The 56,747-nt window shown below is 61.4% G+C and carries 48 protein-coding genes and 1 pseudogene (1 of these 49 only partly in view); 24 read left to right on the top strand and 25 right to left on the bottom strand.

Features of this window, described 5'->3' with window-relative positions; genetic code table 11:
• Positions 1-90: 90 nt before the first annotated feature.
• From CFE428DRAFT_RS00725 to CFE428DRAFT_RS00710, 4 genes are all read right to left on the bottom strand, one after another.
• The gene (locus CFE428DRAFT_RS00725; protein ID WP_042724168.1) at positions 91-1,308 is read right to left on the bottom strand and encodes a hypothetical protein; all 1,218 of its coding nucleotides are present in this window, start codon (positions 1,306-1,308) and stop codon (positions 91-93) included.
• Positions 1,309-1,553: 245 nt separating this feature from the next.
• Positions 1,554-4,793 carry a M56 family metallopeptidase gene (locus CFE428DRAFT_RS00720; protein ID WP_006977480.1) on the bottom strand — a complete coding sequence of 1,080 codons (3,240 nt, stop codon included), beginning with the start codon at positions 4,791-4,793 and terminating at the stop codon, positions 1,554-1,556.
• An 8-nt stretch (positions 4,794-4,801) separates the two neighbouring features.
• Positions 4,802-5,191 (bottom strand): BlaI/MecI/CopY family transcriptional regulator, encoded by a 390-nt coding sequence (locus CFE428DRAFT_RS00715; protein ID WP_042724167.1) that lies wholly within the window; start codon positions 5,189-5,191, stop codon positions 4,802-4,804.
• 232 nt (positions 5,192-5,423) lie between these two features.
• Positions 5,424-5,837: a hypothetical protein gene (locus CFE428DRAFT_RS00710; protein ID WP_006977478.1), complete on the bottom strand. Its 414-nt coding sequence runs from the start codon at positions 5,835-5,837 to the stop codon at positions 5,424-5,426.
• A gap of 161 nt (positions 5,838-5,998) precedes the next feature.
• Between CFE428DRAFT_RS00710 and dtd the strand changes: the two genes are divergently transcribed.
• From dtd to CFE428DRAFT_RS38590, 3 genes are all read left to right on the top strand, one after another.
• A complete protein-coding gene (dtd, locus tag CFE428DRAFT_RS00705; protein ID WP_006977477.1) occupies positions 5,999-6,451 on the top strand; it encodes a D-aminoacyl-tRNA deacylase in 453 nt (150 codons plus the stop codon).
• Between the two features lie 68 nt (positions 6,452-6,519).
• The gene (locus CFE428DRAFT_RS00700; RefSeq protein ID WP_006977476.1) at positions 6,520-7,890 is read left to right on the top strand and encodes an FAD-dependent oxidoreductase; all 1,371 of its coding nucleotides are present in this window, start codon (positions 6,520-6,522) and stop codon (positions 7,888-7,890) included.
• A 467-nt stretch (positions 7,891-8,357) separates the two neighbouring features.
• Positions 8,358-9,104, top strand: a complete 747-nt coding sequence (locus CFE428DRAFT_RS38590) for an EF-hand domain-containing protein (RefSeq protein ID WP_006977474.1) — start codon at positions 8,358-8,360, stop codon at positions 9,102-9,104.
• 504 nt (positions 9,105-9,608) lie between these two features.
• Here the strand turns inward: CFE428DRAFT_RS38590 and CFE428DRAFT_RS00685 are convergent.
• Entirely contained in the window at positions 9,609-10,955 is a 1,347-nt protein-coding gene (locus CFE428DRAFT_RS00685) for a hypothetical protein (protein ID WP_042724248.1), read from the bottom strand.
• A 126-nt stretch (positions 10,956-11,081) separates the two neighbouring features.
• Between CFE428DRAFT_RS00685 and CFE428DRAFT_RS00680 the strand changes: the two genes are divergently transcribed.
• The 4 genes from CFE428DRAFT_RS00680 (at position 11,082) to CFE428DRAFT_RS00665 (ending at position 15,143) form a co-directional block, all read left to right on the top strand.
• Positions 11,082-12,341, top strand: coding sequence for a serpin family protein (locus CFE428DRAFT_RS00680; RefSeq protein WP_006977472.1), 1,260 nt, complete (start codon positions 11,082-11,084; stop codon positions 12,339-12,341).
• Between the two features lie 212 nt (positions 12,342-12,553).
• Positions 12,554-13,096, top strand: a complete 543-nt coding sequence (locus CFE428DRAFT_RS00675) for a hypothetical protein (protein ID WP_006977471.1) — start codon at positions 12,554-12,556, stop codon at positions 13,094-13,096.
• 140 nt (positions 13,097-13,236) lie between these two features.
• Positions 13,237-14,229, top strand: coding sequence for an SPFH domain-containing protein (locus tag CFE428DRAFT_RS00670; RefSeq protein ID WP_006977470.1), 993 nt, complete (start codon positions 13,237-13,239; stop codon positions 14,227-14,229).
• Positions 14,226-15,143, top strand: coding sequence for an SPFH domain-containing protein (locus CFE428DRAFT_RS00665; protein ID WP_006977469.1), 918 nt, complete (start codon positions 14,226-14,228; stop codon positions 15,141-15,143). The genes CFE428DRAFT_RS00670 and CFE428DRAFT_RS00665 overlap by 4 nt, the downstream gene beginning before the upstream one ends.
• 367 nt (positions 15,144-15,510) lie before the next feature.
• Here CFE428DRAFT_RS00665 and CFE428DRAFT_RS32710 read toward each other — a convergent pair whose 3' ends face one another.
• From CFE428DRAFT_RS32710 to CFE428DRAFT_RS32695, 9 genes and pseudogenes are all read right to left on the bottom strand, one after another.
• On the bottom strand, positions 15,511-18,480 hold the full coding sequence (locus tag CFE428DRAFT_RS32710) for an outer membrane protein assembly factor BamB family protein (RefSeq protein WP_006977468.1): 2,970 nt from the start codon (positions 18,478-18,480) through the stop codon (positions 15,511-15,513).
• A 9-nt stretch (positions 18,481-18,489) separates the two neighbouring features.
• The gene (locus CFE428DRAFT_RS38585; RefSeq protein WP_006977467.1) at positions 18,490-18,783 is read right to left on the bottom strand and encodes an SDR family oxidoreductase; all 294 of its coding nucleotides are present in this window, start codon (positions 18,781-18,783) and stop codon (positions 18,490-18,492) included.
• Between the two features lie 34 nt (positions 18,784-18,817).
• Positions 18,818-19,189 (bottom strand): annotated as a pseudogene (locus CFE428DRAFT_RS40825) (SDR family oxidoreductase); the annotation flags it as partial.
• Positions 19,190-19,199: 10 nt separating this feature from the next.
• Entirely contained in the window at positions 19,200-20,282 is a 1,083-nt protein-coding gene (locus CFE428DRAFT_RS00650; RefSeq protein WP_006977466.1) for a Gfo/Idh/MocA family protein, read from the bottom strand.
• Between the two features lie 93 nt (positions 20,283-20,375).
• A complete protein-coding gene (locus CFE428DRAFT_RS00645; protein WP_006977465.1) occupies positions 20,376-21,218 on the bottom strand; it encodes a hypothetical protein in 843 nt (280 codons plus the stop codon).
• Positions 21,219-21,244: 26 nt separating this feature from the next.
• Positions 21,245-22,639, bottom strand: coding sequence for a sulfatase (locus CFE428DRAFT_RS00640; protein ID WP_006977464.1), 1,395 nt, complete (start codon positions 22,637-22,639; stop codon positions 21,245-21,247).
• A 200-nt stretch (positions 22,640-22,839) separates the two neighbouring features.
• Positions 22,840-24,000 carry an alkaline phosphatase family protein gene (locus CFE428DRAFT_RS00635; protein ID WP_006977463.1) on the bottom strand — a complete coding sequence of 387 codons (1,161 nt, stop codon included), beginning with the start codon at positions 23,998-24,000 and terminating at the stop codon, positions 22,840-22,842.
• Positions 23,988-24,962 carry a rhamnogalacturonan acetylesterase gene (locus CFE428DRAFT_RS00630; protein WP_006977462.1) on the bottom strand — a complete coding sequence of 325 codons (975 nt, stop codon included), beginning with the start codon at positions 24,960-24,962 and terminating at the stop codon, positions 23,988-23,990. Before CFE428DRAFT_RS00630 ends, CFE428DRAFT_RS00635 begins: the two co-directional genes overlap by 13 nt.
• A gap of 66 nt (positions 24,963-25,028) precedes the next feature.
• Positions 25,029-27,194, bottom strand: coding sequence for an adenylate/guanylate cyclase domain-containing protein (locus tag CFE428DRAFT_RS32695; protein WP_006977461.1), 2,166 nt, complete (start codon positions 27,192-27,194; stop codon positions 25,029-25,031).
• A gap of 249 nt (positions 27,195-27,443) precedes the next feature.
• Between CFE428DRAFT_RS32695 and CFE428DRAFT_RS36550 the strand changes: the two genes are divergently transcribed.
• The 3 genes from CFE428DRAFT_RS36550 (at position 27,444) to CFE428DRAFT_RS34895 (ending at position 28,386) form a co-directional block, all read left to right on the top strand.
• On the top strand, positions 27,444-27,674 hold the full coding sequence (locus tag CFE428DRAFT_RS36550; RefSeq protein ID WP_006977460.1) for a hypothetical protein: 231 nt from the start codon (positions 27,444-27,446) through the stop codon (positions 27,672-27,674).
• Positions 27,675-27,725: 51 nt separating this feature from the next.
• On the top strand, positions 27,726-27,977 hold the full coding sequence (locus tag CFE428DRAFT_RS00620) for a hypothetical protein (RefSeq protein ID WP_006977459.1): 252 nt from the start codon (positions 27,726-27,728) through the stop codon (positions 27,975-27,977).
• 73 nt (positions 27,978-28,050) lie between these two features.
• A complete protein-coding gene (locus tag CFE428DRAFT_RS34895; protein WP_131989704.1) occupies positions 28,051-28,386 on the top strand; it encodes a type II toxin-antitoxin system VapC family toxin in 336 nt (111 codons plus the stop codon).
• Positions 28,387-28,397: 11 nt separating this feature from the next.
• Here CFE428DRAFT_RS34895 and CFE428DRAFT_RS00610 read toward each other — a convergent pair whose 3' ends face one another.
• From CFE428DRAFT_RS00610 to pdhA, 3 genes are all read right to left on the bottom strand, one after another.
• Entirely contained in the window at positions 28,398-29,669 is a 1,272-nt protein-coding gene (locus CFE428DRAFT_RS00610) for a pyruvate dehydrogenase complex dihydrolipoamide acetyltransferase (RefSeq protein ID WP_006977457.1), read from the bottom strand.
• A gap of 174 nt (positions 29,670-29,843) precedes the next feature.
• Positions 29,844-30,818 carry an alpha-ketoacid dehydrogenase subunit beta gene (locus CFE428DRAFT_RS00605; RefSeq protein ID WP_006977456.1) on the bottom strand — a complete coding sequence of 325 codons (975 nt, stop codon included), beginning with the start codon at positions 30,816-30,818 and terminating at the stop codon, positions 29,844-29,846.
• Positions 30,819-30,821: 3 nt separating this feature from the next.
• Positions 30,822-31,898, bottom strand: coding sequence for a pyruvate dehydrogenase (acetyl-transferring) E1 component subunit alpha (gene pdhA, locus CFE428DRAFT_RS00600; protein ID WP_006977455.1), 1,077 nt, complete (start codon positions 31,896-31,898; stop codon positions 30,822-30,824).
• Positions 31,899-32,421: 523 nt separating this feature from the next.
• On the opposite strand from pdhA, the gene lpdA reads away from it, so the two are divergent.
• The 5 genes from lpdA (at position 32,422) to CFE428DRAFT_RS00575 (ending at position 36,243) form a co-directional block, all read left to right on the top strand.
• Complete coding sequence (gene lpdA, locus CFE428DRAFT_RS00595; RefSeq protein ID WP_006977454.1) at positions 32,422-33,810, top strand: dihydrolipoyl dehydrogenase; 1,389 nt, start codon at positions 32,422-32,424, stop codon at positions 33,808-33,810.
• 66 nt (positions 33,811-33,876) lie between these two features.
• Positions 33,877-34,209, top strand: coding sequence for a DUF4404 family protein (locus CFE428DRAFT_RS00590; RefSeq protein ID WP_157447393.1), 333 nt, complete (start codon positions 33,877-33,879; stop codon positions 34,207-34,209).
• A gap of 66 nt (positions 34,210-34,275) precedes the next feature.
• Positions 34,276-34,935: a hypothetical protein gene (locus CFE428DRAFT_RS00585; RefSeq protein WP_006977452.1), complete on the top strand. Its 660-nt coding sequence runs from the start codon at positions 34,276-34,278 to the stop codon at positions 34,933-34,935.
• 14 nt (positions 34,936-34,949) lie between these two features.
• Positions 34,950-35,396, top strand: a complete 447-nt coding sequence (locus tag CFE428DRAFT_RS00580; protein ID WP_006977451.1) for a GNAT family N-acetyltransferase — start codon at positions 34,950-34,952, stop codon at positions 35,394-35,396.
• A gap of 67 nt (positions 35,397-35,463) precedes the next feature.
• Complete coding sequence (locus tag CFE428DRAFT_RS00575; protein ID WP_006977450.1) at positions 35,464-36,243, top strand: class I SAM-dependent methyltransferase; 780 nt, start codon at positions 35,464-35,466, stop codon at positions 36,241-36,243.
• Positions 36,244-36,444: 201 nt separating this feature from the next.
• Here CFE428DRAFT_RS00575 and CFE428DRAFT_RS00570 read toward each other — a convergent pair whose 3' ends face one another.
• The 5 genes from CFE428DRAFT_RS00570 to CFE428DRAFT_RS00550 form a co-directional block, all read right to left on the bottom strand.
• Complete coding sequence (locus CFE428DRAFT_RS00570) at positions 36,445-37,125, bottom strand: response regulator transcription factor (protein WP_006977449.1); 681 nt, start codon at positions 37,123-37,125, stop codon at positions 36,445-36,447.
• Positions 37,122-38,696, bottom strand: a complete 1,575-nt coding sequence (locus tag CFE428DRAFT_RS32685; RefSeq protein WP_049975501.1) for a sensor histidine kinase — start codon at positions 38,694-38,696, stop codon at positions 37,122-37,124. Before CFE428DRAFT_RS32685 ends, CFE428DRAFT_RS00570 begins: the two co-directional genes overlap by 4 nt.
• Before the next feature lie 43 nt (positions 38,697-38,739).
• Positions 38,740-40,176, bottom strand: coding sequence for a hypothetical protein (locus CFE428DRAFT_RS00560; protein ID WP_006977447.1), 1,437 nt, complete (start codon positions 40,174-40,176; stop codon positions 38,740-38,742).
• Between the two features lie 96 nt (positions 40,177-40,272).
• A complete protein-coding gene (locus CFE428DRAFT_RS00555; RefSeq protein ID WP_006977446.1) occupies positions 40,273-41,070 on the bottom strand; it encodes a YdcF family protein in 798 nt (265 codons plus the stop codon).
• Positions 41,070-42,329 carry a NupC/NupG family nucleoside CNT transporter gene (locus tag CFE428DRAFT_RS00550; RefSeq protein ID WP_006977445.1) on the bottom strand — a complete coding sequence of 420 codons (1,260 nt, stop codon included), beginning with the start codon at positions 42,327-42,329 and terminating at the stop codon, positions 41,070-41,072. Before CFE428DRAFT_RS00550 ends, CFE428DRAFT_RS00555 begins: the two co-directional genes overlap by 1 nt.
• An 88-nt stretch (positions 42,330-42,417) precedes the next feature.
• Between CFE428DRAFT_RS00550 and CFE428DRAFT_RS00545 the strand changes: the two genes are divergently transcribed.
• Positions 42,418-43,527 carry a site-2 protease family protein gene (locus tag CFE428DRAFT_RS00545; protein ID WP_006977444.1) on the top strand — a complete coding sequence of 370 codons (1,110 nt, stop codon included), beginning with the start codon at positions 42,418-42,420 and terminating at the stop codon, positions 43,525-43,527.
• Between the two features lie 210 nt (positions 43,528-43,737).
• Positions 43,738-44,730: a transaldolase gene (tal, locus tag CFE428DRAFT_RS00540; RefSeq protein WP_006977443.1), complete on the top strand. Its 993-nt coding sequence runs from the start codon at positions 43,738-43,740 to the stop codon at positions 44,728-44,730.
• Between the two features lie 168 nt (positions 44,731-44,898).
• On the opposite strand, the gene nth is transcribed toward tal, so the two are convergent.
• The 3 genes from nth to CFE428DRAFT_RS00525 are packed head-to-tail and all read right to left on the bottom strand — an operon-like array spanning position 44,899 to position 48,938.
• Positions 44,899-45,540, bottom strand: a complete 642-nt coding sequence (nth, locus tag CFE428DRAFT_RS00535; protein WP_006977442.1) for an endonuclease III — start codon at positions 45,538-45,540, stop codon at positions 44,899-44,901.
• Entirely contained in the window at positions 45,537-45,812 is a 276-nt protein-coding gene (locus tag CFE428DRAFT_RS00530; RefSeq protein WP_006977441.1) for a hypothetical protein, read from the bottom strand. Before CFE428DRAFT_RS00530 ends, nth begins: the two co-directional genes overlap by 4 nt.
• 9 nt (positions 45,813-45,821) lie before the next feature.
• Positions 45,822-48,938 carry a tetratricopeptide repeat protein gene (locus CFE428DRAFT_RS00525; protein WP_006977440.1) on the bottom strand — a complete coding sequence of 1,039 codons (3,117 nt, stop codon included), beginning with the start codon at positions 48,936-48,938 and terminating at the stop codon, positions 45,822-45,824.
• Positions 48,939-49,064: 126 nt separating this feature from the next.
• Between CFE428DRAFT_RS00525 and CFE428DRAFT_RS32680 the strand changes: the two genes are divergently transcribed.
• The 7 genes from CFE428DRAFT_RS32680 to CFE428DRAFT_RS00490 all read left to right on the top strand — a co-directional run.
• On the top strand, positions 49,065-49,775 hold the full coding sequence (locus CFE428DRAFT_RS32680) for a phosphorylase family protein (protein ID WP_006977439.1): 711 nt from the start codon (positions 49,065-49,067) through the stop codon (positions 49,773-49,775).
• Positions 49,776-49,946: 171 nt separating this feature from the next.
• Positions 49,947-51,428, top strand: a complete 1,482-nt coding sequence (locus CFE428DRAFT_RS00515) for a hypothetical protein (protein WP_131989703.1) — start codon at positions 49,947-49,949, stop codon at positions 51,426-51,428.
• Between the two features lie 119 nt (positions 51,429-51,547).
• Positions 51,548-52,054, top strand: coding sequence for an RNA polymerase sigma factor (locus tag CFE428DRAFT_RS00510; protein ID WP_006977437.1), 507 nt, complete (start codon positions 51,548-51,550; stop codon positions 52,052-52,054).
• Entirely contained in the window at positions 52,051-52,443 is a 393-nt protein-coding gene (locus tag CFE428DRAFT_RS00505; RefSeq protein WP_006977436.1) for a hypothetical protein, read from the top strand. The genes CFE428DRAFT_RS00510 and CFE428DRAFT_RS00505 overlap by 4 nt, the downstream gene beginning before the upstream one ends.
• Positions 52,421-53,947, top strand: a complete 1,527-nt coding sequence (locus CFE428DRAFT_RS00500; RefSeq protein ID WP_006977435.1) for a hypothetical protein — start codon at positions 52,421-52,423, stop codon at positions 53,945-53,947. The genes CFE428DRAFT_RS00505 and CFE428DRAFT_RS00500 overlap by 23 nt, the downstream gene beginning before the upstream one ends.
• 194 nt (positions 53,948-54,141) lie before the next feature.
• Positions 54,142-55,623: a hypothetical protein gene (locus CFE428DRAFT_RS00495; RefSeq protein ID WP_006977434.1), complete on the top strand. Its 1,482-nt coding sequence runs from the start codon at positions 54,142-54,144 to the stop codon at positions 55,621-55,623.
• A gap of 49 nt (positions 55,624-55,672) precedes the next feature.
• Positions 55,673-56,747 carry the 5' portion of a hypothetical protein gene (locus CFE428DRAFT_RS00490; protein ID WP_006977433.1) on the top strand. It continues 299 nt past the right edge of the window, so only the first 1,075 of its 1,374 coding nucleotides appear in the window; the start codon lies at positions 55,673-55,675; its stop codon lies beyond the right edge, outside the window.

Raw genomic sequence — 56,747 nt, 5'->3', positions numbered from 1 at the left:
GAGTATCTTTCACCCGCGCCAATCCGGCAACCGGCAAGTTTATTAGCGGGACGAACGCGGCAGTGAGATACTGTTCCTTTAGCGGAAAGATCAAAGGCCCTTCTGTTTATCCATAATGATCGCGCGAAACTCTTTGAGAATCCGTTGATCAGAGGCGTCGGACATTTTGACGCCGTCGAGCTTTTCCAGCGCTCGCTCGAATTGCCACGCCGCACCTTGGACATCACCTTCGCCTCTCAGGGTGAGACCTCGCAAGAAGGTCGTCATGATATCGGTCCGTTCGGGTTCCGAGGCGCCTTCCAAATTTGAAAAGGGCCACACCACGGTCGAGCGCAAAGCGCCCTCGACGACAAACTGGCCCCGAGGCCCCAGTCCCAACTGAAGATCGTCGCCCTGCGTCAACTCCGCCCCGTGCCAGATTTCGACATGCCCGGACGCCTGGGCTCGCGCGGTCGCGGTGTCGTAGCGGATTTCGTCGGCAACAATGGTTAACCCTTCGCCATTCAATACCGCGTGGTCCTCGGCCAGAATGACGCTCCCTTCCCGGCGAACCGAAGCTGCCACCATCTTCGGCGGTTTTACCGCCCTCTCCTTTCGAGGCTGAAGAACGATCCTATCCGGCTGAGCCATCAATTCCATCTCTGCCGCCCCGGCCACATAACGCAGCGCCTCGGCCAGCGAGATCCCTCTCAAGGACATGGACATCCTGGCAAAGTTTTCGGGACCGGGCTGGAGGAGGAGGTTCACGCCCCTCTTGCCGGGATCGAGTTCAGCGGATTTCTTCTGAAGAAATTCCACTGCTTCTAACGTAGTCGCCTGGCGCAATTCCAACTGCGGAATGCTCAATGCCTCCGCTTTCTTCCATGCCGCACTCGGTTTGGCCATTTTGACCTTGGGTGGAGCGACTCCAAAGACGAATGCATTTTGTTCCAAGGTCAGCTCCAGATTCACCAAAGCGGCAATCGATCGCGCTGCGTCAAGGAGAGAGACGTCTTTCAATTCCAGAGTGAGCCGCGGTGGTCTGGCATCGGGAGGCAAATTTAGAACCAAATTGAAGAGACTTCTGTTGGGAGAGAGTTCCTCAGCCTTCTTCCGAAGGAAATCGAGGGCCTCTCCAAGCGTCGCCTCCCGGAAGTCGAGCCGGGGAATAATGATCCGGGACGCCGCGTCCGCCGTTGGCCCGGTAAATGAGACGGCTCGGGCAGCAGCAGGAATTCTATCAGCACCGACACTCAACGCTTGGGGACAGGGCGATGCTACGAGGAGGGACCATGCCATCGCCGGCAACAAAGGAAAAATACCTTTCATCTGGGGAGAAGGCTAGATTAAGGCGCTGCGAGGTCCACAGCGAAGCGTCAAATGCCGCTGTTCCGTCTACCGCTTACCACCCCGCTTTGCAAAGCCGAGAGCGCCGCACACATAGCAGGCACCTGAGGTTAATAGCGCATTGCGACGGTTACATTCCCGAGCCCAACCCGAAGAAAAGCTATTCCACCCATGGATTCGTGAGAGCTTCCGTTCCGGCGGCCTTTTCCGGCCTTCCCCGAGGCAGGCTAATGCGAAGGGATGTTCGTGCGGTGGGGACCCCGGACCTTGATACTTCCCGTCTCGAAAGTGACGTTGATCTCTTCGCCCTGAACCAGGTTGACTCCGTCTTTCACCGCGACATGACCGATGAAATCCGCCGAGCGCGTATCGGGGTGGTAAAGAATGGTATCCGCTGCCACATGATATTTGCCGAAGGCCAACCGGGCGTTTCCCTCGGCGATTGCGACTCCGTTTTCCATGTGGGTTTTGTCAGATTCGATTTCCACCGGCCCTTCCTCTTTGGAGGCCGTTTTGACTTTCGGCATCGCCGCGCTCGCAGGGGCCGGCGGCCCGAGAACCACCGCATTCTTCTCGGCCTTCATCTGCAGGCCCGCCAAACCCGCGACATAATGCAGTGCTTCGATCAACGGTATATTCGTCAGGGATAGCGTGATGTGCACGTCGGCCCCTGCGCCGGGCTTCACCACGATATTGATGCCGGTTTTATCCGGATCGAGTTCCCTGGCTTTCATGCGAAGAAAATCAACCGCCTCGCGGAGCGTGGCATCGCGGAACTCGATCTCCGGAAGGATGATCTTCGTGGCCTTATTCAACGTGGGACTTTCGGCCAGTGCCTCGGGCTTCGCCGATTCTGACACCGCGGGTGGTGTTGGAGCCGCATCGAGTCCGGGAATGGGTGGCGGAGGCCCGCCGGCCCCCCGGGCGTCGCCATTCGTCGGCTGAATCACCAACGCATCCGGCAGCACCGTGAGTCCCACTGCGGCGAGGTCCGTAACATACTTCAGGGCCTCAATGAGCGGGACATTCGAGAGGGACAACGTGATCCTCATATCATTCGACTCGACGCCGGGGTTTGACGCTGATTTCACACCCGGTCTGTCCGGATCGAATTCCATGGCCTTTTTCCGCAGGAATTCGAGCGCCTCGTTGAGCGTGGCTTCGCGGAATTCGATCTTCGGGATGATGATCTTCGTCGCCTTGGCCAGCATGGGACTCTGCGTGCCGGCGGGCCCGGCGCTGGGGCCGGCATTCGTCGATGCGCCCGGGTGAGTTTCGCTCTGCGCCGCGTTCGTTGCGTTGGCAGCGGTCAGCTTTTCGACCATCGCCTGGCGTTTGGCGGCAGAAGGCTGGGGATCATCGAGGAAGGTGCGCAGTTCCTCCGGCAGCGGCTGCCGGCCCATGATGACGAGATAAACATGGCGTAAGAACTCAGCGTCCCCGTCGCGCGCCGTCAGCTTTTCGATCGCTGCCTGACGCTTTTGAGCAGAGGGCTGCGAAGCATCCTGAAACGCGCGCAATTCCTCGGGTGTGGGCTGCTGGTCGGTGATCTCGAGATGGATGCGGCGCAGGAACGCCTCGTCCGATTCCGGAACGACCTTGAAGGCTCCACTGACGGCCACCATCTGCTTGGGGCCGTTGAGGTCCAACGTGCCATGGAGGACCAATTCCCCCTGCGCCCCCGGCGACCCCGTAGCATCCGAGCCAGTTCCGGCAGCCGCCGATGCCGGTGCGATGAGTCGCGGAGAAATGAAAACCATGATCCGTTTTCGCGATGCGTGCTTTTCGAGGGCTTTGGTATCCGCGGTTTCCGGCAGATCCGCGATTTGGAAGGTCTCGCCGGATTTCAGGTTAACGGTGCTTTCTTTCCGGCGCTCCGAGTAGATTCCCTTCGATCGATGGCCGGGCACCACTGGCGGCACCTCCACGTTGCCATCCGCCGCTGTCCTGGACGCGAGAATCGTTTTGCCGGTATCCAGATCCAGGAACCCGAGAAACTCGACCACGCTGGAAATGGCGTGCACTTCGAGCGTGCCGTCTCTGCCAAGGCGCGGTTCCACTTCCAGCGAAATGCCGAGATTCTTCGTTTCGAATTTCGTTGGCTTCCAGGTCCCGCTTTCCTTTCGCCATTCCCATTCCGTTGGGGTGCGGAATTCGCGGACCGCTTCCACCACGGCACGCTGGTTCGCGCGTGTCGTCACCCGCGGAGAGGATAAGATATCCACTCCCTTCTTTTGGTTCAGCGAGCGGATGATCAATTGAAACTGCGGGTCCGTGAAAATCGTCGGCCGATCGGCCTGCCCCTCGGCGTCTCCGGCTTGCACGTCCGAGCTCTTCGCCACAGGCGAGTGGATCTCGACGAACTTTGCCTCGATCTCGATTTGCGGGCTGGCCGGATGGAGAGATTTGGTTTCCGTATCTTTGGTTTCGGGCGTCGGCTTTTGCTCGTCGCTGCGCAATTGCGCAGCCGTGCTGAGACCGAGTACGCCGGCGATGGCGAATGAGCCGCAGGCGACCGCGAGACGGCTGAGCGGGCGGCGATCGCGATAGCCATCGACGATGGCACGAACGCGATCCTCGAGCGTGGAGGGGCAGGCCATGGCCACCGCCTGGCGGACGAAGAAACCGTGCGTGAGGATCTCGCGAGCGGCGTTGACCAGTTGTGAGGCGTATTCGTCGGCCGGTGTCCCGGCGCGGAGCACGAGGTCATCCGCAGCGAGTTCCTGCGCCACGCGCAAGGAACGGGCGAGCATCCAGACGAGCGGGTTTGGCCAATAGAGCGCGCAGGCCACCTGGGCAAACCAGCGCGTGAGATAGTCGTAGCGGGCGATGTGCGCGGCCTCGTGACGAAGCGCGGCGAGGATCCACGTGTCGCTCCATTGCAGCGCGGACCTGGGCAGGAGCATCACCGGACGCAGGCTGCCCCAGGTGACGGGCACGCGGCATTCCTCGGAGAGGCGAATCTCGGGGCGGCGCCGGAGCTGGAGTTCGCTGAGCGCGCGGCTGAGCAGGAGGCGAATGCGCGGATCATCGAGCGGAGTGCTGCGACGCATCAGTCGATGCAGACGCCAGCTCCCGAACAAACGATAGCCGAGCAAAATCGTGGTGCCGCTCAACCAGGTGCCGAGGAGGATTTTCCGCCAATCGAGCGGAGCATGCGTGGGCGGAGGCGCGATCGGGAGTTCCATCGGCGAGGCCATTTCGACCGGGGCCATCGGAATGACCGACGGTTTCGCTTTGACAATGAGCGCGGGTTTCGACGGGTTGAGCGGGATTCGCCAGAACGGTGCGACCAGTCGAGTCAACGGCAGCATCATGACCGTGGCCAGCGCAACCAACCACACGAGGTGTCGCTGGGCGGCGGTGGTTCCGCGCCAGGCGCGAGCGAGCAGAGCCGCGGCGAGGGTGATGAGGGCGCTCTTGGCGAGGAGTTCGCCGAGGATGGGGAGGACGGATTCGGTGTTCATGGCGCGGGTTATTTGGACTTGTTTTTCACGGCGCGGATGATGGCCTCGATGCGTTCGAGCTCCTCCGCGGAGAGCTTGCCGCCTTCGGCATCGACGAGCGCGGCGACCGCACTCGAGAGCGAGCCTTCGAAGAAAGTTTTCACCACCCGTTGCAACGCCGAGCGACTGGCTTTGCCGCGCGGTTCGGTGGGCAGGTAGATATAGCGGGCGCCGTCCTCGCGGTGCTTGAGATGGCCCTTTTCCTCGAGGATGCGCAGGAGCGCGCGGACGGCGGAGTAGCTGGGGGCATCGGGCAGCGCTTCATGGACTTCGGCCGCCGCCGCTTCACCACGGGCGTAGATGATGTCCATGATTTGCCGTTCCCGCCGGGAGAGAGAATGTGCGGATCGATCAGGCATGCTAAATTTTTAGCACACGATTCCGCGCGGCCAAGGAAAATGTGCTAAAAATTTAGCATAAGCATTTTGGAAGACCCGAAACGCTTCCAAGAAGGGGAGCATAGGGGCAGCGGCCTCCGGCCGCTGATCGTCAACCCGCCGGCGGCAGGATGCCGCGGCCACACTCTCCGCGCACAAAAAAACCGGCACCCAGTTTCCCGGGTGCCGGTGAAAGATTTTTGCGACTAGCGGATTATTTCTTCTCCGTCTTGGCGGCCTTCTTCTCCAGCGGGCCGAACTTGGTGATCTTCACCACTTCCCACTCGGTGTCGCTCTTCTTGATGCGCAGGCCGCTCACCCAATCGCCGACCTTGATATCATCGAACTTCGCGTCGGCCTTGCCCTGCTTCACCTCGGTTTTGTCGGTGAGGACAAACTTCACTTCCTTGCCGTCCGCATTCTTGTGGGTGAAGGACTTGCCGGCCACGTCGATGGTCGTGACCTGCGAGTGCATCGGAATCGGCTTGGCGACCGCCGGAGTCGCGGCCGGGGACGGAGTCGCCGCGGCGGGCGCGGTGGCAGGCGCGGATTTCTTCGCAGCCAACGTGACCGACGGGACGCCGGCGACGAGTGCGGTGAGAGCAATGATACTGAGGAGTTTTTTCATTTAGTTACCTCGGAGGATTGGGTTAGGTGTAATAGCTACGAGGGACCACGCAGCCGAATTGAGCCACGCTTCCCAGAGGCATCGCTAAGAGAAGTTCCATGGGACGTCAAGCGGCAATTCCCCGCGTGACGGTGCGGCGGGAGATGCTTAACTCAGCGCCCATGCGCGCCGTCGTCCAAAGAGTGAGTTCCGCCTCCGTGACCATTGAAAATGAAGTAACTGGAAAGATCGATGGCGGCCTCGTGGTGCTGCTTGGGATCGAGGAAACCGACACCGCGGAAGACATCGAATGGCTGGCCGGGAAGATCGTGAATCTGCGCGTCTTTCGGGACGACACCGGGGCGATGAATCGCAGCCTGCTCGACGAAGGCGGCGGCATCCTGCTCATCAGCCAGTTCACCCTTTTCGCCAGCACGAAGAAAGGGACCAAGCCGAGCTGGCATCGTGCGGCCAAGCCACCCGTGGCCGTCCCGCTCTACGAGGCGATGATTGCGAGACTCACCACCGCCCTCGGCCGGCCAGTCGCCACCGGTCGCTTCGGTGCCATGATGCAGGTCGCGCTGGTCAATGATGGCCCGGTCACGCTCCTGCTCGACACCAAGGACCGCGAGTAGCGCCGCCGCTTTCTTCCGGCCAATTTTCCGGCACATTGCGGGTAGTCCCTGCGCCCCCTTTTCGCGCTATGCCCACTCCCACTCGCCGCTCCTTTTTGCAAACTGCCGGTCTCGTTGCCGGCGCCGCCGTTATCCCGCGCCCGGCCCGCGCTGCTGAATCGCGCACGGACTGGCCTTCGCTCGAAGCCGACGTGCTGGTCTGCGGTGGCGGTTGCGCGGGGCTCGGGGCGGCGCTCTCGGCGGCGCGCAATGGGCAGCGGACGATTCTGATCGAGCGGGCTGGTTTTGCCGGTGGCATTATCACCGCAGTAGGGCTGCCGTTCTTCGATGGCATCGCGGATATCAAGGATGGCCGCATCGTCGTCCGTGGCATCGGCCTGGAATTGCTGGCGAAGTCCGGCGCGTGCGAGGCGAACGCCACCCACCTCAAGACGCACAATCCCACGATCCACAACGTCGAGGCCTTCAAGGTGCTCGCCGATAAATTGCTCACTGCGGAAAAGGACAAGCTGCGCGTATTGTATCACTCCTCGGCCTGCGGCGTGGAGATGGATGGAGAGCGCATCGCCGCCGTCCTCGTGGCAAACAAAGCGGGCATCACCCGGGTGCGCGCCAGGCAGGTGATCGATTGCACGGGCGACGCCGACGTGGCCGCGTGGGCGGGTGCGCCGACGGACAAAGGCGCGGAACTTCAACCGCTGACCCTGCACTTCCGGATCGGCAACGTGAAGAAGACGCCGAACATGTCCAGGGCCTGCCGGGTGGCCCTCGAGAAGGCGCATGAGCGCGGCGAGTTGCCCATGTATTACGGCCCAGGCGTGATGTTCATGTTCGCCCCGGATGAAATCTATGTGCACGGCGTGCGCGTGCCGGGCGATGCCAGCGATCCCGCCGACCTCACGCGGGCGGAGATGCAGGGCCGCTCCGATGCCTGGGCGATGTTCGAGGCCTGGAAGCGCGATGTGCCCGGTTTCGAGGATTCCTATTTCATGACCAGCGGGCCATTCATCGGCGTGCGCGAGACGCGGCGCATTGTCGGCCAGCATGTGCTCGATGAAAAAGAGATCCTGGCTACGACCGCCTTCGACGATGCCATCGCCACGGGTTGCTGGTATCTCGACATGCATCCCAACAAGATTACGACCGGCGGCGCGAACGCCGTGCCGAAACAGCAACCCGCGCCGTACGACATTCCATATCGCTCGCTGCTGCCGCAGAACGTCGATAACTTGATCGTCGCCGGCCGTTGCCATTCCACCACCCGCCTGGCGCAGAGTTCCACGCGCGTGACGGTCACCGCCATGGCCCTCGGCGAAGCCGCCGCGGTCGCCGCCGCGCTGGCCAACGAGGGTCGCACCAGCCCGCTGAAGATCGACGGCCGCGACGTGCGCAAGAAATTGAAGACGCAAAACGCCGGACCGATCCAGGATCTCGCGTAAGAGACTGTGAAATAAATAAACCTTCCTCCTCGCGTGTCATTCTGAGCGGAGTGGAGGGAGTGTAACGACTGGAACGCAGTCGAAAGCCGAGCTTGCGAGACGCCTATGGGACTGCGGGGCAAACCCGGCGGAACAACCAGCGATAGTCTCTGGTTTGGCGACATTTACACTTCCTTAACAATTTCGCGGCACAGCGGCCGCGACTGGCGGCGTTTCGTCTGTGAATGCACGCCCCTCGTCACCCCCGGAATCGTAATGCGGTCTTCGCTCTGAGCCGTCGCGCCACGGCGAATGCTTTTGCGACATTGCACGGGCGAAATCATTTCGCCCTGGGCGAGTGCGATTTTCACGCCACGCCAACTCTCACCGCGCGGGAGCACTTCGGCCGTTCCCACCATCCCTTCTCCAGCATCGCGCTGCCAGGTGGCTGGCGCGCTGCGCGGTAGCTCAACCCAGAAACCAAACCTATGATCCGAAACAAACACCTCCTCCTCGCGCTCGCCTTTTCAGCCAGCGCTGCTCTCGCCCAGCCGCCCGCGGGCGATCAGCAAAATAATCAGCAGGGCCAGGGCGGTCCGCAAGGCCGCCAGCAGGGCAATCGCGAACGCCGGCCGCCGCCGCCGATCATTGCCGCCCTCGATACCAACGGCGATGGCATCATCTCCGCCGACGAAATCGACAAGGCGCCGGAGTCCTTGAAGAAGCTCGATAAAAACGGCGACGGCAAATTGACCATGGACGAACTGCGTCCGCCGCGTCCGGAAGGCGACGGTCCAAAAGGGCCGAACGACAACCAACAGCAGCCTCGCGGCCAAGGCCCCGGCAATGGCAAAAGTGGCGGCCCGCGTCGCGGCCAGGGCGGCGGTGGAGGCAATGGTCAAGGGCAAGGTCAGGGTCAAAACCAGGACGGTCCCGGCAACCAGCAGGCGGGTGGTCCGCAAGGCCAGGGACAAGACGGGCCCGAGGGCCGCCGGCGTCCGCAGTCGCCGATCATCGCGGCGCTCGACACGGATGGTGACGGCGTCATTTCCGCGGAAGAGATTGCCAACGCCTCCGCTTCGCTCCGCAAGTTGGACAAGAACGGCGACGGCCAACTGACCCCGGATGAATATCGCCCCAAGCCGCCGAAGCGTGAGGGTCCGCAAGGCGACCCCAACGGCAAGCGTGGCGGCAGCCCGCAGGGGCAGGGGAACAACGACGGTGGCGCGCAGTAGCAGCTCACGAAAAATCACCTTCCCGCATACGCGTCGGCTGTGCCAATTGTCACAGCGGCCAGCCGGCGCGTCATGGGTTTGCGATGGGGAAAGCAGGCTACGAATAAGATCGGGCGTGACGTGACGCGCCAGCGTTTTGGAGATGCGGCGCTGCTGCGCCGCTTTCGGAGAGGGCAAAGCGGCGGTACGCTGGCCCCTACCCACAGACATTCCAAAACGGCGCGCGGCCTAAGCATTACCCACAAATCGGTTGACCGCGACGAAGGGGACACCTGGGAGGGGCGACTTCCTAGTCGCCCTGCGTCGCGGAGCGACGCCCTCAAAGAGAGGCGCTGCGCGCATTGGTTTTCCGGTCAGCGACTAGGAAGTCGCCGATCCCAGTGGCGCCATCCCCTTCGACGTTTAAACACCACGCAAAGATGTGGGTAATGCTGAGGCAGCAGCGCCGCACTCTCCAAAAACGCCAGCCCTCCTGGCCAACGGTTTCGGATCTCCAAGCGCGACCTACTCGCCGGCGAAATGGATCGCGCGAATGCGCACTGCGCCGCCGGCGTGATCGGCGGGATCGAAACGCAATTGCGTGATCGCGCCGCGATACTCCGGCGAATCCGCCAGACGCACGCGATATTCGTGGAACGCGCCGTCGGATTTCCCCTCGAAGCGCAGCGAGCGTTTTTCGACAAATCCGGGTTGCTCGAGCGATGACCAAAAGATCTGCGCGCGCGGTGCGGCCACGCCCTCAAATGCCGCCTCGATGATCAGCACCGGCGCATTCTCCGCGCTGGCCACAAAGCGCGGGCTGATGATGGCGGGGTCGTCCTGATTGAGCTGCACATCGAGCGCATCGTGGATCGGCCAGCCGGAATCGAGCGCGCGCTCGTAATGCCAGCCCTGCCGATCGGCGGCGAATTGCCACGCGGGAAATTCCGCGCGCGGTTGCCGATAAACGTGGGCGCGGATTTCTTCCACCGTGCCGAGCACGAGATCGTAGCGGTATTCGTGCGTGATGTTGTGGTCGAGCATCTCGAGCCGCCCCGGCGCGAGATAACCGCACGGGTTGTCCTTCGGCCCGCCGGCCCCGGGCTTGGTATTGAAGCCGCCGACGAAGTGCACGCATCCCGGATTCCACACGCCCAATCCCCGACCCGAGTCATCGACCAGCGCGCTCCAGTTTTCCGTCGCGTCCCATTTGTTCCAGCGCGGCGGCGGCATGGCTTCGAGCTGGCTCACCGCCTCATTCGTGAAGGGCTTCGCGCCGGTGTAGCTGATGATGCGATACCACGGGCCATTCGTGTAGACCGCGGGCAATTCCTGCCCGCGCGGCGGATAAAGCGTGTGATCGCTGCGCGCATTCACCAACCGGCAACGCGCATGTACGACCGGGCCGTCGAGTTCGAGCCAGCTTTCGAACGTGCACTCGCCGGGCACATCGTCGAGCGGCCATTGCATGGGGATGCACTTCACATAGAGCGAGTGGCCGTCGTTGCGCTGCTCGAGCAGGCGCGGGCGATGATGGAATGCATCGCCGGCCTGGATCGGATTCCATCCGAGTCCTTCCCAATATTTCGACGGTCGCTTTTCGCCGACGATGAAAGGCACCGGCCCAGCGTAGTACGACATCTGGATTTCCCGCCCCAAGTCGAAGCTGTTGATGACATTCGGGTGATCGCCCGAGCGCGAAAGCCAGGTGATGGAGCCGCCAAGTTGCAGGTCGACACCGAGACGGATGACGCCGTTGTCGATCCAGCTCATCTGTGATGCCGTCTCGTCAGCGTGGGCGGAACACGCGATGCCCAGTATCAAGGCGAGCGGCACCAGGAACAAAGCGTGGAGGGAAGTCCGTGATTGCATTTGGCGCGGCTGCATCGCGAAAAAGCGGCGCGGAGTCAAACCCGCAAGCAGTCCCGAGCGCCGTCGAGACCGCGCTTTCCTCTCGCGGCCGGAGAGCTTACCTTGGCGGCGAATCGGACCGTTTCCATGAAGACTTCTCTTCTGCTTCTCCTGTCGATTTCCGCCCTGCTCATGAACGTTCAAGCCGCAGATTCCAAGATCGCCTCCGGAACGGTGAACGCGCTCGGCGTGGATCTCTATCACGCGCAAGCCCACGGCGACGGCAACCTGCTGCTCTCGCCCTATTCCATCCAAAGCGCGCTCGCCATGACCTATGCGGGAGCCGCTGGCGACACGCAGGCCGAGATGCAGCGCGTGCTCCATTTTCCCGCGGATGACAACGCCCTGCACGAGAGTTTTTCTGTACTCGGACAAGCGCTGGCCCAGACGGCGAAAAAGACGGTGGATCGAATCGCGGAATCCAAGAAATACGGCGGCCCGAGCACCCCGATTGAGTTTGATCTCGCCAATCGGCTTTTCGCGCAACGTGGCTACGATTTCCGTCCGTCCTTTCTCGATCTCGTCAAGGAACGTTACGGTGCGGAACTCGAACAGATGGATTACAAGACGGACCCAGAGGGCGCGCGGAAGACGATTAATCAATGGGTCGAAAAACAGACCAAGGAGAAGATTCGCGATCTCATTCCGGCCGGAGCCATCAAGCACGATGCCCGTCTCACTCTCGTGAATGCCCTCTACCTGCGTGCGCCGTGGAGTGATGAATTCAACGCCAAGGCGACCACCAAGGAGAAGTTCCTCGTGCATGGGCGCGAATCCGCGGAGGTGCCGATGATGCAAAAGGAAAGCCACTGCGGCTATGCCAGGCGCGAGGGGTTTCAGATCGTCACGCGCCCGTATGTCGGTGGCGAATTGCAATTCGTTATCTTGCTTCCGGATGACCCGGCCGGTCTTGCCGCCATGGAGAAGCAGCTCACGCCGAAGCTCATCGAGGATTGCGCGCATTTGAGCTCGCAGAAGGTCATCCTGCATTTGCCGAAGTTTCGCCTCGAACCTCCGACCATTCCCTTGGGCGAGGATTTGAAAGCTCTGGGAATGAAGACGGCCTTCGACGATCCGAAAGGCAGCGCCAATTTCGATCGCATGGCGCCACGCCGGCCCAACGACTACCTCTACATCAGCGCGGTGCTGCATAAGACCTATCTCGCACTCGACGAAAATGGCACCGAAGCCGCCGCGGCTACGGCCGTGGTGGTAGCCGCCGGCATGGCGATGATCAAGCAACCGCCGCCGGTCGAAGTGCGCGTCGACCATCCATTCCTCTTCATGATCCAGCACGTCCCGAGCGGGGCGTGCATCTTCATCGGCCGCGTGACCGACCCTCGATAACGAAGGGAGGCCTCTTCCGAGGCGGCGGGAGGAAAGTGGTAGGACTCCTGTCACTCCCATCCTCCGTGTTTCTGCTATCAGGGCCAGCCGCCGGGCTGGGCGTTGATTCGCGGTTCAGCAAAATATTTCCAAATCGCTGTCCTAACCGCTCAGGCCCGTTCGTCATGAGGATGTAAGTGCAACCATTCACCTCACACGAAAAACCACATCCTATGAACTCCAAGATCACTACCCTCTGTGCCACCCTGCTTCTGGCCGCCACTGCCTGGCTGCATGCCGGCGAGCCCAATCACTTCGGCCAGGCTAAACCCGGCTCGGCGGAGCTCGAGCGCCTGAAGACGCTCGTCGGTACCTGGTCGGGTAAAGTCGACATGGGCCAGGGGCCCATTGACATCAACGTCGAATACCGTCTCGTGGCGGGTGGCAGTGTCCTCGAGGAGCGCAGCGCTCCCGGCACGCCCATGGAGATGGTGACGATGTTCTACGACAAGGCCGGCAAGCTCGCCGCGACGCATTACTGCATCCTCGGCAACCGCCCCGAGATGGCGCTGAAAACGTCCGACGCGAATTCGATCACCCTCGATTTCGATTCGTGCTGCTCGATCGATCCGAAGAAGGAATCGCACATGCACGGCATGACGCTGCGCTTCGATGACGCCAACACGATCACGACGAGCTGCAAAGCGATCATCGACGGCAAGGAAGCGCAGGACCACCAGTCGACCTTCAAGCGCGTGTCCACCGCCGCGAAGTAACCATCACCCAACCCAAGGAAACACCAAGGGCAGCCGCCCGGGACGAGGAGCCCGGCGGCTGCCCTATTTTTGGATCACCATTCCTGCTTTCATTCGTTGAACATTCCGTTCATGGATAGGCCCGCAAATCACCTCTTCTTATGGGTACTCTCCTCGGAATCGTGTTCGGATTCATCGCCTGGTTTCTGACCCGTTATCTCCTCGCGGGCCTTTTCACGGTCGACCAAAACGAACGGGCGGTGAAGACGATCTTCGGCCGCGCAGAACGTCTCGGTGACCAAACCACGCTCAACGATCCCATCGCCGAATCGCTCAACCCCGAAGAGCGCGAGCGGTACGTCTATCCGCAGGTCGTCGTCATCCCGGCGGGCGGCCCGTATTTCAAATGGCCGTGGGAACGCGTCTACAAAGTGACCGTCGCCACCCAGACACTGAACATGGCCTTCGATCCCGAAGACCCGAGCGCCAATGAAGGCGGCACCCGCATCAGCGCGGTGACCAAGGACCAGCTCGATACCGGTCTCACCGGGCAGATTCGTTACCGCGTCTCCGAGCGCAATCTCTACGCGTATCTCTTCGGCGTGAAACGTCCGATCGTCCACGTGATGGGCTACTTCATCAGCGTCTTGCGCGAGCGCATCGCCAATTTCACCGCACCGGCCACGCCGACCGAGACCGCACCGGAGGAAACCAGCGCTTCGGCTGGCGTCTCCGGCATTTCCATCAACGATCTGCGCAAAAATCTCTCCGCGCTGAACGAACACATGGAACACGAATGCCGGAGCTCGGCGGCGCGCTACGGCATCACCTTCGACGCCTCACTAATCACCGGCATCGATCCTCCCAATGAGGTCGAAAGTGCGCTGGCCGCGATCAATACCGCGCACAACCAGGTGAGCTCGGACATCTCGCTCGCGCAGGCTTCGGCGGACCAGAAGATCGTGCAATCCAGGCGCGCCGTGGAAATTGAAACGCTCAACGCCCAAGCCGAGGTCGAACCCTTGCGGGCGCTCTCCGATCAGCTCAATGCCCTGCGCGCCAGCGGGGCGGATGCGCTTGCCGCCTACCGAAGAAACGTTCGGCTCAAGCTCTTCAAACAAGCCAGCCAGGTCATCATGGAGGACAAAGAATGAACTTCATCGCTGCTGTCATATCAACGTTCGTCGGGCTCTTCATCATTGTCCCGATCATCTTCGGCATCCTGCGGGCGTTTGGTTTTTACACCATCGTCGAGGAAGGCCGCTGCCACGTCTATGTGCTCTTCGGCAAGGTCCTCGCGGTGCTCGATGAGCCGGGCATCTACTTCCTCTGGCTCAAGCTCGGCCCGGTCGCGCCGATCGTGAATTGGCTCGGCAAATGTCACGTGCTCGATCTGCGCCTCGACCAGACCTATCTGCGCAGCCAGCCGGTAAACAGCGAGGAGGGCGCGCCCATGGGCATCGGCGTCTGGTACGAAATGTTCATCAGCGATCCAGTCTCGTATCTCTTCAAGAACGCCGACCCGCGCGGCTCACTCAGCGCGAACGTCAGCAGCGCGACGGTCCGCACGCTCAGCAATCTGCCCCTCGCGCAGATGCTGGAGAATCGCCATCCGATGTCGCAGACCGTGCGCACCGAGGTGACGCCGAAATCGAACGAGTGGGGCTACAAGCTCGGCAGCGTCTACATTCGCAAAGTGCATTTCCGCGACGTTGGCATGATCCGCCAGATTGAAGCAAAGGTCGTGAATCGGTTGCGGCAGGTGACCAGCGCCATCAAGCAGGACGGCGCGAACCAGGTGAGCATCATCACCAGCACGGCCGAGCGCCAGGCGGCCATCGAGTTTGCGAAAGCCGCCGCCATGCGCCCGCGCATCGTCGGTGAAGCGCTGCAGAAAATCTCCACCGACCGCGAGATCCTCGATGCGATGTTCGAGATCCTCGAGATGCAGAAAATCGTCGAGGGCCAGGCCCGCATCAGTATCGTCCCGGCGAAGAGCGAGCTGCTAACGCAATTGCTCGTGTCGGAGAAAGCGGCGCTCGCCGGGGCTCCGCCGCTGTTGAAGTAGCGGTGAGAAGAGAACGCTCCGCTTTCATATCACGCGCTGTGAGCAGTCGCGCGAAGCGTTCCAAAAAAACTGTCATCCTGAGCGAAGTGTCCCGGCGGTAAAGGGGCGGGATACGTAGTCGAAGGACCTCCAATATCCACGGGCGACGGCGGCGGGAGAATGGGCGCGCGATCACGCGAAAGAGGTGGAAGCTCCGCGCGAAAACCCACCGAGGATTGAGGTTTGCCCCACAGTTCCATAGGCGTCTCGCAGACTCGGCTTTCGACTCCGCCCATGCTTCCCCGCTTCGCTCAGGATGACAGCATTTTGGGGCGCTTCGCGCTTCCCCTCACCGCGCCTGATGGGAACGCGGTGAGTTTTTTTCCCGCTACTTTGGCAACGCAAACGCCATCCAGGCATCCCCGGTGGGGCCACCAAGCTTCCCGCCGCCAGTCACCGGCACGACGATGAACTGTCGCCCATTCGCCTCATAGCTCGCGGGCGGCGCGGTGGAATGCAAAGGAAGCTGGTAGCTCCACAGCTCATCGCCATTGGAGGCATCGAATGCGCGCACCTTTTTGTCCCGCGTCCCACCGGCGACGATTACGCCGGTCGAAGTCAGCATGGCGCCGCCAAAATTTTCCTGCCCGGTTTTCGGCACACCTTTCTCCGCCAGCTCCGGATATTCCCCAAACGGCACCTTCCAGGCGATCTTGCCTGTGTTGAGATTCACACAGGTGAGCGTGCCCCACGGCGGCGTGCAGCCCGGATACCCTTGCGCGTCCTGCAACCGATTCCAGCCGCCGAAGGTCCACTTCGGCGGCGCCTTCGGATCGAGCGGCGGAATCGGGCGATCGCGGCAGAGCAGGAAATCGATGAGCGGCTTCACCTGCTCGGGCTTGAGTGCGGGCAGCATGGGCGGCATGGAGCCGCGGCCATTCTTGAGCTGTTCTAGAATCTGTTCCTCGTTGAGACGATGCCGCACGCCGCGTAAGGGCGGCGCGTGGCCGATGCCCTTGCGATCCGGGCCGTGGCAGGCGACACAGATGGTCATGTACGCTTGCTCGCCGGCCGTCGGCGGTTTCGCGGGCTCCGGGTCATCATCGCGGAAGGAAGTCACAAACCACGGGATCTCATTCGCCGTGACGTAGAGCATGCCGGTGCCCGGGTTCGCCGTCGCGCCGGTCCACTCCGCGCCTCCGTGGATGTTGAAAAGCAGCGTCGGTTTCGCCGGCTGAATGGACGGATACGCGCCGGTGTTTGCGCGCTGGATCACGGGCAGGACCACCGCCTGGACATCGGGCGAGGCGGGAATGTCGTTGGGCGTGAACGCCTGCCGCGCGAAAGGTTCGGGCAGCTCAGGCATCGGCTCGAACGGTGCGGCCTGGTCACCGGGCAGCAGCTCGGTCTTCACCCGCTTGAGACGATAGGGGAAGAGCGGTTTGCCGTTGGTGCGATCGAGCAGGAGCGTGTTGCCGAGCTTGGTCACTTGCGCGACGGCGTCGACCTTGATGCCGTTGCGCTCGACGGTCACGAGATTCGGCGGTGCGGGAATGTCCCAATCCCAGACGTCGTGGCGGATTTCCTGGAAGTGCCAGACACGCTTGCCGGTGAGCGCATCGATTGCGATGACGCAATCGCCGAAGAGATTGTCGCCCGTGTGATTCATGCCGAGGTAGTTCGGCTTCGGCGAACCGGTCGAGATGTAGGCAATGCCGCGCGATTCATCGAGCGCCATGCCGCCCCAGCAATTGGCGCCCTGCTCGAGATGGCTCCACGTGTTGTGGCCGTATTCGCCCGGCAACGGCTTGGTGTGAAAGGTCCACAGAGGCTCGCCGGTGCGCACGTCGTAGCCGAAGATGTCGCCGAGATAACCCGCGACGACGAGCACATCGCGATAGATGGCACCAACGGCGGTCGCGGCCGTGGGAATGTCAGTGCGACCATTCTTGCCGAAGGAATCGATGACCTTCCCGGTCTGCGGATCGAGGGCGTAGATCCAGTTGCCTGCTCCGAAGAGCACCCGCGCGCGGTTGTCGCCGTCGCCTTTCCAATAGAGCAAGCCGCGCCGCGCCGGCTGATCTTCGAGTCGCTTGCCCTGGTGCTCAGGGGTGAAGCGCCACAGCTCGCGACCGGTTGTGGCGTCGAGCGCGACGATGTTCCAGCCGCCGGTGGGGGCGAACATCACACCGTCGACGATGATCGGGTTGCACTGGATATTCGAAGTGCCGTCGCCGGAATGGTAGGTCCACGCCATCTCCAGCTTGCCGACATTCGCCTTGGTGATCTGCTTGAGCGTGGTGAAACGGTTCGAGGTTTCGCCGCCGAGCGAGCGCTCCCATTTCCGCATATCCGTGTCCGCCGGCCAGCCGTTGGCGCGCGTGAGTTCATCATCAGTTGCGGCGGGGATGATGAGCTCGTCGCCGTCGCTCTTGTCGCCGGCGATGGGCGGCCAGGCGGGCGCTCTCCACGAACGCGGCACGGGCTGCGGCGTACGCTGGCCGTGGAGCAGACCGTCCAGCCAGGCGAGACCATCGAGATTGTCCTGCAAGCGTGCCTCCGCGTCTTCGCCGGTGTGATTGAGAACGCCGATCGGGCCCTGCCAGCCGCTATCGCGAATGGTGCGCAGCAATTGCAGGTCGAGATCGCCCTGGCCGATCGGGACGATCTGGCGACCGATCTTGTTGCCGTCGCGGAACATGCCGTCGAGGTTGATCGCCAGCAGATACGGCTTCATTTTTTCGAGCAACTCCGGGAAGCGATCGAGCTGCGAATGGCCGTGATGAAAGTTGTAAACGAGGCCGACGTTGTTCACGCCGTCCTTTTTCAACTGCTCGATGATCGCGATCTCGTTCTCCGGCTCGCCGAACCATTGCTCATGATTGTAGAGCCCGACCTTGCAGCCGATCTGCGCCGCGGCCTCGGCGATGAGTCGGATGCGCTTCGCCTCCGTGTCCACGCGTTGCGCTTGCTCCTCGGGTGATTTCGTCGGCGCGCCGCCGCCGGTGACCCACAGCTGTGGGTGCACATGGTGGCGCTGGAAGAGTTCGAGCGCCTTCTTCGCTTCGTCGTTCAGTGTGTTGGGGAACCACCAGGCATCGAGCGAAATGCCGTGACGCTTGAGCGCGTCGAGTTCATCGCCCCAAGTCGGGATTTGCTCGGCGCGATAGTCGTAGGCGAAATGCTTGAGGCCGAGTTTCTCCAGCATTTCCGCCCGGGCCTCGGGGCCGCGCTTCATGCCATCGAAAGGCACGATGCACCACGCCATGAGATTATCTTTGGCGAAGAGATCGGGATCGGACTCCGCCAGGGCGGGCAGGCTGAGCGTGAGCAGGACGGCGAGACAGCGGCGGAACATAACTCCTCCTCAGCGAGGCCGCACGATCATCTCTTCGATGATCACCCGCGAGGGAAGATTGATGGCCAGCAGAGCGCATTCGGCGATGTCCTCGGGCTGCATCATCTTCGCGCGGGCCGTGGCGTCGGGGACGACCGGGCGCTTGGCGAGGATAGGCGTATCGATGTCGCCGGGGAAAATCGCGCAGGCGCGCACGCCGCGGCCACGTTCCTCGGCGTTGATCGCCGAGGTCAGGCCGGCCATGCCGAATTTCGAAATGACATAACCCGGGCCGGCCTTGGGGCGACGCCGCTTTGCCGGCATCGGAGACAATATTCACAATCGTGCCAGATTCGCGTTCGCGCATCTGCGGAAGGAACGCCTGCACGCAGTAATAAGCGCCATTGAGATTGGCGTTCATCATCTCGTGGTAATCGCCGAGCGAGAGCACTTCCAAGGCGCGGTTCGGCACGTTCGTGCCGGCGGCATTGACGAGCGCTTCCACGCTGCCGAATTCCGCGAGCACGCGCTTGCCCATCTCGGCTACGTCTTCGGCCTTGCCGACATCGCAGGGGATGACCAGCGCGCCGGGAACTTGCGCGGCGACGGATTCGAGAGGTTCGCGGCGGCGGCCGAGCAGGGCGACGCGCCAACCTTGTTTGCCGAGAGCGATGGCGACGGCGGCGCCCACGCCACTGCCGGCGCCGGTGATGACTGCGGTTTTTTCCATAGGGATGCGATTAGGTATTGGGCAGGTTGACCCACGCCTGGATCTCGGCCGAATGCACCGCGGCGTCGATGACCGCCTGGGTTTGCATACCTTCGCGGAAGCTCGGCACGCACGGGCGCTGATTACGAATGGCGTCGATGAATTCGAACGCCTGGTCATAGCGGAAAGTGATGAGCGGATCGCCCTGCTGCGGATCCCGCGGGCTGCCCGGCCACACCCAGAATTCGCGAGGCACGGCGAGCGGCGCGAGGCCGGGGCCCCCGGCCTTGCCGTGGAGCAACTCGTTCCATTTGCCGGTGGTAAATTCGAATGTGGCTTCGCTGCCGTTCAGCTCCACCCAGTCGAGGCTGCGCCAGCTTTCATTGCGGCCACTGGCCAGCTTTGAGCTCTCCAGCACGCCAGTGGCGCCGCCTTCGAATTCCGCGAGGATCGCCACCCAATCGTCGAGATCGCTCGGCTGTCCGCCGCGCTCGGTGATGAGGATGCGCATATTCGCCACGAGTCGCTGGATCGGGCCGATGAGGAATTGCGCGAAATCGATCCGGTGCGAAAGCATGTCGCCGAGCTCGCCGGTGCTGGCCAGGGCCTTCACCTGGCGCCAGCCGAGGTTGCGCTTGCCCCAGTCCTGCAGGCGGCAGGAGCGATAGTGATACGGCAGGCCGAGGTCGCCCTGCTTGATGAGGTGGCTGAGATAACGCATCGCCGGGACGAAGCGATAGGTGAACGCCGTCATGTGGCGGACGCCCGCGGCATCCGCGGCGTCAGCCATTCCTTTCGCCTCGGCGTAAGTCATGGCGATGGGCTTTTCGCAAAGCACATGCTTGCCGGCGGCGATAGCCGCGTGGGCGATGGGGCCGTGGGAAATATTCGGCGTGGCGATGATCACCGCCTGCACGTCGTCGCGCTTGACGATTTCCTCGTAGCTGGTCGACGTGACGTTGATGCCCGTGTCGCGGCTCGCCTTTTCCAACGTCGCGGGATTGTTGTCGCAGAGAGCAACGACGCGCGTGTCCTTGCAGAGCGCGAGGCCGGGGAGATGATTTTGCAGCGTAATTCCGCCGCAACCGATGATGGCAACGCCAATGGTATTCATGAAGGTGGAACGGTGTTTGTCGCAACAGCGCGCCGCTGCCGCAAGCCGGAAGGTGCGGGGTGGATCGCGGGCGCAATGGCCGTAACCCCGCTGCTAGTGAACCTGTTCCGGGAAATCCTTCTTATAACGGGCCAGGAGCGCGTCTACATCGTTGGGCACGAGATAGATCTTCCCACGGATATTCTTCGTCTCCCCCGGTTGCAGCCCGCCGAGACGGAAATCCGCGTGTAGACAACGGGCGACGCCCTGGAAGAGCTCCTGATACGGCTCCCACGCGGTGGCGTAGACCACTTTGTCATCGCTGCTGAAGCAGCCGACGAGGCCATTGCTCGGCACCAGCGGATTCAGCGGGCGCGGATTGACGTCGGTGCGCGGGACATTGGCCGGACACCAGACTTGTCCGGGAACGTAACGCGCTTGCGTGGCCCATTGCGGGGTGGGCAGGTGGGTCAGTTTGCCGTCGATGAAGAGAAAGCATTTGGGCAGGTAGTCGTCGGCGTTGCCGGCCGTCTTTTCATCCATGCCGAGAAACTTGCTGAGCCGTACGCAGGGTTGCGCCCAATGCGCTTCGCTCCGTGTGCTGCCGGGATTATGCGCGACGAGGTGGAAGTCCACTTCATCCGGCCCAGCGGTGATGGTGTGGTCGACGGTCACGCCGTCTTCCAGCGTGTCGCGGAGCTTCATTACGCGCGCATCGTCGCTGAGGGAGACGAGCTCGGAGGTGTGCTTGACGACCGTGTGCTTCCCCCAATCCGCATCCGTCGAACCCGCACGACAATAGGCTTCGAGATAGTTGATCCGAATCTCGCCGCCGGGAATCTGCGCGCCGCGGATGACGAGGAAGTTGCCCTCGCGAGCCAGCGTGAGAGACGGTTCGGCGGCGAAGCCGGTGAGACAGGCAAAGAAGAGGGCAGCCGCGGTGAGGAGAGACTTCATATGCTGGTGACCCACGAGACGGGGAATTATTCAGCCTTCTTTTTCTTTCCGCCGCCCTTGTCGCCGCCGATGTCGGGATGGTTTTCCGTCGGGAGGTATTTGCCGAGCTCTGCCTTCTCTGCGGCAAACTCCGGTTTCATCGCGAGGTTCGTCCATTCGTTCGGGTCTTCGGAATCGTGGTATAGCTCCTCGTCCCCATTGGCGTAGCGGATGTAACGCCAGTCCTCCGTGCGCACGGTATGGTTGTCGAAAAGATATGTGGTCAGCGCGGGCTGATCCCACGCCGACTTCGGGTCTGCGAGCAGGGACCGGATGCTCTTGCCCTGCACGTGCGAGGGAATCGGCAGGCCGCACAGGTCGCAGAGCGTGGGATAGATCGTCATGAAATCGATGGTGCGTTCGCAGCGGCCACCCGGCTTCGTGACGCCCGGCGCGACCCAGATCAGCGGTGCGTGCGTCGCTTCTTCCCAGAGTGCGAATTTCCGCCAATGCTGCTTCTCGCCGAGGTGCCAGCCGTGATCGCACCAGAGCACGATGATGGTGTTATCCTTGTAAGCGCTCTTGTCGAAAGCATCGAGGAGCCGGCCGATATTCATGTCGGTGTAGGCGGTGGCGGCGAGATAGCCCTGGATGGCGTTCTTCCATTTGCCGGTCTTTAGCATCTCCGCGTGATCGCCCCACGGCTTGGCCATCTTGATGCCGGCTGGCGGCACATCATCGAGATCGCTCTCGCTATAAGGCGGCAGCTCGATGTCCTTGAGCGGATACATGTCGTAATACTTGCGCGGCACGTTCCAGGGCATGTGCGGCTTGTGCAGGCCGCAGGCGAGGAAGAAGGGTTTGTCGTGCTTCTTGCCGAGCTCGGCGATGGCGTAGTCCGTGATTTTCCAGTCAGCGAGTTCGTCGTCGCGGCAGTCGAGTGGTGCGAACCGAATCCCGCTGGTGCCTTCATTCTGAGCGTCGGTTTCGGCGCCGCGTTTGCCTTCGTTGGCGAGATAATCGTCCCACTCGCTGCGGCGCGGATAGGCCTCATGGTAGATCTTACCTGCGCCGCAAACGTAATATCCACCCTGACGGAAGACTGTGGTGAGGGTGAGATTTTCGGGAATGACGGTGCGCCAGTCGTTGTTGTTTTCGTAGACGCCGCTCGTGAAAGGACGCAGGCCGCTCATCAGCGCGGCACGGGAAGGATTGCAGACCGGAGCGGCGCAATAGCTCTTCATGAAGCCGATCCCGCGCGCGGCCAGCCGATCGATGTTCGGTGTTTTGGAAGCGGGATATTTGCCGATATACCCGACCCAATCGCGCAGATCGTCAACGGCGATGAAGAGGACGTTGGGCTTTGCCGGAGCGTCCGCGGCAAAGGAGCCGCTGACAATGAAGGCAAAGAACGAGAGCGCGAGAAGGGGAACGGCTTTCATGATCCATGAAACCGCGTTTCCTCCCGGTGGTTGCGCGGAGGGAGTTTACTCGAGCTTAGAGACCGTGAAAAAAGTGCCCGCGAATCACGCGAATGACACGAATGGAGTGTTTTTCATTGGCGTCATCTGTGTGATTCGCGGGCCAAATAATCTCGCTGCCACTCTATTCTATCTTCGAGAGCGCCTTCCTTTTTGGGCAATCAGGGCGCGAGGATTTCTTTCAACGCGTGCCCTTCCACATTGGGCAGGGACAACCCTAACAGCTCCGCAATCGTCGGCGCGACGTCGCGGTTGTGAATCTGCCCAAGCTTCGTTCCCGGCTTGATGCCATACCCCGCGGCGATGAAGACACCGTCGAGCTCCGGATCGCCGGCCAGATAACCATGAGTCCCGTAGTAGCCCTTCGGATCGCCGTTGGCTGCATCGCCATCCACTTTGGCCTGGAAGGCGTAGCCGGCCTTCGCGGTGAGGATGAGATCGCCGGTGCCCTGATTCTCCGCGGGCGTGGGGATATCGATGCTATGGGCGTTCGTCCCGTCGATGACCTTGTCCACCCCTTCCAACCCAGCGCAGATTTCCTTGAGCTTCGGCAGCAACGCCGCGCGTTTCGTCGGATCAGTCACGTAGACGAAAGCGAGCCCGCCTTCGGGAACCACATAGGCATCGCACTTCTTCACCGTCGCGCCCTGCGCTTCGATGAGCCCCGCCTTGCGCAACGCGACATTCGGCCAGATGCCCGTCTTCACTTTTTTGAAGCCGTGATCGGTGGTGATGATGACGGTCGTCTTGTCCTTCATCCCCGCGGCATCGATCGCCGCGAGGAGGTCACGGATTTGATAATCCACCAGCGCGTAACCGGCATAGCTCGCCATGCTCCCAGGTCCATCCGCGTGATTGAGCGCGTCGGTGTTGAGATAGTGCATGAGCATCAAATTCGGCCGATGCTGGGTGAGAATGTGAATTGCCGCCTGGTTCCACATCATGTCGCGCCACGCGGGGCTCTTGCCGTGGATGAAATTGCGCAGGTCGTTTTCCGTGAGCACACCTTTGGCCACGAGCTCGCGCGGGATCGCACCCGTGGGCTTGGGGACTTCGAGGAATTCGTAGTCGATGGTGCCGGAATTGAGAATGGCCACCCAATCGACCTGCCCGGTCTTCAGCCCCGCCTGATGAGCGACATCATAGATCGTGGGCACATGCACGAGTTCGGATTTGTCGTGCCACGGCTCGATGATCGGTGGCTGGTCGTTGCCCTCGCGAACGAGCAGGCCATTGAAGAGCACGCCATGCTTGATCGGTCCCACGCCGGTGACGAGCGTGGTGTGGCAGATCCAGGTGATCGACGGATTCACCACCTGCATGCTCTGCGCTTCCGCGCCTTTTCGGCGGCGAGTTTTCGGAGCGTCGGAACGGGCAGGGCCGGGTCGTGCCAGAGCCAGGCGGGGAAGCCGTCGATGGTGATGAGGATGACCGTCCGGTCCTTGGCCGGAATCGGTGCGGCCATCGAAGTCGTGGCGGCAAGGGCGAGAGTCAGCGCGAGGGCGAAACAGGAGCGGAGCAATTTCATGGCAGGATGGAAACTTGGAGGAACGTGCCCGGTTATTTCGCGAGATGCGTGGCGAGCTCCGGTGCGACCTTGCGCAATTTCATCGGCGACCAGCGGGGCGATCATTTCGCCGCCGCGTTCATTGAGGTGCGTGCCGTCGAGCGACCCTGGGGTCTTGCCTTCGGGCTCCATCGGCTTCACGCCCTCGGGACCCAGCTTTTCCACGAGTTCCTTGCTGCGGGCATGGAGGTCGACCAGCGGCACGTGTTTCTCCTCCGCGACTTTTTTCATCGCGGCGACATAAGGCTCGAGGTCCACGCGCAGATGCTGTTTGTCCGGCTGAAAAGTGCGGCGCACCAGGGAGGTCACGAGCACCGGTTTCGCTCCGATGGCTCGCGCCTCATCCACATAGCGGATGAGGTTCGCGCGATAAGTCGTTTCGGGGTCAGTCTCGCGATTGGGCCCTTTGCCCGGCTGATCGTTGTGACCGAATTGGATGAGCACCCAATCCGGCTTCAGATCGAGCGCCTTTTTCCAATTGCCGCCATCGAGAAAACTCTTCGAGCTCTGCCCGCCGCGCGCTGCATTGATGCACTCCACATCCGGCGCGAGCAGCTTGATGAACGCCGTGCCCCAGCCGCTCTTCTCGGCCACGGTGGAATCGCCCACGAGGACGACCCGGAGCTTGTGGTCGGCCTTGGACGCGGGTTCGGCGGCCAGGGCCACGCTGGCGCAACAAATCAAGAATAGCGTAATGAGAAAGACACGGCGGGACATGCTGGGAGAGAGTTGTTTTGCGGGGAATTCTTAGAAGGCGTACGCCGATACGATGAGGATGCCGCGCTACTTCGTCTTTGATACATACACGCCATCCCACCCCTCCGCCGGCGGTTCCTCCAGATACCCACGGCACCGTCCCAACAGGGCGGCGCTGGGAGGATCACTCTGCTGTCCCGACAGGATCTCGATCGCCCCGGCGAAATCCCGCGTGGAATACGCGGCGAATGCCTTCTCGTAGAGCGCCACAGTCTCTCGCAACTCGCCGGCCTCGCCCTTCACCCCGAGCAATTCGAAAATCCGAATCGCCTCGCTCTTGCCCTTCACCGCCACGCGATCCAGCAGGCGAAAGACAAAATCGTCGCCGCAGTGGTTCACCACCGTCTCGCTGACGATGATGCTGGTGCCGTACTGTTTGTTCAGTCCTTCGAGCCGTGAGGCGAGATTCACGGCGTCGCCGATGGCGGTATAGTTCATGCGGTCGCGCGCGCCAAAGTGCCCGATCAGGGCCGGCGCGCAATGTAACCCGAAGCGTGTGCCGAAGGCCGGCCACGTGCCCCAGTCCGCGGATTGTGCGAGCCGGGCGCCGGCTTCACGACAACGTAACGCGGCGCGGCAGGCCATGCGGGCATGATCCACCACTGGTTCCGGCGCGTTCCAAAAAGTCATGATGGCGTCGCCGATGAACTTGTCGATCGTCCCGCCGCATTCGCGCTGGATGATCCCCGCCATCACCTCGAGATAGCGCCCGAGGGCATCCGCCAGCTCGTTGGGCTGCAGTCGCTCGCATAGCGTGGTGAAGTCCTTGATGTCGGTGAACATGATCGACACTTCCAATGGCTCCGCGCCGAGCATCGGTTCGCTCTTTTCGCGATAGAGCCGGCGGACGAGATCGATCGGCACATACTTGCTCATCGCCCGCATTGCCGCCTTCGCCTTCTCCTGGCTCTCCAGCACATCGATGACATCGCGGAAGGGAGAGCTCGGCGGTGCCGGCGTGAAGTCGAAGGCATTCATTTTCAAGCTCTCGTGCGTGATTTGCGCCTGCGCGCGCCGCACACCTTGCAGAATCAAGCCGCCGCAAATCACGAGCAGGATCATCACGCCGAGCAGCACGGCCAGCAGCCGCTCGCGCATTGCCGCGAGTTGCCCAAAGTAAAACGCCCGCGGCACCACGATGCCGATGACCCAGTCCTGCGTTTGCGGACGTGGCAATGCGCGGAACGTGGCGATGTATTCCTCACCGTTCGCCCGAAATGTCCCCGAGACGCTCGTCTCGCTCGCCACCGCCTCTTTCAAAATAGCGTTGTGGACCGCGGCGCGAATCTCCGCTGACAGGCCCTCCGGCGCGATGCGCAAATCATCGCCGTCTTCCCGCAAGTGATCCGTCGGTGCCAGGCCGGTGATCAGCCGCCCGTCTTCATCGCAGATGAAAGTGAGGTGTGGATCGCGTTGTCCGTTCGCCTGGTTTGGCGGGTGGGATTTTTCTCGTCGAGATGCCGCGCCAGCAAACCCGCGCGGAGGACGCCGATAAAGCGGCCAATCGGCATCGGTGATCGCCTGCTGCACGCTCACCTCCACGCGGCGCTGTGCCTCGGGGAGATCGGCATCGAGCTGCGACCAGTGCAGATCGCTCCACACCGGGCGCCCGTGAAAATCCTGGCGCGCCGGGGTGGTGAAGGTCAGGTGAGTCGTGGGATCGGGAAGGTTGCCACCCGTCTCTCGCACCCACGGCACAGAGGCAAAGGCGGTCTTCGCCCCGAGGTCGCGCCGGTCCGCGACGAAGGCGCCGTGCTCTTGATACACGTGCCGGCAGCGCTCGCGATCTTCGCTGAGGCGGATCACGCTCCATTGTCCACGCGGCTCGGCGGCCAGTTTCACATCGCCATTGGCGTCGAAGCCCTGTTCATCGCCATAGGTGAAGGTCAGTTCGCCGAGGTCGCTGTCCGCGAGCAGCAGGGAGACCAGCGCGGGTTCGACCGAGTGTCCATCGTGCGGATCGAGAAGACCCTGCTCCACTTCGCGCTGGAATTGCCAGGTCGTCGCCGGCGCTTCGTTCAGGAATTGTGTGATGCGCTCGCTGATCACGCTGCTCACCTGGTTGCGGATGCGTTCGGAGCTGCGCGTGATCGTCTCCCGCGAGCTCGACGACACGAGTTGGAAGAGCAGCGCGAGAATCACGATCAAACCCACGAGGCTGAAGGCGAAGACCTGTCCGAAAGTGGGTTTCACGAGACCCTTCCATGCCCCAAGAGCCGCGGCGTGACGACGCCAAAATGACGAAGCAGAACCGCCGCTCCTGGCCACTCGGGGGTTTCAACGCAGAGGCGCCGAGACGCAGAGAGAAGCTGACGAGACAGGCGAGCGAGGTGGTGGGCGGTTGCTGACCTCGCTTTCTTTGCGTCTTAAATAACTTGGCTATACGCCTTTACGTATGGTCGATCCACTGCGATTTGCATCGAATCGGAGCTCGAGCGCACCATGGTCCTCGACGGTTCGACCTCGGCAACTCCTCCAGTCACGACGCGCGGAACATGCCGATTGTCCTCGCGGGCGGCGGTTTCAAACACGGCCAGCACCTGGCCTTCGACCCGCAAAGCCCCGCCGCCACTCAGCAATCTCTACGTGCAGATGCTCCGCCGCCTCGGCATGGATACGAGCACCTTCGGCTCAGCGGAGGCGACGAGTATTCCGGGGTTCGACGCCGCCTAATGTGTGCGCGTGCGGCTTGCGACATCTTCACGGCCATGGCATTCTTCCGGTATGAGCACGTTGACGATCGAGTTGACCGACGACCTGGCCGCTAGGTTGGCGGCTGCCAGCGCTCGTCAACAGGTGCCGGCCGCGCAGGTCGTGCAGGAAGCTTTAGCCAAAGCACTGCCCGCACTTCCCGAGGGGAAATCGCTCTACGACGCCATGATGGAGATGGGGGCCATTGGCTGTTTTGATAGCGGGGTCACCGACCTGGCCACCAATCCAAAATACATGGAAGGGTTCGGTCAGTGGCAGCCCTGATCCTGGCGGATGCAGGTCCACTCGTCGCGTTGCTGGATCGTCGCGAGGAACATCATCGCTGGCTTTGGACCAAGTGAAGAAAATCGCTCCGCCAATGTGGACATGCGGAGCGGTGCTTTGCGAAACCTGTTTTCTTTTGAGGCGACATCCGGAGGCTGTCGCCCGGCTTCACGATTTGATTGGCAATGGCATCATTTGCTCTGTCGCGGAGCCGAATACGCTTTGGGTACGTGCGCTCGCTTACATGCAGCGCTACGCGAACGTTCCCATGTCTTTTGCCGATGCCTGCTTGGTTGCGTTTGCTGAGGAAAGACCCGGAGCGAAAATCTTCACGCTGGACAGCGATTTCCTCGTATATCGGCGCGGAAATGGCGAGCGGCTTGAGCTGTTTGCGCCATTTGCGGAGTAAGAGCGGATCGCCTACAGCAACAGCAAATACGGGCTCTCGACCAGCTTCCGTAGCTCGGCGAGGTATTGCGCTCCGACAGCGCCGTCGACGACGCGGTGATCGGCGCTCAGGCCGATGGCCATGCGCTGGCCGGCGACGATCTCGTCCTTGGCGTTGACGACCGGTTTCTTGACGATCGCGCCGACGCTGATGATCAGCGATTGCGGTGGGTTGATGATCGCGGAGAAACTTTCAATGCCGTAGCTGCCGAGGTTCGAGACGGTGATGGTGCCGCCGGCGTATTCGTCGGGCTTGAGCTTTTTCGAGCGCGCGCGGGTGGCGAGGTCTTTGACCGCTTCGCTGATCTCGCGCAGCGATTTCTTCTGCGCTTCGCGGATGACCGGCGTGACGAGGCCTTCCTCGACGGCGACGGCCACGCTGAGCTGGATGTTGGCGTATTGAATGATGGAGTCACCGGCAAAGCTGGCATTCACCGCAGGCACTTTTTGCGCGGCGGCGATTACCGCCTTGAGGACGAAATCGTTGACCGTGAACTTCGGGCCACCGGCGGTCTCGCTGGCGGCGTTCGCTTCGGCGCGGAATTTCATCAGCGGGCCGGCGTCGACTTCGATGTTCAGGTAGAAATGCGGGATCGTCGTCTTGCTGGTGAGCAAGCGTTCGGCAATGACGCGGCGCATGCCGCTGAGCGCGATCTTCTGGTCGCCCGCACCGGCCGGCATCGCGGCGACGGGGGTGGCAGCCGAGGCCTTTCCGGCGGAAGCGCCACCGGCAGGAGCACCTTCCACGTCTTTCGCCACGACACGGCCGCCAGGGCCGGTGCCGGCGAGGCCGGAGAGCTCCACGCCCTTTTCTTTGGCGATCTTCTTGGCCAGCGGCGAGGCTTTCACCCGTTCACCGGTCTTCGCGGCGGGAGTGGGAGCCGGCGCCGAGGTCGCTTTGCTCGCGCTCGCCCGGCTGGCGGCCTCCGGCGCGGCGGTTTCTTCCTTGGCGGCTTTCGGTTTGGGAGATTCGGGAACGGGTGCGCCTTCGGCCGGCGGCTTTTCGCCCTTTTGCAGCAGCAAGCCGATCTTGCCGCCGACCGGGGCTTTGCCGCCTGCGGCGATGAGGTGCTTGTGGAGGATGCCGTCGTCGAAGGCTTCCATTTCCATCGTTGCCTTGTCGGTCTCGATTTCCGCGATGACGTCGCCGGTTTCCACTTTGTCTCCCTCGTTCTTACGCCACTTCACGACCGTGCCCTCGGTCATGGTGTCGCTCAGCTTCGGCATTTCGATGTAGATGGCCATGTTCGGATGATTTGGAAAGTTACAGCCGAGCACTAAAGCGGCGGTCCGGGTGGGAGACAAGTACTCAGCGCTCTCTGCGTTTAAATTGCCCTCGGCTGCTAAAGAGGGCGCGCGAATTCTTTGCAGTCCCCTTGGGGGGCAAGCCAAGGGGCTTGGTCCTGACAGTGTGCGCCCTTAGCAGATGCTCAGCACCTTTGCGATCACGTCCTGCGGACGCGGGAGCTGCTTCGGCTCGACCTTCGGCGAATAGATCGCCGGGGCATCGAGCGAGGTGACGCGCAGCACGGGCGCGTCGAGATCGTCGAAAACTTTTTCCTGAAGCATCGCGGCGATCTGGGCGCTGACGCCACAGAACGGCTTGTTCTCGTCGACGAGCACCGCGCGGTGCGTCTTGCGGACGCTGGCCAGGATGGTCTCTTCATCGAGCGGACGAATGCTGCGCAGGTCGATGACTTCGGCATCGATATCGTGCTCGGCGGCGAGCAACTCGGCGGCCTTCAGCGCGGTGAGCGCGGCGCGACCGTGGGCGATGAGCGTCACGTCCTTGCCCTCCTTCTTGATGTCGGCTTTGCCGAGCGGGATGAGATATTCTTCCTCCGGCACTTCGCCCTTCTCGCCGTAGAGGAGCGTGTTCTCCATGAACATCACCGGATCGTTGTCGCGAATGGCCGTCTTCATCAGGCCTTTCGCGTCGTACGGCGTTGCGGCGCTCACGACCTTGAGGCCGGGGATATTGGCGAGCCAGTTTTCCGGGGTGTGCGAGTGCGTGGCGCCGACGTTGGTGCCGCCGTTCGCTGGGCCGCGAATGACGATCGGGCAATTGATCAGGCCGCCGCTCATGTAGCGAATCTGCGCGGCGTTATTCACGATTTGATCGTAAGCCACGGTGCAGAAGCTCCAGAACATCAGCTCGATGACCGGCCGCAGGCCGAGCATGCTGGCGCCGATGCCCATGCCGATGAAGGCGGCTTCGGAAATGGGCGTGTCGACCACGCGCTTGTCGCCAAACTGCTTCCACAGCCCCTTGGTCACTTTATAAGCGCCGTCGTACTGGGCGACTTCCTCGCCCATGAGGACGACATTCGAGTCGCGCTCGATTTCCTCGGCGAAGGCTTGGTTCAGTGCGTCGCGATATTCAATGAGTGCCATGGATCAATCGTGGAAAAAGTGTTTGCCCGTGCGGCCCGCTTCGGTCTGGCGATCGACCTCGAAATAGACATCCTCGAAAATGGCGCCGTCTTCCGGCAGCGGACTGTCTTCGGCGTATTGCACGCTGGCCTTGGCCTCGGTCTTGGCGTCTTCGCTCAACTTCTCGAATTCTTCCTCGGTGAGGAGGCCTTCGCCAATGAGCCGGCGCTTGAAGAGCTGGATGGGGTCGTGGTCCTTCTTGTAAGTCTCAATCTCGTCGTTCGGACGATAGCCGCCCTTGTGGTTCGCATCGGCGACGGAGTGGCCGTAGTAACGATAGGTGTCGAGCTCGAGGATGGTCGGCTTGGAGCTGTTGTGCGCGCGTTCAATGGCCGTCTGCACCGTGGCGCGGACCTCGTAGATGTCTTCGCCGCCCGCCTGCGCCCAATCGACAAGAAAAGCCTCGCCGCGTTGGGCGAGGCAATCTTTGACAACGGAAGAACGCTCCAGGCTCGTTCCCATCGAGTATTTGTTGTTCTCAATGATGTAGACGACCGGAAGCTCGAACAGGGAGGCCATGTTCAGCGACTCGTAGAAGCAACCCTGGTTCACGGCGCCATCGCCGAGGAAGCAGAGCGCCGCGCCTTTGAGGCCCTTGTATTTCAAGCCATAAGCGAGGCCGAGGCCCAGCGGAGTCTGGCCGCCGACGATGCCGTGGCCGCCCCAGAAATTCTTGTCCGGCGCGAAGAAGTGCATCGAGCCGCCTTTGCCTTTCGAGCAGCCGGTGGCCTTGCCGAAGAGCTCGGCCATGCATTCATTCATCGCCATGCCGACCGCGAGGGCGTGGCCGTGGCAGCGATACGCCGTGATGACGTGGTCGTTGTCGCCCATCAGCGAGCAGGCGCCCATCGCGACCGATTCCTGGCCGATGTAAAGATGGAGAAAGCCCCCCATCTTCGCGCTGTTGTATTGCTTCAGCGCCTCCTGTTCGAAGCGTCGGATGCGCAACATGCCGCGCAGCAAGTCCAACTTCTGCTCTTTCGAGAGCTTGGAGTTGATGGGCGCGGAGGCGTAATCTTTGGCTTTAACGGCTGTTTCCATATTGGGAGGCTGCAAGAGCGGCTGTCTGATGTAATCGCGTGTCGTGAATTGTGCAACTCTCAATAGTTTTGCGCCGTAAAATCAACAGTTCATGCGCCTTAAGTGCGCAATTTTTGATCATCGGTGCCGCCAATTTGCCAGAATCGGTCATTTTGACCACGAATGGGTGCCAAGAGACGCGAATGGAAGAGGATGTGCCCGAAGTCGGGTGGGGGAGTTTTGACCACGGATTACGCGGATTTCACGGATTTTTAAGAATTGGGGCAGGCCGGAGAATCCGTGAAATCCGCGTAATCCGTGGTCGCCCTTCTGGCGGGGTGAGTTTTGGGACACTCTCTGGGGCGCGCCATCTTCTCTTCGCGTTCATTCGTGTCCATTCGTGGTTTCACTTGTTTTTGGATCCGCGGCGGAATCTTTGCCCAACTTTTCCTTTTGACGCCCCTGCCGTCGCGCCCGCATGTTCGCACGCTTTCGCAGCGGGCAGTGGCTCGACTGCTGTGCTAGATTTTTCATTCCTGATTTTATGGCCAACTACGATCTCATCGTCATCGGCGCCGGTCCGGCCGGCTACGTCGCTGCCATCAAGGCGGCGCAACTGGGCAAAAAAGTCGCCTGTGTCGACAAGGACCGCACCGGCGGCACCTGCAACAACTACGGCTGCATTCCCACCAAGGCGCTCCTCAAGAACGCCGAGCTCTTTCACACCATGAAGCACCGCGCGGCGGAATTTGGCTTCAAGATCGAGGGCCTGAGCTACGATTGGGACGCCATCTTCAAGCGCTCCCGCACCGTGTCCGAAAAGGGCAGCGCGGGTGTCGACTTTCTCTTTAAGAAGAACAAGATCGATAACCTCCGCGGCGAAGCCTCGATGGACAAGGCGGGCGAGGTGAAGGTGAAATCCGCCGACGGCAAGACCGAGACGCACACGGCGAAGAACGTGCTCATCGCCACGGGTTGCGTGTCGCGTCCGCTGCCGGGCCTCGATTTTAAAGGCACCACGGTCATCGGCTCGAAGGAAGCGCTCGCGCTGCCCCACCAGCCGAAATCGATGATCATCATCGGCGCCGGCGCCATCGGCGTGGAGTTCGCCTATTTCTTTAATGCCTACGGCACGAAAGTGACCGTCGTCGAGATGCTGCCGAATCTGCTCCCCGTCGAAGACACCGAAGTGTCGCAGGCGCTGGAGAAGTCGTTCGCCAAACAGGGCATCACCGTCCTCACGAATCACAAGACGACCAAGACCGAGGTGAGCGATTCGGGGGTGAAGATCACCGTCGCCGACGCGAAGAACGTGGAAAAGGTCATCGAGGCCGAGACCGCGCTCGTGGCCATCGGCGTTTCGCCGGTGCTGCCCGGCGGCTCACTCAAGTTCGAGCTCGTGAAGGGCTATCTCAAGACGGACGACCGTTACCAGACCAGCGTGCCCGGCGTTTACGCCGCGGGCGACATCATTGGGCCGCCGTGGCTCGCGCACGTCGCCAGCTACGAAGCCGTGCAGGCGGTGGAAGGGATGTTCGATCCGAAACACCAGCCGAAGAAGGTCACCACCTTTCCGGGTTGCACCTACTGCCAGCCGCAAGTCGCGAGCGTTGGTCTCACCGAACGCGCGGCCAAGGAAAAGGGCCTGAAGTACAAAGTCGGCAAATTCCCGTTCATGGCGCTGGGCAAGGCCCGCGCCATCGGCGAGCCCGACGGCTTTGTGAAACTCATCGTCGGTGAACCGCACGGCGAAATCCTCGGCGCGCACATCATCGGCTCCGAAGCCACGGAGATGATCGCTGAGCTTGGCCTGGCCATCACCCTCGAGGCCACGATCGACGAGATCGAAGAAACGATCCACGCGCACCCGACGCTCAGCGAAGGCGTGAAGGAAGCCGTCGAAGTCGCCGCGGGCCACGCGATCCATATTTAAGATTCATCCGCGCTCGCGACAGTTGGCGAGTGCCTCACTTGGAGCTATAGGTTTCTACGCATGGACATGATCCCCGAACGTATTGCCCAAATCGAAGCGACTCTGCGCAGCGCCGCCAATATCCCGGACGGCACGCGGCAGGAATTGCTCGATTTGCTGGCTGGGTTGAAGGCCGAAGTGGCGCCGCTCGTCAAAACGCATAGCGAGTCTGCGCAACAGATCACTGGCAGCGCCGATGCGGCCGTCCAGGCGGCCGTGCACCGCGGGGAGCAGCCCGAGCAAGCCGCCCAGGCGGTCGAAGGGCTCGCCGCCTCCGTCCGCGACTTCGAGGCCTCGCATCCGCGGCTCGTCCAGATCGTCGATCGCCTCGCCGTCACGCTTTCCAACATGGGGATCTGAAGTATCTGCGCCCGCTGAGAAAATCAGCGTGGCAAAATACGCGCCTCCGCTTATTTTCCCGATCGCATGGAAGTAGTGCCCATTGATATTTTTGGCGTCCACGTGGACGTGCCCTTTGCCGCCCCGCTTGGTTTCAAGCAGGCGGACCTCGAAGATTTCGGCGCGAAGGTTTGTGACCCGAACAAGGGCATTGGCCTGCGCCCCGATCAAATTCGTCTCAAGAAGTGGGACGAACTCTATGGCTACGAGCTGTCCGCCCAGTTCTTCGGCGAGAATGGCACGCTCAGCCGGACCGCCGATCGCATCAAGGTCGGTGTGCGCAATGCCCGCACGGCCGGCGATTGGACGATCATCCAGCAGACCCTGCAGCGTTTCTACGCGCTCATGGATTTCCCGGAGACCACGGTCACCGCGCTCTCCACCCACGTGCACGCCAAGTTCCCGACCACCGAGGAACGCGACGGCTGGCTTGGGCATTTTTCTTACAGCCCGCTCGTCGGCCGGCCGGCCACGCTCGGCTACGTGCAGATCGCCGATTGGGAAAAGGAAATCCGCGTGCTCATCGAGCAGTCGAACGCCGTGCCGGATTCCGTTTTCGTCATGTGGGACACGCAGTTCACCAATTTGCAGGATTGGGAGACCTTCCTCATGAGCATCATGACGATGATGGAAAATGCGGTGAACATTTTCGATCTCGGGTTCGAGCCGCTCCGCGAGCGGGTCTAAATTCCCGGGCGACTGTGTCCGCCTTTACGCGCACTCACGGCGAGTACGAAATCTCCGACGATCCCACGCGCCTCGATCTCGAGGCTGTGGAGCGATTGCTGCACGGCACGTATTGGGCCGCGCAACGGCCGCGCGAGGCCATCGAGAAATCCATCGCGCGTTCGATCAGCGTCGCCGCGTATTATCGCGGTGCGTTGGTCGGCTTCGCCCGCATCGTGACCGATGGGGTGACCATCGCCTGGATCTGCGACGTGGTGATCGATGAAGCGCACCGCGGCACGGGGCTTGGCAAAGCCTTGGTCGAGGCGGTGGTGACGCACCCGGAGATTGCGGATGTCCGGCAAATCCTCGCCACGCGCGATGCGCATACGCTCTACGAGAAATTTGGGTTCGAGCGATCAGGGGATGTTTTTCTGACGAAGAACTTCTTTCGAAATTTCGTGCCGAAGCCAGGCGAGTGAAAGGGCGGCGGAAGTTTTAGAAATTCCCCCGCTTGCCCGCAGCGTTGGTGAGGCGGACTCTACGCGCATGAAACTCGATGCTGTCCAGCAAGCTGCCCAGGAACAATTCGCCCGGCAAAGCCGCAACTACGGTCGCTCGCACATTCTCGCGGATGTCTCGGATGTTCAGGCGGGGCTCGAGAAAATCAATTTGCCGCCGGTGGCACAGGTGCTCGATGTCGCCACGGGCGCGGGGCACACCGGTTTGTATCTCGCCAGCCTGGGGCATCAAGTGACCTGCACCGATCTCGCCGCGCCGATGCTCGATCGCGTGCGTGAAGCGGCGCAGGAACGCGGGCTGAGCGTGGAGACGCGCCAGCATCCGGCGGAAGAATTTCCCTACGCCGAGGCCAGCTTCGATCTCGTGACTTCGCGTGTCGCGCCGCATCACTTCAGTTCACCGGAATCGTTCATTCGCGAGACCGCTCGCGTGCTGCGGCCGGGCGGCTGGTTTTTGCTCATCGATGGTAGCGTGCCGGATGATGCCGAGGAAGCGGAGGAGTGGCTGCATCAAGTCGAGAAGCATCGCGATCCGAGCCATCATCGGCTGCTCTCGCCGCGGGCGTGGACGCGGTTGTGTGAAGCGAGCGGATTGCGCGTGCAGAGCGCGGAGTTGAAGACGTTCAAGCAGCCGGATCTCGAGTGGTACTTTGAAACCGCGGCGACTTCGCCCGAAAATCGGAAAGCCGTACGGGATTTGATCGCGAATGCACCGGCTTCAGTGCGCGAAACGTTTCGCCTCGGCGAGGAAGAGGGGAAGATTGTTTGGTGGTGGCCGCGGCTTACGCTGATCGCGCGGCGTGAGTGAAGGCGCGGAGCGTCCAAAAACCAATCGTCATCCTGAGCTTGCGAAGGACCTCTGATCTCCCGTGGGCGGAGGCGGAGGAAAAGCAGACGCGTGGTCACGCGAGTGTTTGGCGAAGCTCCGCACCGCCTCCGCCCACGAGAGATCAGAGGTCCTTCGCAAGCTCAGGATGACAGCTGAAAAACGCTCGCTGGCGCCAAGGCGCTACGCCGCTCGATAGCGATAACCAACTCCCCGCACCGTCTCAATGATCGTCGGGTTCCCAGGGTCCGGCTCGATCCGTTTGCGCAGCTTGGCGATGTGCTGGTCGAGCGTCCGCGACTCGGGGAAATAATCCATCCCCCAGCAGCGATTGAGCAGCGTATCGCGATCCACGACCTGCCCAGTCTTCTCGTGCAGCAGCTCGAGAATTCCGGCTTCACGTGGGGAAAGATCGATCGTCGCCCCGGCTCGCTCTGCCCGGAGTTCCCGCGGATAGACGACGAGATCGTGCATGGCAAAACTCCGCACGCCATTCGAGCGGGCGTGCACGCGCCGCAACGCCGCACGAATCCGCGCGAGCAGTTCATGTTTGCCGAAAGGCTTGCGAATGAAATCGTCCGCTCCGAGTTGCAGGCCCACGACCACATCGATCTCCTCGCTCTTCGCGGAGAGAAACAGCACGGGCACCTGGGCATCGGCGGCGCGCACCCGGCGGCACACCTCGTAGCCATCCACCTGCGGCATCATGATATCGAGACACAACAAATCCGGCCGATGCTTTTCCCACAGCGCGAGCGCCTCGCCGCCGTGTCGTGCGGCGAGCGCGGTAAAACCTTCCGGCTCGAGGCACGCGCGCAGCGAGTCGAGCGTGATGGGATCGTCGTCAGCGAGGAGGATGGTCATGCAACGGAAATAGATTTCAGGGGTTCCGCGCGCGGAGCGGCGACGCGCAATTCAAAACACGCCCCGCGAGTCGAGGGCAACAGCCGCAACGTGCCGTGCATCGCGGTCGCCAGATCGCGCGCAATGGCCAGGCCCAGGCCCGTGCCGCTGGCGCCTTCATTGATCCGGCTGTCCAGCCGTTCGAAAGGACGGAAAATGCGCTCGGCGGATTCCGACGGAATTCCCGGACCTTGATCCGCGACGGTCACGGTGAGCACATCATCCTTCCACGCACCGCCGATTTCCACGAGGCCGCCGGAGACGTACTTCTCCACGTTCGAAAACAGGTTCGCGAGGATTTGCGCAAAAGCATCCGTATCCAGCAAACATGGCGCCGTGAGATCGCCGGCACGACGCACCTCCAGCGCGCGCCGGGCGAAAGACGGCGCAAATTGCTCCACCACCGTTGCAATCACACTCGCCGGCACGCAAGCGTGCGCTTCCGCCCGCAGCTTGCCCTGTTCGTGACGCGAGAAGGTGAGCACGTTGTCGATCAGTCGCCCGAGCCGCCGCGTTTCCTCCTGCACGAGCCCCAGCCGTCGCTCCGCATCCCGCGGTGTGTCGTCCAGCGCCTCCGAAGCCAGATCGAGATTGAGCAGGATGTTCGTGAGCGGGGTGCGCAACTCGTGCGAAACCCGATTCACAAACGATACCCGTTGTGCCGCCAGCGCCGCTGCCCGCCGCTGCTGTCCAAATATCAAAACGCCCAGCGAAGCGACAAACACCGCCAGCACGCCGCTCGTGGCCAGTGTCGCAACCGCATAATGGACGCGCGTCTCGCGCAGATCCCACGAAGCCAGGTCCCACGTCCCCAAGCGGCTCCGCAGGGGCAGCAGCAAGTCAGGCCGCTCCACTTGCGCACCGCCTTCCGCGAGCAGGGCCTGGCCATTGCGCGCACGAAACTGGTCCGGCCCACCGCCGACCCGCACCGGCGCGAAGCGGGATTCCGTCCACGCTTGCAACCAACGCTCCACCGCTTCCTCAACGGCGGTCTCGTCGACCAGAATCACTACGACTTCATTCGAAGCGACGCGTTGCCAGAACATCAACGGCTTGCCGGGCTCCTCGATCCAGCCGCTCCAGTTGGCGTCCTCGCCAAAAATCGTCCCGCGAGACACCAATACCGGTGTCCCGGGGGTGCGATTGCGTGAAGACTCATCAAACATCGGTACGGGGGTGTGCTCGCGCGGCGCGGCGGCGATGAGCACATGCACGTCGCCACCCACGTCCTTCGCATCACGGTGCAGCAGCGAGAATTGCCGCACACCGACGATGCGATCGGCGGCGCGTCGCACTTCGAAAGCGTCCGCCGGCTTCACGATCTGCGCGAGGCGCGTGAGGTGGCTTTCGTACAGGGTCTCAAGCCGCTGGAGCTCGAGCTGTAATTCACCGGCCAGGCGGCGCAATGCTTCGCGGTCGCGATCCACGCGAATGGTTTCCTCCGTCCGCGCAAGCCGCAAGCCGCCCGCGAGAATGACGGCGGCAAGGCCGAGCAGCAGGAGAAGTGTGGCGCGCGGACTAAGGGAGGACACAGGGCGAATGATGATCGCGAAATGGCGCGGGGACAAGCCGCCGTCAGGGCAGGTCGGCGGTGGCATGGACGAACAGCAGCCACGTGCGGCCTGTGTCCACCTGATCGTTGACCCCGTCGGCGCCGGGCGGATTCAGAGTGCTTACGAACTCCGTTCTTCCAGAGATTACTGTCTGCGAAGTCATTATTTTCGATGTTTGGAAGAGCGGCTGCGGCTGGTAATTCGCCCCGATGCCCGGCACTTTGAGCATCCCGCGAAAATGGACGTTCTGGATCACCTCGTTGATGTCCATTCGCTTGCCATCCTCGCGAAGCACCGGCTCGAACTCGACGGTGATGCCCGCGTTGCGAGTATCGAACTTCGTGCCGAAGCCGGGATCGCGCCGCGCGTTGGACGGCGTGTGCGAAAGCGTCAGGTTGCTGGTTTCGCCTTTGTTATCGGTGATCACGCCCGTCTCAGAGCTATTGGTCAGGCTCGGAGGATTGTATTCCGCCATGTAACGCACTTCCTGCACCTCTTCCACTACTTCGCGCTGCCCTGACTTCGTCCTCGCCGAAGTAACGAACTCGAGTTGGGCTTTTTTTCCCGCGAGCAGCGCCTGCACTTTTTCCCACGGCGCCTCGATCGAGGACGGAGAGATGAGAATGTCGCGCGCAGCCTCCCGGTCGAGAGAATAGCAACTGTAGATCAGGCTCGTCATGAGGGGGCCTTCCGGAATCGGCTCATTGCTCACCATGGGAGGAAACTTTTTGACCGTGGAATGGATAAAAGCCAGCCACACTTCGGCGGAGTCGGCACCCTGAGCCGCGGCTACGACCGGTGGCGGAGTCATGGAGCCAACGTAGAAGGGTTCGCCCGAGATCGCGCTCACCGAGGTGGTGATTTTTTGAGAGTGAAAGACGGGGTGCGAGGTCGGCGGATCGCCTGCCGCTCCCGCCTCATCGCGAAATCCCGCGAGGGTCACGCGGGTCGGGACGAAATTGAGATCACAGGTCCTGTTATCGGGCCCCACAACCGGCTCGAGCTCGAAAGTGTCGCCGACATTGCGTGATTCCCACAGTTCCGGCGTTGGCAGTGGATTTCCCCAACTAAACCCAGTGGCATAGCGGACTTCATCGATGGATTCGGTCAGCGCTCGCTGGCCGGATTTGGTGTCCAGCGCGGTCAGGATTTGCAGATGCGCCTTGCCCGCTTTTTCCATTTCCAGCACGCGCCGATAACGGGCGCCGCTGCCGGTTTCCGTCGCGAGGAGGCTGGCGGCGTCATTCCTGTTCAGCGAATAGGCGTCGAAAACGACCACCACTTCGGGGTTTTCCGCTCTCTGGCCGTTCGCCTTGGCGTTGCCGCCAGCGGCATCTTTCACAAAGGGGTCGCCGGTGGGTTTGGGCTGCGGGGTTTCAGTCGGTTTGGGCGCCGGTGTCTGGGCTTGCAGGGCGAGAGCCATTGCGCCGATGAGGAGCGTGGATGGGAGATACTTCATGGGGGCAGCATGCCTCGGCTGTTGAAACATTGCGTCAACGCTGCTTCTCCGGCGTGTAAAAGTTTCGTAAATCGGGATCGGAGCGCGTCCCGGCGATTATTTCGCGTTCTCCCCGTTAATCCACCCGCGATGGCGATACGTGTACCAGCCGATCTCTTCGTGGAGCCAGATGGCAATCTTGACGAAGCCATCATAGCGCGGCACGGAGAGGCCCGGCGGCGGTGGTGCGGTGGCCACGGTGGTGAGGAAATTGCAGGGCACAGGAATGACCTCGAGGCCTTGTGCGCGGAGGACGCCGGAGGCGCGCCGCATGTGAGAGGCCGAGGTCACGAGCAACACGCGATGCCAGCCGTGTTCTTTAGCGAGCGCGGCCGTCTTGAGCGCTTCATCGTGCGTGTCCTGATTTTCGCCCAACGGAATCATCGCGTCCTCGGGAATGCCCCACGTCTTGAACAAGTCGCGCACGATCTCGCTCTCGAATTTCCGCACGCCGTCGAGCTTGTTGACGTTACCCCCGAGCAGCAGCACCGGCGCCTTGCCGAGACGATAGACTTCGTGGGCCATGACGAGACGATCGCCCGCCTGGGTGAGATGCACGCCCAAGGCTTCGTAACGCGAGGGCGCGGAGCCGCCGCCGAGCATGACGATGGCATCCGCCTTCGGCAATTCGTCGATCTTCACCCCCGCGTACGGGCGCTCCAGCGAACCAAGCATGCGCCCGGCCAGCGAGGTGCTGCCCACGGCGGTCACCAGGATCACGCCGAGTGCCGCGAGGATCGCCGGGCCGCGCTGGCGCTTGAACGCGAGCCAGAAGGTGAGGACGAGGAGACACAGCCAGGTCAGGCCGAGCGGCTCCATGAGATAGATCAGTTGATGCAATATTCCGTCTGCCATTAGTCGATGAGCACGCCGATGACCGACGCGAAAAGATAACAAGCGATGAGCCCGGCGATCATCGCCCGCGGGCCCAGGCGCGCGAGGTCGTGACGCCGGTTGGGCGCCAAGGCCCCGATACCACCGATCTGAATCGCGATGCTCCCGAAATTCGCAAACCCGCAGAGTGCATAGCTGGCGAGCGTCACCGAGCGCTCGGCCAGAGCTCCTGGATGCGCCTGCACGTAATTCGACAGATCGAGATAGCCAACAAATTCATTGAGGACGATGCGCTCGCCGAGCATTTGGCCGATCACCCCACAGTCCTTCGCCGGCATTCCCATCATCCAGGCAAAAGGTGCATTCACCCATCCAAGGAGTTTTTGGAGCGTGACTGGCGTGACGACGCCCAAGCCCGACTGCAATCCCGTCAGGAGGATATTCAGTAGAGCGACCATCGCGACAAACGCGATGAGCATGCCCATTACGTTGATCGAAAGCATTATCCCTTCGCTCGCTCCCTGGCAGAGCGCGTCGATGCTGTTGATGGTTTTGCGGTCGATTTGGAAATGATGGAGTTGGCCGGTTTCGCTCTTCTCCGTCTCGGGAAACATCACCTTGGCCACGAGGAGACCAGCGGGTGCGCCGAGCACGGAGGCCGTGACGATGTGGCCGGCGTTGACGCCCTTCATGCCGGCATACACGGCCATCACGCCGGAGGCGATGGTAGCCATGCCGGTGGTCATCAGCGCCATTACTTCGCTCTGCGTCATCTTCGCGAGGTACGGCTTGATCACGAGCGCCGCCTCGGTCTGGCCGAGGAAGATGTTGCTCGCGCCCGCGAGGCTCTCGCTGCCGCTGGTCCGCATGGCTTTTTGCATCACCCAAGCCATCGCCGCCACCACGCGCTGCAGGATGCCCCAGTGGTAGAGCAGGGAGGAAAGCGAGGAGATGAAAATGATCGTCGCGGAGATCTTGATCACGAGGATCACCGCGTTCTCCGGGCCGAATGCAGCGGAGAGAGCCTTGTCCTGGGCCAATGGACCGAACACCAACGCCGCTCCTTGAAAGGCGCTTTCATTGAGCTGGCCGATCGCCGTTTGCGCGCCATCGAAAAGCTTTCGACCGATCGGAGTTTTGAGAATGAAAAGCGCGAAGAAAAATTGCAGCCCCAAGCCCCAGAGCACCGTGCGCCACGGAAACAGCCGGCGGTTATTGGAAAGCAGCCAGGCCAGCGCGAGGAAAACAACGATCCCGAGCAGGCTAATGAGGCGGAGCATGGCCGCCCACAGTAGAGAAATGGGTCCGAGTGGGGAGCTTTTTTGATCGGCATCGAATTCAAAAGGGGAGATAGCATCCTTTTGAAATATGGATGCCAGTGTTCGCCTGCTTTTGGTCCTTGCGGCGGTCGTGATCGGCCTGTACCTCGGGCTTTTTATTCATCTATGCGGACATCTGCTCGGTGCGGTGCTCGTCGGCTTGAAACCGCTGACGTTCCGATTAGGAGGTGGAAAACAAACAGCGCTTCTGCGCTGCGGGGATTTGCATTTTCAGCTCCGGCTCTTTCCCGTAGGTGGGTTCGTGGTCGCGGTTACAAATACCGCGGCTTGGTTTCGGCTCAGAGTGTTCACTTTTATTATTGCCGGGCCGATTGCGTCCTTGGCCAGCGCTTGGATGCTTTGGTGGGTCGTGGAGCAGCCACAGGTTTTTTCCACCCTCCCTTCCTGGGCGAGCGATACCCTGCCTTTTGTGCTCGGTACCCAAGCGGCATTATTTCTGGGTTCGATCGTCCCTCGGCGGGTTTGGATGTACGGGACTTGTTTCCAGAGTGATGGCGCGGAGTTGTGGATGTGCCTCCGGATGACCCGGGTCCAAGTTGCGCAACGGCTGATCAGCCAACTCCGGAATACCGCAGGGATCTACTTTGCCCGCGGTGAAGAGGAACGTGCACTGCAGCTTTTGGAGGAGGCCGGTAAGCGGGAAGGCTGCGAGCCATCGGACCCACGCCGGCAGTGGATTTGTTGGCTGCTCTCGGCGGGGAAAAAGGCTCAGGCAGATACCGCGATCAAAGCCTTTCTCGATGACGCTTGCGCGCTCGGCCTATCGTATAGTCGTGGTCTGGATGCCCTCGCTTCCATTCCTTTGTATACCGGATTGTCGGGTTTCCTGGAACCTGCGCTGGGTTACATCGATGAAGCTATTCGGGTGGATCCCGAGGCGATCACGTTAAAGGGCACGAAAGGGGCGCTCTTGGTGGAGGTCGGGAGGTGCCAGGAAGGCATGGAACTGCTGCAGGAGGTAATGGCGCGCACGGATGAGAAGGAGGACTTGGCAATCGGCTCTTACTATATCGCGCTGGCCATCCATAAAATGGGCGGCCTGCAGAAAGCGCGGCTACTTCTGGAGGAGGCGACCCGGCGATACCCACGTTGCCAGGTGCGCACCCACGTCACCGATTTGTGCAGAAAATCGTCTTAATCGGGGCGCCTGAACCGCTGATCCAGGCAACATCTCGGGTGGCAACGAGGCGATCTGAGACGTTGCTTACTGCGCAAGATGCTAAATAGGAGCGGCTTACGATGGCCGATGAGCAAAACGCCGGGTTCGGCATGAAAAAATATCGTTTTGCCCGGGACCAGCCCGCCGTTAGTATATTAGGCTGAACCACTACCTAAAGAGATCGATATTATGAGTACCGCTACCGCAGAAGCACCCACCGGAACGAAATTGAGCCAGCTCGATGCATTGAAAAAGCTGACCAAAGTCGTGGCCGACACGGGCGACTTCGAGTCCATGCGCGACTATAAACCGCAGGACGCCACCACCAACCCCAGCCTCATTCTCGCCGCGGCGAGCAAGGCCGAATACGCACACATTCTCGACAAGGTCGTCGCCGACCGCAAGAGCAGCGGCCTGACCGGCCATGCGCAGATCGAAGACATCACCGATCATCTGCTCGTCAGCTTCGGCCTTGAAATCCTCAAGATCGTCCCCGGCCGCGTTTCGACCGAGACGGATGCGCGCCTTTCTTTCGATACCCAAGGCAGCATCGACAAGGCCCACCAACTCATCGCCCTCTACGAAAAGAACGGCATCTCGCGCGACCGCGTCTTGATCAAGATCGCTTCCACGTGGGAAGGCATCAAGGCCGCCGAAGCTCTCCAGAAGGAAGGCATCCATTGCAACCTCACGCTCCTCTTCTCCATGGCTCAGGCGATCGCTTGCGCCGAGGCGAAAGTGCAGCTCATCTCGCCGTTCGTCGGCCGCATTCTCGACTGGTTCAAGGCCTCGACGAAGAAGGACTACACGCCGACGGAAGACCCGGGCGTGAAGTCGGTGACCGAGATCTACAACTACTACAAGAAGTTCGGCTACAAGACCGAGGTCATGGGCGCGAGCTTCCGCAACAAGGGTGAGATCACCGAGCTCGCCGGCTGCGACCTGCTGACGATCAGTCCCTCGTTGCTCGGCGAACTTTCCGCCAGCACCGACGAGCTGCCGAAGAAGCTCGACGCGGCGGCTGCGCAGGGGCTTCAGCTCAAGCAGGTCCACCTCGACGAGAAGACCTTCCGCTTCCAGCTCAACGAAGACGCGATGGCCACGGAAAAGACGGCGGAAGGCATCCGCAAGTTCGCCGCGGACATCGTGAAGTTCGAGCAGCTCATCGCGAGCAAGCTGTAAGCGAGAGAGACATCGCTAAATTCACAAAGGGCGCTTCCGCAAGGGAGCGCCCTTTTTGTTGGCTGGGGATATTTTTAACCGCGAATGGACGCCAATAGACACGAATCTTACTGGCGCCCCCGCTTTTGAAATTCGCGTTCATTGGCGTCCATTCGCGGTTTTCCTTCTCTACTTCTTCACCTTCCCCGCGCTGGGGCAGATTTCCTTCAATTCACACCCCGGGCAATCCGGCTTGCGAGCATAGCAACGGCGACGGCCGTGCCAGATGAGCCAATGGCTGAAGAGCGTCCACTTGTCCTGCGGGACGAGCTTCATCAGGTCCTGCTCGATCTTCACCGGGTCGGCGTGTTTCGTGAGGCCGAGCCGGGCGCTGAGTCGCTGCACGTGGGTATCCACCACGACACCGATATTGATGTCGTAGGCGTTGCCGAGGACGACGTTGGCCGTCTTGCGCCCCACGCCGGCCAGCGCGGTGAGGTCGTCCATGGTGCGCGGCACGTCACCGCCGTGCTTCTCGACCAGCCCCTGACAGCACGCCTTGATGTTCTTCGCCTTCGACCGGTAGAAGCCTGCGGTCTTGATGAAATCCTCGAGCTGCTCCTGTGGCAGCGCGACGTAATCCGCGGCGGTGTGGCAGGTGCGGAAGAGATCCTTGGTGACGATGTTCACGCGCTTGTCGGTACACTGCGCGGAAAGGATCGTGGCGATGAGGAGCTCGAGCGGATTGGTGTAGTCCAACTCGCAATGCGCATCCGGATAGGTACGTGCCAGGATCTGGCAGACGGCCTCGGCGCGTTCGGCGCGGGTCACTTCCGTTTCGCCGGGGTGGGCGTGGCCGGCAGCGGCCCAAGCACTTTCAGCTTGGCCTTGGCCTCCGCGACATGCTCGGAGTCCGGATACTTGGTGATCAATTCATTGTACGCCTTGATCGCCTCGATCTTTTGATGTTGGCGGAAATCATCGACCTTTTTCTTTGCGAGCTCAGCCGCGGTTTTTTTTTGCTGGCACGCGCTGAAGGAGAAAACGCCGGCCAACGCGAGGAGGTAGAAGAGCTTTTTCAGCAACGAGTGGGGAGACAACATCCGCGATGATTATTTCTTGGCAGTGGCAGCCGGATTCGTGCCCGCGGGTTTGGGTTTCGGAGTCGTGGCTCCCTTGGGGGCTGCGGTCGGTTTGGGGGTGGGGGTCGGCATGGGGTACTTGCCGGTGGATTGACCCTCCAGCAATTCCGCCCCGCGCCAGAGGCCTTCCGCGGCGACCTTGGGCACGCCGGTGTAGAAGACGGAGATCTTGATGTAATTGTCGATGGCCAGCGGGATGCGGCCGTTGTCCTTGTGAATGTCGCCCAGCAGGAGCATCGAGCGGGCGCGCAACTCGGCGGGCGCCTTCTGCGCCTTGATCACTTCCTGGATGCGCTTGATCGCTTCTTCGTCGTCGTGCTTCTCGTGCAAGGCAACGGCGATACCGTAATTCACCTCGAGCATCTTGGGCGACCACGGGAAATTCGCCTCCAGTTCGGAGAACATCTTGCCACCCTTTTCCTTGCTCGCGGCGTCGCCCTTGGACTGGTAGGCCTTGCCCAGGCCGGCGAGGACGATGGCGTGCGCTTCCTGGTATTCGCGAGGCGCCTTTTTTGGGTCGCCGCTGATTTTGTAATCCTTGTCGAGCTTCTCGTAGACCTTGATGGCTTCGTCGACCTTCTTGTTGTCGATCAGCGCCTCCCCGTAGAGGTCGAGGTCTTCGGGGGCAAACTTCAGCTCCGGCTTGTACGCAGCCGCCATCTGCTCCATGGCCTTCTTCTTGTCCTTGTCGTAGGTCAGCGCGGCGAGGGTGAAGAGAATCTTGGCCTTGGTGTTCGGCTTGCTGGAGAATTTCTCCGCCAGGTCCTTGAAGTATTTCTGGATGTCTTCCTCGCTCCGCAGCCTGACCTGCTGCTGGGCGCGCTGGTCATCCATGATGGTATTCAGCGCTTTGGCGACCTGCGGGCTGTCCGGGAATTCCGTGAGTAGCTTCTCCGCGGCTTGGAGGCTCTTTTCGATGCCCTTCTTCCACTCGGTGCGCTTCGCTTCCTCGATGGCGAGATACGTTCCCTGCGAGTCGGTGTAGCCTTTCCAGAGCGCGGCGAGCTTGAGCAACGCGTCGGGCGTGCTTGGGTCCTTCGGCTTCTTGGCCACGAACTCCTCGTAGGTGGCCACCGCATCCATACCGCCGTCCTTCTTCATCGTCTGGATCTGGGCGATGAAATCGTAGGCCTGGAAGAGCGCCGGACTATTCGGGTAGTTCTTGATGAACTCCTTCATGGTCGTGACGCAGTCGTCGTACTTCTGTTCCTTCTGCAGAATGCTCGCGCGCTCGAAATAGCTGAACGGCGCCGGGTCGCTCTTCGGGAAATCGGTGGCGACTTTCTTGAAAGTATTGAGCGCCTCGCTGGCCTGGTTGGTGCCGGCCTGTGCCTTGCCGAGGGCGAAGAGGGCCGCGGGCGTGTACTGGCTCTTCGGGTATTTCTTGAAGAACGACTCCAGCTCCGGGATCGCGCCCTTCGCATCCGTCTCGGAAAGCATCTGCCCGACCTGGTAATGCGCCTGCTCGGCCTGCGGGGTGCCAGAAAATTTGTCGCGCACTTCTTTGAACTGCTTGATCGCTTCGGCCACCTTGCCGGTCTTGGCGTAGATCGTGCCGAGATAGAAATTCGCGTCGACGGCGAGATCCTTCGGCGGGTTCTTCGAGAGCGTGTCTTTCAACGCGGCGATCGCCGGGTCGAATTGCCCGAGCTCGATCTGCGCCCCCGCGCGGGCCAGCACCATTGACCCGAGCAGCTTGCTCTTCGGGTACATCTTGATGCCTTCGTCGAAGTAGTGGATCGCCTTCGGAGCATCCTTGTGCTTCTCCGAGAGGAACATCGCGCCCATGGCCAGCGGGAGATTTTCCGCCATGGCATCGGCATGATAGGCCTTCTCGAAGGCGTCGTATTTCTCCACCGCCTTGTCGATGATGTTCTGCGCGGCGTAGCTCATCACCACGAAGTATTCCGCCTGCTTTTTGTCGTTGGCGTCATCGAGCGCGCCCACATTTTCCATCTGGGTGTAGAAGACGCGGACCTCGTCCCACTTGCCCTGGCTGAAAAAGATGATGCCCGTGCGGAGTTTCGCGGTCAGGCTCTGGTCGGCGGTTCCCTGAATCTGTGCGAGCCGCTCGGTTTCCTTGTCGATGATCCGCTTGTAACGCTGGAAACCGGCCATGTCGTGGGCCGCGAGCCGCTGGGTGCGCAATTCGCTGAATTGCTGGATGCGGGCCTTTTGCGCAGCCACGACGCTGTCCTTGCTCGCCACCAGGCGAAACGCGTCCAGCGATTTGTTGAACATCTCCTCGCGTTGTTTCTTTTCCTCCGGCTTTTCCATGAACCCGGCGCGTCCCATGAGGAGTTCGCCGATCTGGAATTGCGCATCATTCATCAGCGCGACATTTTGCCGCTTGGTGATGATGTCGCGGAAAAGCTTCTCCGCCTCGTCGAATTCCGCATCGGCTTTGGCCGCCTCGGGGCCGGGCTTCTGCTTTTCGCTGGTTGCCTTCGCGGCCATGGTCAGGCCGAGCAGATACTCGCTGTCCTGCACCGTGGGGCTTTGAATGAACTTGGCAAGGTTGGCCTTCAGCGCGGTGATAGCCTCGTCGTAACGGGAGAGCTGGAAGAGGGCGAGCGACTTGCCGTAGGTGGCCGACTCAGCTTCTTCGCTGTTCGGATACTTGGCGAGAAAGGCGTCGAACCCCTTGACCGCGTCGTCCAGCGTCGTCTTGCGGCGCTGGTCTTCCGGGGCCATTTTCGCGGCCTTCGCGGAGAGAGCCTGCGCCGTCATGCTCAGGGCGAGTTCGGCAGTCGGCGCGTATTCCGCCGGCAGATTTTTCGCATCGAGCACCTTCTTAAAATCGGCGATCGCCTGGTCGTATTCGCCGGCGAGATAGAAACTATAGCCCGCGCTGAAATTCGCCTGCGGCACGGTTGGCACCTGCGGGAATTTCTTCACCAACTCTTCAAACTTGGCCGCCGCGTCGGCGTATTTGCCCTGATCGAAAAGCTGCTGGGCTTCCGCCATCATCTGCTGATCCAGCGTTTGGGGAGCGGCTGGGGCCTGCGCCATTGCCGGACCGGTCCCGAGGATCGAACTGGCTAGGCAGACGATGGCAGTCGGGGCGAAACGGCGATCAAAATGCATAGGGAGGAATGCGAAAGGTGCCGGAACATAACGAAGCCGTTTTGCGATGACTACCCATTTTCTCGCTAATAAAGGGGGAATCCGCTTTTTTCTGCAGCCGCGTGGCTTCAGCCGCTACCCATTTTGATGCCGACCTCATCTTCCATCCTCGTCACTTTTGCCCTGCCGGAGGAAAGCCAGGACTTCCGCCGGGCACTGCGCGATGGGGAGAGAAAGGAGGAGATTGGGGTGGAGCATTTCGGTGTCGGACCGGCGATGGCCGCGTCGCGGATCGAGGGCTTTCTAAAGGAGCAGAAACCGCGGTTGTTGATTTGTGCGGGTTTTGCCGGCGGTCTCGATCCGAAGCTGGGCATCGGCGACCTCGTCGTGGCGGAGAACCTTTGTTCCGAAGAAATCCTCGCCCGCGCCCGTCAATTGGGTCCCGGTCATTCTGGCGTCGCTTTTGGTTCCATCGTCAGCCGGGCGATGCCGGTGGAGACCGTTGCCGATAAAGCAGCGCTCTTTCGCGAAACCGGTGCCCTGGCCGTGGACATGGAAAGTGAGGCGATCACCGCCGTTTGTCGGGCGCATGGAGTGCCCTTGCTCGTGGTCCGGACCCTGAGCGATCCTGCCGGGGACGACCTGCCGGTGCCCTTCGCGGATTGGTTCGATATCGAAGACCAGCGTCCCCGCGTTCTCGGTCTCTTAAAATACTTGGCCCTGCACCCCGGCCGCATCGGCCCCTTCGCCCGTTTCGTCCGCGGTCTGACCCCGGCACGCCGGGCATTAGCGAAGTTTCTTTTTGGTTTTCTGGAGGGAGTGGTCGGAAGCGAATCGGACCACGCTAACCTCCTCTGACCGCAGGAAGCAAATGCGGTAGCCGGGCTCAGTGAGCCCGACTGCAACGCCGCGGTGTCGCACGGGAGTGGGGGCTATCGCGCTCCGAGATCGCTGAGGTTCAAGTGAGATGTTCCACGCTGGGCGTGCGCGGGATTGTCGCCATGGTTTTGTCTCTTACACTTCCCCGGCGTGTCTCAACCTCCCGATTTGCCGAGTAGTGTTCGTTCCAAGAGAAACATTGCGGTGTGGATCTTATGGGGTTGTTTCTTGTTTCCGGTGTTCGCTGCCGTGCTCATCCCGGCTTATTACATTGAAGAGAAAACCCGCGGTAAAATGCAGTGGGAGAGGTATGAGATGGAGGCCAAAGGCCGCGGGGTGAAGCTCGATTTCATAGACTTCATTCCGCCAAAAGTTCCGGAGGCTGAAAACTTCGCAAGCATGCCCGTTTTCGAGGCCTGCGCTCATGCGGTTGATAGCGGTCAAAGCGCGCCGAATCCCTTTGAATTGCCGAAGCCGACGATAGGCGGGATCCCAAAAAACAGCGATTCCAACAAGCAAAAGCCGGTCGATCTGGTCGCCTGGCAGAAGTATTTTGTCGAAACCAAGATATTACCCGCGGCTGGTGACAATGTGGCGGCGGATGTATTGAAGGCGCTGGATACTTTTGCCGATCCGCTGAGCCAACTCCGCGAGGCCGGCCACCGGCCACATTGCCGTTTTCCTATCCATTGGGAGAAAGGGCCGGGAGCAGAACTACCGCAGTTTGAAGTTCTGCGAGCGGCCGCCAAGTTGTACGCCCTCCGGCTCAATGCGCACCTCGCGATAGGCGACCATGCCGCCGCCTGTGCCGATTTCCACGACGCAATGGCCCTGGTCCGGGTCATCCGTCGCGAGCCGTCGATGATTGCTGGATTGGTTCGCAGTGCGACAACCGTGCTGATGCAAAACGCGGTATGGGACGGACTGGCCGAACATCGCTGGACGGACGCCGACCTGCGTGCGATCGACGCCGATCTCGTTCATTTGGATTGGCTGGATGATGAGCTCTTCTCCATGGCCAGCGAACGTGCTGCCTGCAACGAGGTGGCCGACATAGTAATTCGAAGGCCACACGAACTCGACAACCTGAGCAAAGAGAACGATGCCGAGATGAAGCGCTTCCTTAGTGTGTATCCCACCGGGTGGTTTTACTTCAGCAAACTGCGCATGAATCGACTCTTCGACGAAATGGCCGCGCGGGTCGATCCCGCGGGCCATCGTTTTCACGGCGATCGGAAAATTACCCATTCCGCTCCCTCCATCGTCGATCCTCTTGAACGCATACGCTATATGCTCTTCGTCGTACTCACGAGTGTGTATGAGGACGGCGAAGCGCATTTCGTGCATGCTGCCGCCATGACCGACGAGACGCGGCTGGCCTGTGCGCTGGAGCGTTTCCGGCAGGCACGAGGAGAATTTCCGCAAACGCTCGGTGAACTCACGCCGCAGTTCATCGACCGCGTCCCCGCCGATGTGGTCAATGGCGAACCGTACCATTATCGGCTAACCGACGACGGCAGTTTCGTGCTCTATTCCGTCGGCACAAACTTGCGCGACGATGGTGGGGTGATCGATCCGGGTCTGAAGTGGTCCAAGCAGCTCGATTGGGTCTGGCGCTATCCGGCGAAATAGCGCCTCTCGCGGGACGGCGCCTGCTTCCAAACCGATCTCGTCATCCGAAGCCCGGCGATGGATATTGTCCCGCGGATTTAGACAAATCCTCGCGCACGGCGCGTCTTACGCCCGAAGTCATGTCCCCCGATCTGCGCCAGCTCTACGACGAACACGCCCCCGCGCTGTTCGCCTTTCTGCTGAATTTCACGCGTCGGGAGGCGGATGCGCGGGACACCTTGCAGGAGCTCTTTCTCAAACTCATCGCGCGACCGCAGTTGCTCACCGGCGTCCAGAATACGCGGGCTTTTTTGCTGCGCCTCGCCCATCGACTGGCCATCGATACCCACCGTCGCAGCACGGTGCGCGAGGCTGCGATCGAGCGTGCCGCGGCGGAACCGGTGGCGCTGTTTCACAGCGCGACTGACCCGGATGAAGGCGCCTTTCGTTCCGCGCTCGCGGAAGCCCTGGCCGAACTTCCCGCCGAACAGCGCGCCGTCGTGCATCTCAAGCTGTGGGAGCAAATGACCTTTGCGGAAATCGCCGAGGCGCTCGACATCCCGGCCAATACCGCGGCGAGCCGCTACCGCTACGGCATAGACAAACTGCAGGCCCTGCTGCGTCCCCTTTATGAAGAACTGCGATGAACGAATTTGAGCGCAAACTCAGCCAGCAAATTTTCCGCCCGCCCCCGGCGGATTTGCGCGCGACGCTTTTCGGCGCGTCCCCGCTCGCTGCCGCCTCCGCGCCGCCGGCGCTCTGGACCTGGCGCGATTGGTTCTGGCCCTCGCCGCAGGCTTGGGGCGCATTGGCTGCGCTGTGGGTGGTTTTTGTCGTGCAGCAGTGGGATCATCGCCCGCCTCGTTCTCCGGAAGGCGCCGCGCTGCGGGGACTCTCTGCCGTGGTGCAATGGTCTAATAGCGAACTGACTTCGCCAGAATCCACCCCGTCGGCGGAACTGCGCGCGGAAGACACGACCCTGCTCGCTTTCCATAGCTCGCAAGAATTGCACCATGCCCTCGATTCCCTCCACTGACGTGCCTCTCGCGGCCCGCCGTCCACGGTATCGGCTCCGCAAAATCCTGGCCATCGGGTTCTTCGTCGTTGCGCTGCTGGCCACCATCATCGCGGGTTTCTACCTCATCGAGAGAAACCGCGGGCGTGCGCAGTGGCAGCTGTACCAGGCGGAAGCCCGCGAACGTGGAGCGAAGCTGACCCTGCAGGAATATGTGCCTCCGCCGGTTCCGGATGCAGAGAACTTCGCCGCCATCCCGATCTTCGAAGACACCTTCCGCGCCGCGGTCGAGCATCGGCCGATCCCCAATCCGTTTGCCCTGCCCGAGTCGGGCGCAATCATGCCCTCGCTCGGCGATGCGGTTTTGAACAAGCCGCTGGATCTCGCCGCGTGGCAAAAGTTTTTCGTCGCGACGAAGACCTTGGACCGAGCGGGCGATAATCCTGCCAGGGACGTGTTGCGCGCGCTCGAACGTTACACTCCGGGACTGGAGCAATTACGCGAGGCGGGCACGCGGCCTTTCTGCCGATTTCCGGTCCGCTGGGAGGACGGGGTCATGGCCATGCTGCCGCATCTTCATCTGTTTCCGAGCGCGGCAAGGATTTATGCGTTGCGCATGGGTGCACATCTCGCGCTGGGCGACACGGCGGCCGCGGGGGAGGATTTTCGCGGCGGACTGAGGTTGCATTCCGCGTTGTCCGACGAGCCCAGTCTCGTGGCCGGACTCGTGCGCCTGGCCGTTCTCAATACCATGGAAAATGCGCTCTGGGATGGACTGGCCAAACGGCAATGGACAGACGCCTCCCTGCGCCAAATCATCGACGACCTCGCCGTGCCGCATTTGTTTGCCGAATACGAATTTGCCATCGGCAGCGAACGCGCCTTCGACAATCTGGTCCATGAGCAACTGCGCAGCACGGACGCTGGGAAGCTGCGTGAAGTGGTCTTGATCGGCAATAACGGCGTGTCGGCGAACGAGGACCAGATGAGATGGAAGGGCGCGCTCCTTTCCGCATATCCGAGCGGGTGGACCTATTTCAGCCAGGTGCGCTCCAACCGCTACATCGATGAAATGCTCGCCCGGGTTTCCGTCGATCCACCGCGCATTTTTCCGGAGCGTGCCATACCGGCCCGCCCCGACAATACGATCACCCGATTCCAGCGGCTGGCCTATCTGCCTTTTTACCTGTTGGTCCCGGCGCTGGAGGAAATGGAGCGCACCTATGGCCGCAGCCAGACGCTTCTCGACGAAACGCGGCTCGGCTGTGCGCTCGAGCGCTGCCGCCTCGCGCAGGGGAGCTATCCGCCATCGCTCGACGCCCTCGCACCCAGCGAGCTCTTCGCCCTGCCGCGCGATGTCATGAATGGCGAACCGTTGCACTACGAGGTGGATGCCGACGGCGGATATCGCCTGTGGTCGGTTGGATGGGACCTGCGCGACGACGGCGGTAAGACCAATCCCCAGCGCGGCGCCAAACAGCAACTCGACTGGATCTGGAACCTGCCTGCTCCGGCGAAGCCGTGAACGGGATATGAGGATGGAGGAAATGAGACGCAGAGGCGCTGTCGAGGCGACATGGGACCGTGAGACAATCGGACAATAAGACACTCCTTCGTCCGCGCATCGCGTTGCCTCCCAGTCTGATTGTCCCCCTCTGCGTCTCAGCGGCCTCTGCGTTTATTCCTTTTCCCACCGGCCGCCCCCGATAGCCTGCGTCCATGCGCAGGCACCCTTGGCTCACGGCGGCGATTGTTCTCTTCGTGCTCTGCGTAGGGACATTCTTCGCCTTTGAATGGCACTCCGAGAAACGCTGGCAACGTTATGCCGCCGAGGCGCGGGCGCATGGAGTGAAGCTGATGATCACGGATTTCATGCAGCCGCCGATTACCGATAACGCCAACTTTGCCAGTCTGCCGATGTTGCAAAAGATGTTTGCCGATCCAAATGCGGAAATCCCATTGAGCCTGCCCAGGAAAAAGGACGCCAAACAAGTCACCGTGGGAAACTTCACGTCTACGCTGGACTCTCTGCCCAAGTTCGGTGATCCCCTCAAATCGCAGCCGATCGACTGGCAGCAATGGCAGCAGTATTTTTGGGAAGCCGGCTACCTGCCGGAAAAATCTGATGATTCCGTTCGCGACGTGCTTCGTGCACTCGAACACTACGCGCCCGAATTTCAGCAGTGGAGTGAGTGGCGCACGCGAACGCAGTGTCGGTTCCCGATGGATTGGTCGAAAGCGAAAATGCCTTCGCCGCATCATTTTACCGTCATGCGGAATGCGGCGAAGCTTTTTGCCTTGCGCATGCGCGCACATCTCGCATTGCACGATTCCCGGGCGGCCTACGCGGATTTTCAGGATGGCCTGCAGGCTTATCGTGCTCTGCGCCATGAGCCCACGTTGATCGATGGCCTGGTCCGAAATTCCGTGCTGCACATTTTGTTCGCCGCGGTGGGAGATGGTTGCAAGGACCACGCGTGGACCGATGAAGATTCCGGAAAGATCGAAGCGGACCTCGCGAGTATTCAGGCGTGGGATGACTGCAAGTTCGCCCTGGCCAGTGAACGTGGCCATTTCAATAACACCATGGAAACCTGGCTTCGCGCCTCGATGCGCGAGCGCGGCGAAATGTTCTCGGCCTATGCCGATCTGGGTTTCGAGGCGCCGTCGAAGACGCAATTGTGGGTGGCCGGAATGTATCCCCGAGCGATGGTTCGGGATAATCAGTACTGGCAGAATCGCTATTTCGATGAACTCCTGGGGCGCATCGATACCGACCGGCAAACGATCCATCTTGATCGCGCGACTCCTTCCGCGATAGGCCCGCCGACCGACAGCTTTGACGCCTTTCACTATTTTCCCATTCGCAGCAGTCAGGGCGCCTACGCCGAGGTGGAGCGTCGCTACATCACCTTGCAAACGATGCTCGATCAAACGCGCCTGGCCTGTGCGCTGGAGCGTTTCCGGGCGAAGCACGGCGCCTATCCCGTCGCGCTCGCGGAACTCGTCCCGGACTTCATCGCCGCCGCGCCAAACGACGTTTATGCGAGCGCGCCGTATCGTTACCGGCGAATCGGTGAGACCTCTTTCCAGCTCTACGGCGTCGGCAAGAATCGAAAGGACGACGGTGGATTCATCGCTCCCCGCCTACCGGAAAATCAACAACTCGACGCCATCTGGCTTTACGCGCCGTCGCGTTGAGCTTTCCAGCTACGCTTCACTTTCATTTCGATCGCGATAAGCTGCGGCCATGCGCAGGCATCCCTGGCTCACGGCGCCGATTCTTTTCGTGGTCCTTTGCGAGGCGTTGTACATTGCCGTGGAGTGGCACGCGGAAAGCCGCTGGCGGCATTACGCGGTAGAAGCCCAGGCACGCGGTGTGAAGCTGTATCCCGCGGATTTCATCCGCCCCGAAATTCCCGACGCCGAAAACTTTGCCGCGCTGCCCCGGTTCAAGAACGCTTTGGCGGCGGAAAAGTTCAAGTCTCCCTTTATCCTCCCCTCCACGCCGCGGTCCACTCTCCCCGTAGGCCCCGCGAAGGCTTACCTTTTTGATGACGGCCCACCGGCCTTTGGTAACATGCGGAAAGGCGAGAAGATCGACTGGCAAGCCTGGCGGAAGTATTTTCTGGCTGTGGGGTTTCCGACCGAGGCTTCGGACGATCCAGTGCGCGATGTTCTGCATGCGCTCGATCATTTTGCCCCACAATTCCAGGAGTGGAGCGAATGGCGGACATCGCGTCCCCGCTGTCAGTTGCCAATCGGTCCCGTCAAAGGAAAAGGTTTTTACTCGACGATCTTTGCCGATGCTGCCGCGTTCTTCCGCTTGCGCATCTCCGCGCACTTGGCGGATGGCGATTCGGCGACGGCTTACGCGGATTTTCAGGATGGCTGTCAGGCGCCCCGAGCTTTGAAGAATGAGTTGGGCCTGGTGAACGCAGTGTTGCGGGTCGGGATGATGCATTTCCTTTTGGACGCGGTAGGAGGCGGCCTGCAGGAGCACGCTTGGAGGGATACCGAATTGCAAAAGATCGAGCGCGATCTCGCCGCACTGGATCTGTGGGAGGACTATCGCGCTTCTCTGGCCGGGGCGCGGGGTCAGCTCAACCAAGATATCGAAACAATGATGAACCAGACGATTCGGGAACGCCGGCGTTCCCGAAGCTACCAACTCTATTTTTCCGATTCGTGGACGGTGATGCTCTTCCAAATCATGCCGCGGAGTGTCTTCCGGGATAATGAATTGCGAATGAATCGTTATATCGACGAACTGCTGGCTCCGGGTAGCCGTTCCGTGCAGACTTTCGATCCCGAGCGGAAGACGC

It is taken from the genome of Chthoniobacter flavus Ellin428 (assembly GCF_000173075.1).
Classification (GTDB): domain Bacteria; phylum Verrucomicrobiota; class Verrucomicrobiia; order Chthoniobacterales; family Chthoniobacteraceae; genus Chthoniobacter; species Chthoniobacter flavus.
Note: the sequence above shows the minus strand (reverse complement) of the source record. Positions and strands in the feature narration are given on the sequence as shown.

Excerpts from the sequence above, each read along its gene's own strand:
- CFE428DRAFT_RS00725 (WP_042724168.1), bottom strand. The coding sequence starts at position 1,308 with ATGAAAGGTATTTTTCCTTTGTTGCCGGCGATGGCATGGTCCCTCCTC.
- CFE428DRAFT_RS00720 (WP_006977480.1), bottom strand. The coding sequence starts at position 4,793 with ATGAACACCGAATCCGTCCTCCCCATCCTCGGCGAACTCCTCGCCAAG.
- CFE428DRAFT_RS00715 (WP_042724167.1), bottom strand. The coding sequence starts at position 5,191 with ATGCCTGATCGATCCGCACATTCTCTCTCCCGGCGGGAACGGCAAATC.
- CFE428DRAFT_RS00710 (WP_006977478.1), bottom strand. The coding sequence starts at position 5,837 with ATGAAAAAACTCCTCAGTATCATTGCTCTCACCGCACTCGTCGCCGGC.
- dtd (WP_006977477.1), top strand. The coding sequence starts at position 5,999 with ATGCGCGCCGTCGTCCAAAGAGTGAGTTCCGCCTCCGTGACCATTGAA.
- CFE428DRAFT_RS00700 (WP_006977476.1), top strand. The coding sequence starts at position 6,520 with ATGCCCACTCCCACTCGCCGCTCCTTTTTGCAAACTGCCGGTCTCGTT.
- CFE428DRAFT_RS38590 (WP_006977474.1), top strand. The coding sequence starts at position 8,358 with ATGATCCGAAACAAACACCTCCTCCTCGCGCTCGCCTTTTCAGCCAGC.
- CFE428DRAFT_RS00685 (WP_042724248.1), bottom strand. The coding sequence starts at position 10,955 with ATGCAATCACGGACTTCCCTCCACGCTTTGTTCCTGGTGCCGCTCGCC.
- CFE428DRAFT_RS00680 (WP_006977472.1), top strand. The coding sequence starts at position 11,082 with ATGAAGACTTCTCTTCTGCTTCTCCTGTCGATTTCCGCCCTGCTCATG.
- CFE428DRAFT_RS00675 (WP_006977471.1), top strand. The coding sequence starts at position 12,554 with ATGAACTCCAAGATCACTACCCTCTGTGCCACCCTGCTTCTGGCCGCC.
- CFE428DRAFT_RS00670 (WP_006977470.1), top strand. The coding sequence starts at position 13,237 with ATGGGTACTCTCCTCGGAATCGTGTTCGGATTCATCGCCTGGTTTCTG.
- CFE428DRAFT_RS00665 (WP_006977469.1), top strand. The coding sequence starts at position 14,226 with ATGAACTTCATCGCTGCTGTCATATCAACGTTCGTCGGGCTCTTCATC.
- CFE428DRAFT_RS32710 (WP_006977468.1), bottom strand. The coding sequence starts at position 18,480 with ATGTTCCGCCGCTGTCTCGCCGTCCTGCTCACGCTCAGCCTGCCCGCC.
- CFE428DRAFT_RS38585 (WP_006977467.1), bottom strand. The coding sequence starts at position 18,783 with ATGCCGGCAAAGCGGCGTCGCCCCAAGGCCGGCCCGGGTTATGTCATT.
- CFE428DRAFT_RS00650 (WP_006977466.1), bottom strand. The coding sequence starts at position 20,282 with ATGAATACCATTGGCGTTGCCATCATCGGTTGCGGCGGAATTACGCTG.
- CFE428DRAFT_RS00645 (WP_006977465.1), bottom strand. The coding sequence starts at position 21,218 with ATGAAGTCTCTCCTCACCGCGGCTGCCCTCTTCTTTGCCTGTCTCACC.
- CFE428DRAFT_RS00640 (WP_006977464.1), bottom strand. The coding sequence starts at position 22,639 with ATGAAAGCCGTTCCCCTTCTCGCGCTCTCGTTCTTTGCCTTCATTGTC.
- CFE428DRAFT_RS00635 (WP_006977463.1), bottom strand. The coding sequence starts at position 24,000 with ATGCAGGTGGTGAATCCGTCGATCACCTGGATCTGCCACACCACGCTC.
- CFE428DRAFT_RS00630 (WP_006977462.1), bottom strand. The coding sequence starts at position 24,962 with ATGTCCCGCCGTGTCTTTCTCATTACGCTATTCTTGATTTGTTGCGCC.
- CFE428DRAFT_RS36550 (WP_006977460.1), top strand. The coding sequence starts at position 27,444 with ATGGTCCTCGACGGTTCGACCTCGGCAACTCCTCCAGTCACGACGCGC.
- CFE428DRAFT_RS00620 (WP_006977459.1), top strand. The coding sequence starts at position 27,726 with ATGAGCACGTTGACGATCGAGTTGACCGACGACCTGGCCGCTAGGTTG.
- CFE428DRAFT_RS00610 (WP_006977457.1), bottom strand. The coding sequence starts at position 29,669 with ATGGCCATCTACATCGAAATGCCGAAGCTGAGCGACACCATGACCGAG.
- CFE428DRAFT_RS00605 (WP_006977456.1), bottom strand. The coding sequence starts at position 30,818 with ATGGCACTCATTGAATATCGCGACGCACTGAACCAAGCCTTCGCCGAG.
- pdhA (WP_006977455.1), bottom strand. The coding sequence starts at position 31,898 with ATGGAAACAGCCGTTAAAGCCAAAGATTACGCCTCCGCGCCCATCAAC.
- lpdA (WP_006977454.1), top strand. The coding sequence starts at position 32,422 with ATGGCCAACTACGATCTCATCGTCATCGGCGCCGGTCCGGCCGGCTAC.
- CFE428DRAFT_RS00590 (WP_157447393.1), top strand. The coding sequence starts at position 33,877 with ATGATCCCCGAACGTATTGCCCAAATCGAAGCGACTCTGCGCAGCGCC.
- CFE428DRAFT_RS00585 (WP_006977452.1), top strand. The coding sequence starts at position 34,276 with ATGGAAGTAGTGCCCATTGATATTTTTGGCGTCCACGTGGACGTGCCC.
- CFE428DRAFT_RS00575 (WP_006977450.1), top strand. The coding sequence starts at position 35,464 with ATGAAACTCGATGCTGTCCAGCAAGCTGCCCAGGAACAATTCGCCCGG.
- CFE428DRAFT_RS00570 (WP_006977449.1), bottom strand. The coding sequence starts at position 37,125 with ATGACCATCCTCCTCGCTGACGACGATCCCATCACGCTCGACTCGCTG.
- CFE428DRAFT_RS00560 (WP_006977447.1), bottom strand. The coding sequence starts at position 40,176 with ATGAAGTATCTCCCATCCACGCTCCTCATCGGCGCAATGGCTCTCGCC.
- CFE428DRAFT_RS00555 (WP_006977446.1), bottom strand. The coding sequence starts at position 41,070 with ATGGCAGACGGAATATTGCATCAACTGATCTATCTCATGGAGCCGCTC.
- CFE428DRAFT_RS00550 (WP_006977445.1), bottom strand. The coding sequence starts at position 42,329 with ATGCTCCGCCTCATTAGCCTGCTCGGGATCGTTGTTTTCCTCGCGCTG.
- CFE428DRAFT_RS00545 (WP_006977444.1), top strand. The coding sequence starts at position 42,418 with ATGGATGCCAGTGTTCGCCTGCTTTTGGTCCTTGCGGCGGTCGTGATC.
- tal (WP_006977443.1), top strand. The coding sequence starts at position 43,738 with ATGAGTACCGCTACCGCAGAAGCACCCACCGGAACGAAATTGAGCCAG.
- CFE428DRAFT_RS00530 (WP_006977441.1), bottom strand. The coding sequence starts at position 45,812 with ATGTTGTCTCCCCACTCGTTGCTGAAAAAGCTCTTCTACCTCCTCGCG.
- CFE428DRAFT_RS00525 (WP_006977440.1), bottom strand. The coding sequence starts at position 48,938 with ATGCATTTTGATCGCCGTTTCGCCCCGACTGCCATCGTCTGCCTAGCC.
- CFE428DRAFT_RS32680 (WP_006977439.1), top strand. The coding sequence starts at position 49,065 with ATGCCGACCTCATCTTCCATCCTCGTCACTTTTGCCCTGCCGGAGGAA.
- CFE428DRAFT_RS00510 (WP_006977437.1), top strand. The coding sequence starts at position 51,548 with ATGTCCCCCGATCTGCGCCAGCTCTACGACGAACACGCCCCCGCGCTG.
- CFE428DRAFT_RS00505 (WP_006977436.1), top strand. The coding sequence starts at position 52,051 with ATGAACGAATTTGAGCGCAAACTCAGCCAGCAAATTTTCCGCCCGCCC.
- CFE428DRAFT_RS00500 (WP_006977435.1), top strand. The coding sequence starts at position 52,421 with ATGCCCTCGATTCCCTCCACTGACGTGCCTCTCGCGGCCCGCCGTCCA.
- CFE428DRAFT_RS00495 (WP_006977434.1), top strand. The coding sequence starts at position 54,142 with ATGCGCAGGCACCCTTGGCTCACGGCGGCGATTGTTCTCTTCGTGCTC.